The organism is Pseudomonas sp. 9.2(2024) (assembly GCF_039695385.1).
In the GTDB taxonomy this organism is placed as follows: Bacteria; Pseudomonadota; Gammaproteobacteria; order Pseudomonadales; family Pseudomonadaceae; genus Aquipseudomonas; species Aquipseudomonas paraglycinae.
In genome coordinates this window covers 2,343,556-2,401,226 of record NZ_CP155585.1, presented here as the reverse complement: position 1 = coordinate 2,401,226, position 57,671 = coordinate 2,343,556, and the positions used below count along the sequence as shown (strand labels likewise).

Genomic DNA, 57,671 nt, shown 5'->3' with positions numbered 1-57,671 from the left:
TTGTTTTCTTTCTTCGACACGCCGCCCAGCAGGTCAATCGCCTGGCGCAGACGGAAACGGGTCAGGTCCGGCCCGAGGATTTCCATCGCATCGAGCACCGACACCGAACTCGCCTGCCCGGTGATCGCGGCAAACATCAGCGGCATTGCATCACGCAGCTTCAGCTCGAGGGATTCGACCACCGCCTGAATCGTCGCGGTGATGCTGTCTTTCTCCCACTGACGCAGGCTTTCCAGCTTCCACAGGATCAACTGCATCAGTTGACGAACCTGATCGCCCGAAAGCTTTTTCGATTCGAACAGCTTGGCATCCGGATTCACGCCACCGGCGAAGAAGAACCCGGCCAGCGGTGCAACCTGGCTGAAGGTTTCGACACGGCCCTGAACGTGCGGCGCGATCTTCATCATGTATTCGGAATTGAACGCCCACTTCTGCACGCGAGCGGCGAACTCTTCCACCGGCAGATCACGCAGCCACTGGCCGTTGAGCCACGACAGTTTCTCGATGTCGAAGATCGGACCGCCCAGCGACACACGCTTGAGGTCAAAGTTGTCGACCATTTCCTGCAGCGAGAACTTCTCGCGCTCGTCCGGCATCGACCAGCCCATGCGGCCCAAGTAGTTGAGCATCGCCTCAGGCATGAAGCCCATACGCTCGTAGAACGTCACCGAAGTCGGGTTCTTGCGTTTGGACAGCTTGCTCTTGTCCGGGTTACGCAGCAGCGGCATGTAGCACAGCTCCGGTTGTTCCCAGCCGAAGTACTCGTAGAGCAGGATCAGTTTAGGCGCCGACGGCAGCCATTCTTCACCGCGCAGCACGTGGGTGATACCCATCAGGTGATCGTCAACCACGTTGGCCAGGAAGTACGTCGGCAGACCGTCGGTCTTCATCAGCACTTGCATGTCCATGCGATCCCACGGGATCTCGACGTCGCCACGCAGCATGTCCGGAACCACGCAGACGCCTTCGCTCGGCACCTTCATGCGGATCACGTGCGGCTCGCCGGCAGCCAGGCGACGGGCGACTTCTTCCTTGGACAGCAGCAGCGCACGGCCGTCGTAACGCGGGGTTTCGCCGCGTGCCATTTGCTCGGCGCGCATCTGGTCCAGCTCTTCGGCGGTGCAGAAGCACGGGAAGGCGTGGCCCATGTCGACCAGTTGCTGGCAATACTTCTGGTAGATATCGCCGCGCTCGCTCTGACGGTACGGGCCGTGCGGGCCGCCAACGTCAGGGCCTTCGCTCCAGTCGATGCCCAGCCAGCGCAGGGCGTCGAAGATCTGCTGTTCGGACTCGCGGGTCGAACGCAACTGATCGGTGTCTTCGATCCGCAGGATGAACTCACCGCCGTGCTGCTTGGCAAAGCAGTAGTTGAACAGTGCGATGTAAGCGGTACCTACGTGGGGATCCCCGGTAGGCGATGGCGCGATGCGAGTGCGGACGGTGGTCATGGCATGTCTCGAAAAGAATGAAAAGCAAAGAACGATCAAGCGGCGAATGGTAACAGGCGACACCCGCCCCGCTCCAGCGGGCAGGGCATTTAAGCCAAGGTTGCGTCTTGAACGCCCGTTGGCCGTGGTGAATGGCCGAATATCAACAGACGGCATTTACCGTTCATCGGCTGTATGCCAGATTCGCCTGCTGATAACTTTCCTTACAATTCCTCGACTACAGTTTGCCCATGCCTGCCCAACTCAAGCGTCGACTGTTCATTTTCCTGCTGCTCGTCCTGCTGATAGCCGGGGGCTTTTTTGCTCATTGGTTTTTCAAGGGACGCTTTTATGAAAGCACCGACAACGCCTATGTCCAGGGTGAAATCACCCGCGTGTCGAGCCAATTGAGCGCACGCATCGACGAAGTCCTGGTGCAGGACAACCAGCACGTGGAAAAAGGCCAGTTGCTGATCCGCCTCGAAGGCGATGACTTCCGTCTGGCCGTCGATCGCGCCAACGCCGCCCTCGCCACCCGCGAGGCCGAACGCCTGCAGGCTCAGAGCAAATTGACTCAGCAATCGAGCCTGATCGCCGCCAGCGAAGCGCAGGTCGCCACTACCCAGGCGACGCTCGGCCGCTCGCAGATGGATCTGTCGCGGGCAGAAACCCTGCGCAAACCCGGCTACGTCTCCGAGGAACGGGTAACTACCCTCTCCGCCGACGCCCACATCGCTCGCTCGCAAGTGGCCAAGGCCCAGGCCGATGCCCAAAGCCAGCGCCAGCAGGTCAACGCACTGACCGCCGAAATCAAACGCCTCGACGCGCAGATCGCCAACGCCCGCGCCGACCTCGCCCAGGCCGAACTGAACCTGACCCGCAGCGAAATCCACGCGCCGATCAGCGGCCTGATCGGCCAGCGTGCCGCGCGCAATGGTCAGGTGGTACAGGCCGGCGCGTATCTTTTGTCGATCGTTCCGGACGAGGACATCTGGGTGCAGGCCAACTTCAAGGAAACCCAGATCGGCCACATGCAGCCGGGTCAGAAGGCCGAACTGCTCTTCGACGCCTATGGTGATACGCCGATAGAAGCCCGGGTCGACAGCCTGTTCGCCGCCTCTGGCGCGCAGTTCAGCCTGTTGCCGCCGGACAACGCCACCGGCAACTTCACCAAGGTCGTGCAGCGGATTCCGGTCAAGCTGACCTTCAAGGCCGATAACCCGCTGCACGGCAAGATCCGTCCGGGCATGTCCGTCACCGCCACCGTGAACATCAAAGACGCCCCTGACAATGGCCGGTGATTCACTGATCCGCCCGGTCGGCGAACCGACCCGGCGGGACTGGATCGCGGTGATGAGCGTGATGCTCGGCGCCTTCATGGCGGTGCTCGACATCCAGATCACCAACTCCTCGCTCAAGGACATTCAGGGCGCCCTGTCGGCGACGCTGGAAGAAGGCTCGTGGATCTCGACGTCTTATCTGGTGGCGGAAATCATCATGATTCCGCTGACCGCCTGGCTGGTGCAGTTGTTGTCGGCCCGTCGGCTGGCGGTGTGGGTGTCGCTGGGATTTCTGATTTCGTCGCTGTTGTGCTCGATGGCCTGGAGCCTGGAGAGCATGATCGTGTTTCGCGCCATGCAGGGTTTCACCGGCGGCGCGCTGATCCCGCTGGCGTTCACCCTGACCCTGATCAAACTCCCCGAACATCACCGCGCCAAAGGCATGGCGATGTTTGCCATGACCGCCACCTTCGCCCCGTCCATCGGCCCGACCCTCGGCGGCTGGCTCACGGAAAACTGGGGCTGGGAGTACATCTTCTATATCAACATCCCGCCGGGGCTGATCATGATCGCCGGGCTGATGTACGGGCTGGAGAAGAAAGAAGCGCATTGGGAGCTGCTGAAAAGCACCGATTACACCGGCATTCTCACGCTGGGCGTCGGCCTCGGTTGCTTGCAGGTTTTTCTCGAGGAAGGCCATCGCAAGGACTGGCTGGAATCGAGCCTGATCGTGACGCTGGGCAGCATCGCCCTGCTGAGTTTGATCACCTTTGTGATCGTGCAGATTTCCAAGCCCAATCCGCTGATCAACCTCGGCATTCTGCGCAATCGCAATTTTGGGCTTTCGAGTATTTCCAGCCTCGGCATGGGCGTCGGGCTGTACGGTTCGATCTATCTGCTGCCGCTGTATCTGGCGCAGATCCAGAATTACAACGCCTTGCAGATCGGCGAAGTGATCATGTGGATGGGCGTGCCGCAGCTGTTTCTGATTCCACTGGTGCCGAAGCTGATGAAGTTCGTCTCGCCGAAATGGCTGTGCACGATCGGTTTCGGCCTGTTCGGGCTGGCGAGTTTTTCCTCCGGCGTGCTCAACCCGGATTTCGCCGGGCCGCAGTTCAACCAGATCCAGATTATCCGCGCCTTGGGCCAGCCGCTGATCATGGTGACTATTTCACTGATCGCCACGGCGTACATCCTGCCGCAGGACGCGGGCTCGGCGTCGAGCCTGTTCAACATTTTGCGCAACCTCGGCGGCGCCATCGGCATCGCCCTGCTCGCAACGCTGCTGGACGCGCGCACCAAGACCTACTTCGATTACCTGCGCGAAGCGGTGGTGCCGACCAATCCGCAGGTGGCCGAACGCCTGGCGTCGATGACCGATCGGTTCGGCAGTGACACGGCGGCGTTGGGCAAGCTGAGCGAGATCGTGCATCAGCAGGCGCTGATCATGGCCTACAACGATGCGTTTCATTTTGTCGGGATTGCGCTGGGGATCAGCATGCTGGCGATTTTGCTGACCAAGAAACTGCCCGCCGGACTGAAGGCCGGCGAGGCGCATTAACCTTGAGCGGACGCAGAGCGTCCAGGGCTGCATTCCCACGCAGAGCGTGGGAACGATCAGTCAGACAGCCAACAGCCGCTCACGCAGCTTGGCAATTTCGTCGCGCATCTGCGCTGCCGCTTCGAATTCCAGGTCGCGGGCCAGTTGGTACATCTTCTCTTCCAGTTGGCGAATGCGTTTGGTGATCTCGCTCGGCGAGCGCAATTCGGCTTCGTACTTGGCGTTCTCTTCGGCGGCCTTGGCCATGCCCTTGCGCTTCTTGCTGCGCGAACCGGGCACGGTGGCGCCTTCCATGATGTCGGCGACGTCCTTGAACACGCCCTTCGGCGTGATGCCGTTGGCCAGGTTGAAGGCGATCTGCTTGTCGCGACGACGCTCGGTTTCACCAATAGCCCTCTCCATCGAACCAGTAATGCGGTCCGCGTAGAGAATCGCCCGGCCATTGAGGTTCCGCGCCGCGCGGCCGATGGTCTGGATCAGCGAACGCTCGGAACGCAGGAAACCCTCCTTGTCCGCGTCGAGAATCGCCACCAGCGATACTTCGGGCATGTCCAGACCTTCACGCAGCAGGTTGATCCCCACCAGCACATCAAAAGTACCCAGACGCAGGTCGCGGATGATTTCGACCCGCTCGACGGTGTCGATGTCCGAGTGCAGATAACGCACGCGCACGCCGTGATCGGCCAGGTAATCGGTCAAGTCTTCAGCCATGCGTTTGGTCAGCGTGGTGACCAGCACTCGCTCCTCCACCGCAACACGTTTGGTGATTTCCGACAATAGATCGTCGACCTGAGTCAGCGCCGGGCGTACTTCAACCTGCGGGTCGACCAGACCGGTGGGGCGCACCACTTGCTCGATCACCCGACCTGCGTGTTCGGCTTCGTAGTTGCCGGGCGTGGCCGAGACGAAAATCGTCTGTGGGCTCACCGCTTCCCACTCGTCGAAGCGCATCGGCCGGTTGTCCAGCGCCGACGGCAGGCGGAAGCCATACTCCACGAGAGTTTCCTTACGCGAACGGTCGCCCTTATACATCGCGCCGACTTGCGGCACGCTGACGTGGGATTCGTCGATCACCAGCAAGGCGTCGGCCGGCAGGTAATCGTAGAGCGTTGGCGGCGCAGCGCCGGCCGGACGACCCGACAGATAGCGCGAGTAGTTTTCGATGCCGTTGCAGTAGCCGAGCTCGAGGATCATCTCCAGGTCGAACCGGGTGCGCTGCTCAAGACGCTGGGCTTCCACCAATTTGTTGTTGTTGCGCAGATACTCGAGGCGCTCCTGCAACTCGACCTTGATCCCTTCGATGGCGTCGAGCAGGGTTTCCCGCGGCGTCACGTAGTGGCTCTTCGGATAGAAGGTGAAGCGCGGCAGCTTGCGGATGACTTCACCGGTCAGCGGGTCGAACGCGGAAATGCTTTCCACCTCGTCATCGAACAACTCGATGCGGATCGCTTCCAGGTCGGATTCCGCCGGGTAGATGTCGATCACATCGCCGCGCACCCGGAAGGTCGCACGGGCGAAATCCATGTCATTGCGGGTGTATTGCAGGTCGGCCAGGCGCCGCACCAGCGCACGCTGGTCGAGCTTGTCGCCGCGATCGACATGCAAGACCATTTTCAAATAGGTTTCCGGGCTGCCCAGACCGTAGATGCACGACACCGTGGTGACGATGATCGCGTCCTTGCGCTCGAGCAATGCCTTGGTCGCTGACAGACGCATCTGCTCGATGTGGTCGTTGATCGACGCATCCTTCTCGATGAAGGTGTCGGACGACGGCACATAGGCTTCGGGCTGGTAGTAGTCGTAGTAGGAAACGAAGTACTCGACAGCGTTGTTCGGGAAGAACGACTTGAACTCGCCGTACAACTGCGCGGCCAGGGTCTTGTTCGGCGCCAGAACCAGGGTCGGACGCTGCACCTGGGCGATCACGTTGGCGATGCTGAAGGTCTTGCCCGACCCGGTCACCCCGAGCAGCGTCTGGTGCGACAGCCCGGCTTCGATGCCTTCGACCATCAGGCGAATGGCTTCAGGCTGATCGCCGGCAGGGTCGAAACGGGTGACGAGCTGGAATTCAGACATAAACACCTCTGGAATCGCGATGCGGCGGGCAACCGCAGTACCACGAGAAAGACCGCAAACGACCGATGTCGCGCAAGGAAAAACGAAGATTGTGCTGAATGTGGAGCCGATTGCCTCGCCTTTCAAGGCAAACGTCCTACATCCGGTAAAGTCTCTGACAGGTTCATTCGACTAACGGTCGAGAAATAATCGGAAAAACTTACCTTAAAAGCCGATTCGCCTGTCGCCATTGATCGATGATGGCCTCTATACTAGCTCCCCGTTTGTGCACCGCTCTAGTGCATTCGGCTGGAGCGCCACACGTCCCTCCACTCTCCAATAGAGCTGCCGTAAAAATGAGCCTGTTCTCCGCTGTCGAAATGGCACCCCGCGATCCAATCCTGGGCCTCAACGAAGCATTCAACGCCGATACCCGGACCAATAAGGTCAACCTTGGGGTGGGTGTGTACTGCAACGAAGAGGGGCGAATTCCACTCCTGCGCGCCGTCATCGAAGCCGAAACCATTCGCGCCGCTCAGCACGCCTCGCGCGGCTACCTGCCAATCGACGGCATCGCGGCCTACGACCAGGCCGTGCAAAAGCTGCTGTTCGGCAATGATTCGCCACTGCTTGCAGCTGGCCGCGTTGTCACCACTCAGGCCGTCGGCGGGACCGGCGCACTGAAAATCGGTGCCGACTTCCTCAAGCAATTGCTGCCGAATGCCGTTGTAGCGATCAGCGACCCGAGCTGGGAAAACCACCGCGCCCTGTTCGAAACCGCCGGTTTCCCGGTGCAGAACTACCGCTACTACGACGCCGCCACCCACGACGTGAACCGTGCCGGCCTGCTGGAAGACCTCAACGCCCTGCCGAACGGCTCGATCATCGTGCTGCACGCCTGCTGCCACAACCCGACCGGCGTCGACCTGAGCCCGGCGGACTGGAACAACGTGCTGGAAGCGGTCAAGACCAAAGGTCACGTGCCGTTCCTCGATATGGCTTACCAGGGTTTCGGTGACGGCATCGCCGAAGACGCCGCTGCCGTGCGTCTGTTTGCTGAATCCGGCCTGACCTTCTTCGTCTCGAGCTCGTTCTCCAAGTCGTTCTCGCTGTATGGCGAGCGTGTCGGTGCACTGTCGATCATCAGCGAATCGAAAGAAGAAAGCGCCCGCGTCCTGTCGCAAGTCAAACGCGTGATCCGCACCAACTACTCCAACCCGCCGACCCACGGCGCAAGCATCGTTGCCGCTGTGCTGAACAGCCCGGAACTGCGCGCTCAGTGGGAAGCCGAACTGGCTGAAATGCGCCTGCGCATTCGCGGCATGCGCGAGCAGATGGTTGCTCTGCTGGCGAAGAAAGCCCCGCAGCGTGACTTCAGCTTCGTCGGTCGTCAGCGCGGCATGTTCTCCTACTCCGGCCTGACCACCGAACAGGTTCACCGCCTGCGCAATGAGTTCGGCATCTACGCCCTGGACACCGGCCGCATCTGCGTCGCCGCGCTGAACCAGAGCAACATCGAAGCCGTGACGGACGCCATCGTTCAGGTCATCTGACCCGACGCGGCACTAAAAACGGGAAGCTTTCGGGCTTCCCGTTTTTTATTTGTCTAAAGAAAAACCGATACACCCTCTAGACTGCACCCAAACGATATTTCAGAGAACCGATATGAAAAACGACGACCTGCGCGCCGACCGCGACGATCTGGATGACTTCATCCCCCGCGCCCCGGCCAAACGCGGCAACAACCTGGTGCTGCAAGTCGCGGCCGGGGTGTTTCTCGGCGGGCTGGCGCTGTGGCTGGTGCAACTGGGCGCAACGATGCTGTACGCCAAACTGATGCTCGGCACCTTCACGTTCGGCGGTTAAGCCAGTTCCGCTGCACGCTGAGTCGCCGCATCGTCATAAACGACGTAGAGCGATTCGGCGATCTGGCTCTTGATGGCCTTGGTGCTTTCCAGACCGAGGACAAAACCTTCGGCCTTGCCGCCTGCACGGTTCAGCTCTTCAGCCGTGGCGGCCTGAGTGATCGCGTCGAAAAGCTTTTCGGCGTGTGTACCGACGCCTTTGGGCAGGCTGATTTGTGCGGTGCTCATGCGAACACCTCGACAGGACGATGAGTGAGGATGGGGCTATTCATGGCGCGTACCTTTTCGGCGAATGGCCGGCAGCGCGTGTGACCACTTCCGGGCGGCCATGGTAGACCTCTGCTACGGTTCTGGTAACCGCCAATCGCCGATAAACCGCCGCCCGTCCTGACCTTTCCAGAAAATTTACATCTCGCGCTTGACTAGTCTTTTTAAATCAGTAACATACGCACCAATTCCGCAATAGCTCAGTTGGTAGAGCAAGTGACTGTTAATCACTGGGTCCCTGGTTCGAGTCCAGGTTGTGGAGCCAAATACAGAGCCCCTGAATCGAGAGATTCAGGGGCTTTTTTGTGGGCATTGAAAAAGTCAGCGCCATAAAAAGGGCCGATCAGTTTCGCAACTGATCGGCCCTTTTCATTCAACTACAACGCTCAGACGTGCTCGCTGCTCTTGGCATGTACCTTCGGCACGCCGTGACCGTGATCCGCATCCGGATCGATCACCGGCACTTCATTGCCGTCGCAGTCATGCAGTTTGCCGTCGCTGAAGTAGTCGCCTTCACGCAACGCTGCCAGATCGCGATAACGCAGGGTCCGCTCTTCTGCCGCCGCAAACACCGACTGCTGATCCGAGTTACCCGCCGTGAAGTGGTTGAATGCCAGGTTCAGCAGGATCGCCATGATTGCCGACGAGCTGATGCCCGAATGGAAAATGGTCGCGAACCAGCTCGGGAAGTGATCATAGAAGTTCGGTGCGGCAATCGGGATCATGCCGAAGCCGATCGAGGTGGCGACGATGATCAGGTTGACGTTGTTGCGATAATCGACCTTGGACAGCGTGCGGATACCGCTCGCCGCCACGGTGCCGAACAGCACGATACCGGCACCACCGAGTACCGAGGTCGGCACCGCTGCGATGACCCGGCCCATGAACGGCAGCAGGCCGAGGATCACCAGGAAGATACCGCCGGTCGCCACCACATAGCGGCTCTTGATCCCGGTCACCGCCACCAGCCCGACGTTCTGGGCGAAGGCGCTTTGGGTGAACGAGCCGAAGATCGGTGCAAACATGCTCGACAGCATGTCCGCCCGCAGGCCGTTGCCCAGGCGTTTGGAGTCGACCTTGGTGCCGATGATTTCACCGACCGCCAGAATGTCCGCCGAGGTTTCCACCAGGGTCACCATGACCACGATGCACATCGACAGGATCGCGGCGAAGTGGAAGGTCGGCATGCCGAAATGGAACGGCGTCGGGAAGCCGAACATCGGGCCCTGGGTGACGTTGGAGAAATCCGCCATGCCGAGGAACACCGCCAGCACCGTGCCGATCACCATGGCCAACAGGATCGACAGACGCGAGATGGTGGAACTGCCGACCTTGCTCAGCAGCAACACCAGCACCAGCGTGACCGCCGCCAGACCGATGTTCTGCATGCTGCCGAAGTCAGGCGCGTGGCTGTTACCGCCCATGGCCCAGCGTGCGGCCACCGGCATCAGCGTCAGGCCGATGGTAGTGATCACGATGCCGGTAACAAGCGGAGGAAAGAACTTGGTGATTCGCGAAAAAACCGGCGTGATCAGCAAGCCGATCAGCGACGCCGCAATCACCGCGCCAAGCACCGACTGGAAGCCGCCCTCCCCGCCACTGCTGACAATCGCCACCATGGTGGCAACGCCGGAGAACGACACGCCCTGCACCAGCGGCAACTGACAGCCGAAAAACGGTAAACCCAGGGTTTGCAGCAACGTGGCCAGCCCCCCCGCAAACAATGAAGCAGCAATCAACAGACCGATGTCCGCCGGCGAAAGCCCGGCGGCCTGACCGATGATCAGTGGCACCGCGACGATACCGCCATACATGGTCAGAACGTGTTGCAGGCCGTAAGCCATATTCGCGCCGACCCCGAGATTCTCGTCCTCGGGCCGTTGGTGTGAAACATGGGGCGTTTTCATGGTGGGGGAGTTCCCTGGTTTTTGTTATGCGCACACTGTATGCAAGAGTCAGGACAAATGTCCATAGACTTGTATACAACTTATCAGTCACATAATGGTTAGCTAGCCACCCAACCTTCTAACCCGCTGCTTTCATCCCACAAATTCGGCAACACATCCCCAATCGAGTCCACGCTTTATCCGTCCAAGCTGAAGTGTTCATGGCGACCGACGGCGCGGTCGCGTTCTTTTTATACATATAAATTATGCATAATGAAGTCATTCAAGATTCAGTTCGATAAAAGCAAGAATACTGCCAACGCATTCGAGCCCAGCGAGCGATGGCAACTTTGTGCAGAGGTGATCAATGAAAGATGAATACAATTTCAGCGACGGTAAACGCGGCGCCATTGCTCCCACCAAGGGTAAAACGCGCATCACCATCATGCTCGATGACGCGGTGATCGAAGCCGCGCGCGAGGTCGCTGAAAGCGAGGGGTTTGGCTATCAGACGGTCATTAACAACACCCTGCGCCACGCATTGCTTAACAGCCGTGGGGCGGCTGTTGAACTCGAAGATTCAAGCGGGCCATTCAAGCAAGGCATCACCGCCACCGACCTCAAGAGCCTTGAGAAAAAACTGTCGGCGGCCGTGAACGAGATCCGGCGGGTACTGGAACCGGACGTCAAACCGTAGCGTTCAAACTGGCTGAATCAAGCGCGCCAGAGCCTCTCGTGCACCGGGCTGGTGCGGCAAGTGCAGGCCGAACTCCCGTTCCAGCAATTCGATCAGTTCATCGACATCCGTCACTTCACGCCGCTCGCTCTCGGCGCCCATGCGATGGATCGCGAAACTGCCGTTGTTCAGTGTGCGCCGCCAGCCGTCGCCGGTACGCGCAACCATCAGGCGCTGGGCAAATGGCGAGTCCGGGTGGGTCGAGACGTACCAGTTGCCGAGGGTGTAATCGATGTCTTCCTGGCGTTGCAGGTCGAACAGATACATCGGCCGCCATTCGCCAGCAACCTTGGCCCGCAGCATGTAGCCATCCGCCTGCACTTCGATGCGATACGGTTCGTGCGGCGTGGATTGCTCGGCGTCGGTATCGAGCACCAGCGGCGCGGTCGGCACCATGCCGCCGAAGCCGACGTCGGTGATGTAGCGCACGTCGTCAATGGTCACCAGGCTCAGGCGGTGGGTGCGCGCCGTCCAGCTGCCCTCGGGCTGATTCATGACCACTCGCCCGCTGATCCCCCGCGCATCGAACCCCAGCTCCAACAGCAACGCCAGAAACAGATTGTTCAGCTCGTAGCAGTAACCGCCCCGGGCGTCATTCAAAACTTTTCGCTCGATGGACGGCAGATCGATCAGGACGGGCTCGCCACTCAGCGTCGACAGGTTTTCGAATGGAAAGGCGCCGGTATGGCGCAGTTGCAACAGGCGCAGGGTTTCGAGGGTCGGTGCCGGGGGCGCATCGAATCCCAGGCGTTGCAGGTACTGTTTCAGATTCGTCAGGCGTGGCTCGCTCATGGCTGGGTCCTTCTGCATGGGGGCGCGGATCGTTCCGCCGATGGTCGCCATGTATACGGGATCCGGGCATCGAATCGACAATTGAATTAACCAATCACCTGCTAGCGCCTTTTACGCGAATCGATGCGAATCCACGTCGGCGCGTGGTCGCTGGCATGCGGTTCGTTGCGCACCCAGGCATCCACACCGGCCTCGTGCAGATAAGGGCTCAGCTTTGGATTGAGCAGCAGATGGTCGATCCGCAGCCCGGAGTTCTTCTGCCAGTGCTGACGGAAATAATCCCAGAAGGTATACAGCCGATCTTCGGGATACAGATGCCGCAAAGAGTCCGTCCAACCCTGATCCAGCAGGCGCTGATAGCACTCGCGGCTCTCCGGTTGCAACAACGCATCCTTGAGCCACGAACGGGTGTTGTAGATATCCAGATCGGTAGGCACCACGTTGTAATCGCCGGCCAGTACCACCGGATGATCGCTGCTTTGCAAATCCCGGGCGTATTTGATCAGGCGTTCGAACCAGGCCAGTTTGTAGTCGAACTTCGGCCCCGGTTGCGGGTTGCCATTGGGCAGGTACAGGCACCCCACCAGCACTCCATGCACCGCCGCTTCGAGGTAGCGGCTGTGTTTATCGTCGGGATCGCCGGGCAGGCCGCGCCGGCTCTCCAGCGGTTGCGTATCGCGGGCAAGAATCGCCACGCCGTTCCATGACGCCTGGCCGTGCCAGATAGCGCCGTAACCGGCGGCCTCCAGATCAGCGGCAGGAAACGCGCTGTCCACCAGTTTCAGCTCCTGCAAGCAGACGATGTCCGGCTGCTCGCGCCTGAGCCATTCCAGCAGATTCGGCAGTCGAGCCCGCAAGCCGTTGACGTTGAACGTGGCAATGCGCATTTTTTTCATCGTCCGGATTCCTGCCATTGACCGATAAAAACTGTGACATCCACCCACCGCGACGGTTGCGTCTGATCCATCCAGTACGGCGTAATAAGCCCTCGCCCGATCCGCCGAGAATCCCCATATGCAAACCACGCTGCAAGGTCAGGGCATCATCCTGCGCCCGCTTCAATACACCGACGCCGATGCCCTGCTCCACGCGGCTGCCGACGGGGAACTGTGGAACCTCACGGTCACCGTGGTGCCGTCGGCCACCACCGTCGACGCTTACCTGAAAAAGGCCCTCGACGGCCGTGAGGCTGGGACGGTCATGCCGTTTGTCATCGTGCTGAAGGAAACCGGCGAAGTGATCGGCTCGACCCGCTTCTGGAAGATCGACCCGCTCAACCGCAAGCTGGAGATCGGCAGCAGCTGGATCTCGGCACGCTTTCAGAAGACCTTCGTCAACACCGAAGCCAAGTACCTGATGCTGCGCCACGTCTTCGAGGTGCTCGATTGCGTGCGAGTACAATTCACCACCGACGAAAACAACCAGAAGTCGCGCAATGCGATCCTGCGGCTCGGCGCGCAGCAGGAAGGCATCGTCCGCCACGAACGCATCATGCCAGACGGCCGCAAGCGCAACTCGGTGCGCTTCAGCATCATCGATGACGAATGGCCGCAAGTGCGCCTGAACCTGGAACGCAAACTGGCGGACTACGGACTGCGCTGACGGTCAGACGCGATTGCGCAGCCATTGCAGGAAGCCTTTCTTCGGCGCCGCTACCGGCGTTTCTTCGGTCAGGGATTGCGCCTTGTGCAGACGGAAATCGAGCAACGCCTGCATCGCGTCGTTGATGTCGTGACGGGCGTCCAGGCACGGCTTGAGATAAGACTTCTCGATGCGGTACAGCGCGCAGAAGGTCTTGGCGGAGAAGTCGGCCGGCAATGATGTATCGGACAGAATCCCCGCCTCGCCGATCACTTCGCCCGGGCCCATCCGCCCAGACTCGAACGGTGTGCCGTGGCGTTTGAGCGTCACCGAGACCACGCCGGATTCGATGATGAACAGGTGATCGCTGACCTCGCCGCCCGCAAGAATCACCTCGCCGGCACGGAAAGTCTGCAGGGTCATGTTCTGGCTGAAGGTTTCTTTCTCCTCCTGACGCAGGGTGGAGAAAATCGGCGAGCTGTCGAGCAACGCCCGTGGCCTTGAGAGATTGCTCGGCACGCCGGGCTCATCGCTCGACAGCAGATTGACCCCGGACGCTTGCAGGTGTCGGTACGCCAGGTCGAACAGCTGATTGCGCACCACACGTTTTTCGCTCATCGAGGCGACAAACCCGCTGATTTCATATTCGGTGCCGGCACTGCTGGAGTTCTTCAGCGCAACGCTCGGCGCGGGGCTCTCCAGCAATTGGCGGCAACCCTGCATCGCCCGCTCCAGGGCATCAATCACCGAGCTGGGCCGAGCATGGGGACTGACCTGCACGCTGACGGCAACCCCGAACATATTGCTCGGCCGGCTGAAGTTGATGATCTTGGCCTTGGCCGCCAGCGAGTTGGGAATCACCGCCATGCTGCCCTGACTGGTTTGCAGCCGCGTGGCGCGCCAGTCGATGTCGGTGACCCGGCCTTCGGTGCCGTCGATGGAGATCCAGTCATCCAGTTGATAAGGCTTGGTGGTGTTGAGCACGATCCCGGAAAACACGTCGCTCAAAGTGCTCTGCAACGCCAGACCGACGATGATCGCCAACGCCCCGGACGTCGCCAGCACGCCTTTGACCGGCAGGTCCAGCACGTAGGCAAGCGCCGCGATGATTGCGATCAGGAAAATCACCGCACCGAGCAGATCCTGCAACAACCGCCCGGTGTGCCCGACCCGCTGCATCATCACCGCGCCGATCAACACCGTCAGGGTGCGCGCGCCGAACAGCCACCAGCCGATCTGCAGCCCGGTCGCCGCCAGGTGCAACGGCACGTTGTCGGCCCACGGCGCAGGCTCCATCGGATTGAGCCCTTCGTTGAACAGCAAAATGCTGAACAGGGCAAAAATCAGTACCCGCACCAACAGTTTCCACGAACTGCCGTGGGAGCTGATCAGACGCCACAGACCGAGATCGATCAGGATCAGGATCAAGGCGCAAAACAACGGATGATCGGTGAGCAGAGACAGCATCAAACAACTCCGGCAGGGGCCAGTCGCGAGAAGATCGCACAGATTGGGCTCAGTGTAGGAGTAATTGATTTGGCGGGATGAGCGCCACCGAACGCGCTCGAAAAAAACCGGCAGGCGCACGTGGCACCTGCCGGGATTTTCAGCCGTGCATCTGGCCGAAACGGCCGGACTGGAAGTCGGCGAAAGCCTGATGGATTTCCTGCTCGGTGTTCATCACGAACGGGCCGTGGCCGACGATCGGCTCGTCGATCGGCTCGCCGCTGAGCAGCAGCACTACCGCGTCCTGGCTGGCTTCGACGGTGATGCGATCGCCATCACGCTCGAACAGCGCCAACTGCCCTTCGCGCATCGTCTCCACACCGTTGATCTGTACCGAACCCTTTAACACCACCAGTGCGGTGTTGCGGCCTTCGTGCAGATCGAGCGAGAGCAACTTGCCGGTGCTCAGCCGCAGATCCCACACATCGATAGGCGTGAACGTGCGGGATGGCCCCTTGTGACCGTCGAACTCACCGGCGATCAGACGCAGGCTGCCGGCGCCGTCCTTGAGCGCGATATTCGGAATCTCACTGTCCAGAATGGTCTGGTAACCGGGCGCGGCCATTTTGTCCTTGGCCGGCAGATTCACCCACAGCTGCACCATTTCCAGGTTGCCGCCGGTTCGAGCGAAGTTTTCCGAATGGAATTCCTCATGCAGGATTCCGGAAGCCGCCGTCATCCATTGCACATCGCCCGGGCCGATGGTGCCGCCGCTGCCGGTGGAATCGCGGTGCTGCACTTCGCCTTCGTAAACGATGGTCACGGTTTCGAAGCCGCGGTGCGGATGCTGGCCCACGCCACGGCGTTCGGTGGTCGGGGTAAATTGCGCCGGGCCGGCGTGGTCCAGCAGCAGGAACGGGCTGATGTGCTTGCCCAGGTTGTCGTAGGAAAACAGGGTGCGCACCGGAAACCCATCGCCGACCCAGTGGCCGCGAGGGCTGGTGTAGATACCGATCAGGTTTTTCATGGTGGACTCCGTCATCAGGTTGATCATGGAGCGATCATAAATTCGCCACGTATTTAGTACTAGTCAGCCAAAACCGTCCTCATCGTTCTATTGGTGGAACGATACCGATTGCGGTGATTCGTGACTTTCAGTCAACAGTACTTTGCCCCGACAGCGGTTTTTCCCAGGGAATCAGACGCGGATACTCCTGCCCATTCCCACTGCAACCCTGGAGTCCTGCATGTCTGTTCCCGCTTTCGGTCTTGGTACGTTTCGCCTGCAAGGTCAGGTGGTCATCGATTCGGTGAGCACTGCCCTTGAGCTCGGTTACCGGGTCATCGACACCGCTCAGATCTACGAAAACGAAGCCGACGTTGGCGAGGCCATCGCTGCCAGCGGCATCGCCCGCCAAGAGCTGTTCATCACCAGCAAGATCTGGATCGCCAACTTCGCCAAGGATCGCTTGATCGAAAGCCTCAAGGAGAGCCTGCAAAAGCTGCAGACCGATTACCTCGACCTGACGCTGATCCACTGGCCGTCGCCGGAAGATCAGGTGCCGGTCGAAGAATTCATGGGCGCGCTGCTGGAAGCCAAACGCCTGGGCCTGACCCGGCAGATCGGCGTGTCCAACTTCACCATCGACCTGATGAAACAGGCGATTGCTGCGGTCGGCGCGGAAAATATCGCTACCAATCAGATCGAATTGCACCCGTACCTGCAAAACCGCAAGGTCGTGGAATTCGCCCAGAGTCAGGGCATCCAGATCACGTCGTACATGACCCTGGCCTATGGCGAAGTGTTGAAGGATCCGCTGATCGTGCAGATCGCCGAGCGTCTGCAAGCCACCCCGGCGCAGGTCACCCTGGCGTGGGCGATGCAATCGGGTTACGCGGTGATTCCGTCGTCGACCAAGCGCGCCAACCTGCAAGGCAACCTCGGCGCCACGGCGCTGATCCTGAGCGACGCCGACATGGCGCGGATCGCCACACTGGATCGCGGCCATCGCCTGACCAGCCCCAATGGCATCGCGCCGCAGTGGGATTGACCGATCAGGCCTGAAGCTGCTGCGCGAGGTCGTGCATGGCCACGCGCAGCAATTCGATGGCGGTCGTCAATGCCGCTTCGGGCTCATCGTCACGGCAAGCCTGTTCGAGCACCCGACACGCCGAAACCACGCGTTCGGCACCGATCATGTGCGCCCCGCCCGTGACGTGATGCGCCAGATCACGCAAGACTTCGCGATCCCGACCTGATGCGTCCAGGCGCTTCAGGTCGATGCGCAGGCTGCTCAGCACCTCCTCACGCAACTGCCCGATCAGCGGGTTATCCGCACCCGCCAGTTGCAACAGCGCGCTCAGATCGAACCCGGCCACTGCGGGATCGTCCATGCTCTCGACCTGTGCTCCCCCGGATGCGGCGGCCATCAGGGCCTGGCTCAGTTCGCGCAGCAGAACCGGCTTGAACAGGCAATCGTCCATCCCGGCCGCCCGGCAGCGCTGTTTTTCTTCCATTTGCGCATTGGCGGTAAATCCCAGGATCAGACAGGGTGCCCTGCCCGTCGCGGCCTCCTCCTCACGCACCGCTCGGGCCAGCTCGTAACCGTTGAGCCCCTGCATGTTGATATCGGTGATCAGTGCATCGAAGGATTGCCCGCGCCAAAGCGCCAGCCCGTCCTCACCGCCACCGGAGTCAACGGCGCGATGTCCGAGTTCATTCAACTGTCTACACAACAGCAGGCGATTCACCGGATGATCATCCACCACCAGCACGTTCAGCGACTTTATCGTTACCGCCGCTGGCGCCGGTGCAGCCTCTTGCACAAGTGGCGCCAGCACCGGCAGCTCGAGTCGCAGCATGACCTGAGTGCCGCGGTTCAACTCGCTGTTCATCCATAAATCGCCGCCCATCAACCGGCACAGGTTGCGGCTGATCACCAGCCCCAGGCCGGAGCCACTCTGCGCCGTTGATGAGTGGTTGCCGACCTGCACAAACGCTCTGAATAATCGCTGCTGATCCTCAGCGCTGATCCCCCGGCCACTGTCTTCAATGGCTACGCCCACTTCAATCAACCCGTTCTGTTCGCCGAATACCCGCAAGCTCAGGCTCACCTCGCCGTCCTCGGTGAACTTGATTGCATTGCTCAGCAGGTTCGACAGCACTTGTTTGAACCGCAGGGGATCGAGCATCACCACGACGTTGCTGCGCTCATCCATTTCTACATGCCACAACAATTGTTTCTGCCGGGCCAGGCCTTCGAAAATCCGACACACCGACGCCACCACTTCATGCAGATTGACGCGCTCGGGGGCCAGTGACAGATGCCCGGACTCGATGCGTGCGATGTCGAGAATATCGCCGATCAATGCCAGCAGTTGCTGCCCGGCGCTGGACGCCACCTCGATCGCCTGGCGATCGGTCACGCCTTCATCGGCACGCTTGAGGGCCAGTTCGAGCATGCCGATCAGGGCGTTCATCGGTGTGCGGATTTCATGGCTCATGGTCGCCAGAAACGTGCTCTTGGCGCGATTGGCTTCATCGGCTGCGTCCTTGGCCTCCTGCAATTGCCGTAGCCATTGCTGGCGCTGGCGGATCTGCCGACGCTGAAAGCCGATCCAGCCCAACGCCAACAGCAACAGCCCTGCCGCCACTGCAAACCCGCGCAGTATTTGCGTTTGATGACGCTGCCAATAGCTGTCTTGCAGCACCACGTTACGACTCCAACGCGCGACCAGTCCGTCGATTTCCTGGGGTGCGATGCTCAGCAGTGCCTTGTTCAGAATCGATTGCAGCTGCGGGGCCTCAAGCGACGTCGCCATGGCAACCCGCGCCGGCAAATCACCCAGCGTGGAGACAATCCGCAAACGATCGCGGTACTGGTGATCGATCTGGTAGCGCGCCACCAGCAACGAACTCAATGTCGCGTCAGCCTTGCCGTCGAGCAGCGCCTGCGTGCCGTCGGCCGGACTTGGCAACTCGATCAGGCGGATCTGCGGCACGTTCTCCAGCAGATAATCGTGCAACGGACTACGGCGATAAAGCGCCAGACGTTTACCCGCCATGTCGTCCAGACTGCGCGGAGCCTGCGCCTTCGAGTCGGTAATGAGCACAAAGGGGCTGTTCACGTACGACCGAGTGAACAGCATTGCAGTTTCGCGCTCGCGGCTCGGTGTCATCACCGGCAACAGGTCCAGCTCACCGCTTTTGAGCTGCTCGACCTGATGATCCAGAGTTTGACCGCGCACCACCTCGAAGGTCAGGCCGCTGCGCTGACTGATCAGGTTGAGCAATTGAGCGGCCAGACCACTGAAACGGCCATCGGCGTCAAAGTATGTCAGCGGGGCAAAATCATCGACAGCGCCGACCCGTATCACCGGATGCTGATCCAGCCATTGTTGCTCGCTGTCGCTCAGGCTCACCCGCGACTGCGCCGCCATGTCGGCGCGACCGGCGCTCCAGCGCAGCTCCATGGCCAGGCGCTGCTCCATGGGAATGGCCAGCAGGGCCTTGTCGACCAGACGTTTCAAACGCGGGTTGCTGCGGGCCAGGGCAAAGCCGAAAGGGTTGGCATCAAGGCCCGAAGGCCCGGCCAGTTGCAAGTCGTTGTGAAAATGGGTGTTGATCAGGTAACTGGCGCTGATGAAGTCGCCCAGGTACAGATCATCCCGACCGAACGCGACAGCGCCGAGGGCATCGAGAATCGATCGATAACGCTGCAGGGAAGCTTGCGGGTAAGCCTCTTCGATGGTCGAGGCTGGCAGGTAGTCGTCCACCATGGCAATGCGCTTGCCAGCCAGATCGCCAGGCAACGGATTGTCGATCCGAGTGACCCACATCGGCTGATCTTCAGCGTAGGCACGGGACAGCATCAGGCGAGGATTAGCGTCTTCAAACTTGTTCGACGTGCCCAGAAGGTGCACTTTACCAGCCACGAGCGCAGCCATGGCGCTTGCGCGGTCGGGATAGCACCAGACTTCGACGCCGATGTTCAAAATCTGTGCAATCGCGTCGGCGTAATCGGCCGTAAGACCTTCCAGTTCATGGCGTTTGCGGGTCAACTCAAACGGCGGGTAATCCGGCCAGGAGGCGCCGATGCGCAATACCGGGTTGGCGCTCAGCCACTGTTTATCCTGCTCATCAAGGCGGACCTGCACGCCTTCCAGACGGGTGCGGGAGACTATTTCCAGCCTTTGCGCGCTAGTCGCCGCCTGCGCTGTGCCCGCAAGCAGCATCAGCAGCAGGACGCATCGCAAAAGGCTCATCATGGGGATCCTCTCAGAGCAAATGGTTGCGAATGGCAAACTCTCGCAGTACCACCGACGACTTGATCCCGAGCTTGAGCATCAAGCGGGTCTTGTAGGTGCTGATGGTTTTGTGACTTCGGTTCATATCCTCGGCAATCTGCTTGTTCGATATGCCTCGCGCCAGCTCTATCAGGATTTGCAACTCGCGATCGGACAGCGACGCGATCAGCTTGCCTTCATCACTGTGCAACTCAGTCTGCCCTGCGGTGACGTTCGGCAAGTCCAGGAAATAGCTATAGCCCGCGCGGACAGCCTTGATCGCACTCTGCAACTGCTGCAATTCGGCGGATTTGGTGACGAAGGCCATCGCACCGGCTCGCCGGCAACGCATCAGAAATTGATCGGGATTGGCAGTGGAAAAAACCACGACTTTACAGGACAGTCCGACTTTCTTTAGGTGCTCCAGCGTTTCCAGGCCACCCGGGCCTGGTAAGTTCAGATCGAGCACCATGAGATCCGGCTCGTATAAACGGACCAACGACACCACCTCACTACTGTCCGAGGTGACATAAACTGGCTTGTAGCCGAGCGACTCCAGAACCAGGCGAACGGCACTGACCACAACGGGATGATCATCGACGATCAATGCTGAACCCATGAACACTCCCGGGGCGAATACATGACATGACGCCACCGATCTTGCATGAACGGGACTATTGGTAGCTGCGCCACAACTGTTACACGCTGTGCACGTTGCTTCACCTGTCAGATCTGACAGTTGTGCGCCAGACCGATCTGTGATCGAACACGCGAAGAGCGCCCAAGCGATGCCTCGACTGAGGTCATCAACTGCTCGATGGCTCGGATGGATGGCAACGGCGCAGGACTGGTGATGATCTTTGCCCCGAATTGCCGGGGAACACCTGAAGAATCCGCCGGCTCACCATAGACCAGCGCCCGCCGGATTTGCGGATGGTCAAACAGGAAACCGCGAAGATCCGCGATCCCGACCGCCAGTTCGGCGTTGATCACCAGGACATCGAACGGCTGACAGCCGTAGTCGACCAGCGTCAGCAGTTCGGCAAGGTTTTGCACCGGTGCAATACGGTAGTAATCGAGGCCGTTGAACATTCGTTCGATCTTCATCCGCTGAAAATGCTGCAAGTCGGCGATCAGGATACGCAGGGTTTTGTCGGTCAACGTGGAGGTCCGGGTAGTCGCTTCAAGTGGCGGCAAGACTACCCAAGCGCCGAGGCGCACTCTGTAGGACTTTTCCGAAAAACACCGTCATTCATCCGCATTGAACGCTTTATTCCGTAGTGCTCGGACTCCAGAAAGCCTGCACCACCAGGCTTGAAGTGGAAATCCGCTTCACCAGTGCATCCAGCTCATCGCCGTCCACCGAAGTGGTCGCCAGCGTCGCTTCGATCTCGATTTCATCGGCCCCGAAGGCGTGCACATCGACGTCACTGGCCGGGTAGTTGCTGCGTTCGAGCTCGGCTTCAAGCAAGGCGAACACGGCCGTTTGCTGCGAACGCCGGGCGATGACGTAGACGATGTTGGTGACCTCCGCCGAGACCACATCGAGCGGCTGACGGTTGATGTTGTTGACGATCGGCCGCAGCAAGGTATTCGCGGCGAGCACGAACAAGGTGCCCAGCACCGCTTCGGCCAGCAGGTCGGCACCGGCGCAGGCGCCGACGGCCGCCGAGGTCCAGAGCGTGGCGGCGGTGTTGAGGCCGCGCACGTTGCCCTCTTCGCGCATGATCACCCCGGCACCGAGAAAGCCGATGCCGGAGACCACATACGCGACCACCCGGACCGCGCCTTCGGCACCGGCGAGACGGTTGGCCATGTCGACGAAAATCGCCGCGCCGACCGCCACCAGCACATTGGTGCGCAAGCCCGCCGTGCGTTGCCGGTACTGGCGCTCGAAGCCGATCAGGCCGCCGAGGATGAACGCCGCACTGAGGCTGACCAAAGTGTCGAGCAATGAGGTGAGGTTGAGATTGTTGATCGCTTGCATGTCGAACTCCTTGAAACCGCCCCCCTTGCTCCCACAAGGGGGGAATCTTGCCTGTTACTGCCAGCCGAAGCGGCGGATGTAGAAGCCTTTGACGGCCTGGGTCAGTGCCATGTACGCCAGCAGGATCACCGGCAGGAACACGAAGTACATCGACGGCAGCGCCTGCAATTTGAAGTAGTGCGCCAGCGGCCCCATCGGCAGGAAGATGCCCACGGCCATGATGATTCCGGTCATCACCAGCAACGGCATGGCCGCGCGGCTTTGCAGGAACGGAATCTTCGGCGTGCGGATCATGTGCACGATCAGCGTCTGGGTCAGCAGCCCCACCACGAACCAGCCGGACTGGAACAGGGTCTGGTGATCCGGGGTGTTGGCATCGAACACGTACCACATCAAGGCGAACGTTGTGATGTCGAAGATCGAACTGATCGGACCGAAGAACAGCATGAAGCGCCCGACATCGCCCGGCTGCCAGCGTTGTGGCTGTTTCAGCATCTCGTCGTCGACGTTGTCGAACGGGATCGCAATCTGCGAAATGTCATACAGCAGGTTCTGCACCAGCAGGTGCATCGGCAGCATAGGCAGGAACGGAATGAACGCGCTGGCCACCAGCACCGAGAACACGTTGCCGAAGTTCGAGCTGGCGGTCATCTTGATGTACTTGAGCATGTTGGCGAAGGTCCGGCGCCCTTCCAGCACGCCCTCCTCCAGCACCATCAGGCTCTTCTCCAGCAGGATGATGTCGGCCGCTTCCTTGGCGATGTCCACTGCGCTGTCCACGGAAATCCCGATATCTGCGGTGCGCAGCGCCGGGGCGTCGTTGATGCCGTCGCCCATGAACCCGACCACGTGACCATTACCCTTGAGGATGCGCACGATGCGCTCCTTGTGCGAAGGCGTCAGCTTGGCGAACACGTTAGTGGTTTCCACCGCCACGGCCAGTTCAGCGTCGCTCATGCGCTCGATGTCGTTGCCCATCAGCAGGCCTTGCTGGGCCAGGCCGACTTCGCGGCAGATCTTGGCGGTCACCAGCTCGTTGTCGCCGGTCAGCACTTTCACCGCCACGCCGTGTTCGGCTAGGGCCTTGAGTGCCGGGGCGGTGCTTTCCTTCGGTGGATCGAGAAACGCCACGTAACCGATCAGCGTCAGTTCCTGCTCGTCGCCCAGGCTGTAAGTGTCACGCCCCTCCGGCATCGACCGTGCTGCCACTGCTACCACGCGCAAGCCTTCAGCGTTGAATGCTGCGGTGACCTGACGGATTTTCGCCAGCAATTCATCGCTCAAGGCTTCGTCGACTTCACCGTGACGCACCCGGCTGCACACCGACAGAACCTCCTCCACCGCGCCCTTGCAGATCAGTTGATGCGGCTGGCCGCGCCCTTCCACCACCACCGACATGCGCCGGCGGTTGAAGTCGAACGGGATCTCGTCGACCTTGCGAAACGCCGTGCCAACCTTCAGCTCACGGTGGATTTCCACATGTTCCAGCACCGCCACGTCGAGCAGGTTTTTCAGGCCGGTCTGGTAATAGCTGTTGAGGTAGGCCATTTCCAGCACGTCATCGGAGTCTTCGCCCCAGACGTCGACATTGCGCGCCAGGAAGATCTTGTCCTGGGTCAGGGTGCCGGTCTTGTCGGTGCACAGCACGTCCATGGCGCCGAAGTTCTGGATTGCATCCAGTCGTTTGACGATGACTTTCTTGCGCGACAGGAACACCGCGCCTTTGGCCAGCGTCGAGGTGACGATCATCGGCAGCATTTCCGGGGTCAGGCCCACGGCAATCGACAGCGCGAACAGCAGCGCTTCGGTCCAGTCGCCCTTGGTGAAACCGTTGATGAACAACACCAGCGGCGCCATGACAAACATGAAACGGATCAATAGCCAGCTGACTTTGTTCACGCCTTGCTGGAACGAAGTCACCGCACGATCCGTCGCCCCGACCCGCTGTGCCAATGCACCGAAATAGGTGCTGTTGCCGGTGGTGAGAATCACCGCCACCGCCGTCCCTGACACCACGTTGGTGCCCATGAACAGGATGTTGTCGAGTTCCAGCGGATTGCGCGTGTCGCGATCGGCCTGACGCGGGAATTTTTCCACCGGCATCGATTCACCCGTCATCGCCGCCTGGCTGACGAACAGGTCCTTGGCGCTGAGCACCCGGCAATCGGCAGGAATCATGTCGCCGGCCGACAGCACAATGAGATCGCCGGGCACCAATTGCTTGATCGGCAATTCAGCGCGCGGCGCATCCCGGCGCAGCACCGTGGCGGTGTTGCTGACCATCGCTTTGAGCGCGTCGGCGGCCTGGTTGGATTTGCTTTCCTGCCAGAAGCGCAGCAGCGTCGACAGCACCACCATCGAGAAAATCACGATCGCGGCCTTGAGGTCTTCGGTCAGCCACGAGATCACCGCCAGCAGTGTCAGCAGCAGGTTGAACGGGTTTTTGTAGCAGTGCCACAGGTGGGTCCACCACGGCAGCGGTTGCTCGTGTTCGACTTCGTTGAGGCCATGCTGCGCGCGCAGCACATCGACTTCGAAATCGGTGAGGCCGTCGGTGTGGGTGCCGAGGTTCGACAGCAGCACGCCGCTGTCGCAATGGGCAGCGTCCACCAGCGTATTGGCGAGAGTCGGCGGCACTTCACGGCTGACCGTGGTGTCGTTGAGTGTTTCCAGCAAGGCCAGGCGACGGAAGTGCCGGGCGATGTGACGGGTCCGCAGAAAGCCTGCGAAAAATTCCTTGAGCGTAAGTTTCATGGCTGTTGCCCCTATGGTCAGCCGGGAAACCGTCGAGCAGGTACGTCCTCGTCTCGGGCACCGGAAAACCGGCACGGCAAGGCGTGGCGCGCCGGTCAGAAAAGACAGGCGTGTCGATAGGGCTGCAATGACGACGATGAAGTCGACTTCACAGGCTTTTCAGTGTCGATGAGAAGGACGTCGGGACATGACCGGGACCGGTCATGATCGGGATGCCGCTGCTCGCTGTTCGGCGAGACAACGGCACAAAGGAATGCGCGTTATCTTGCCGAGAATCCGCCGGTTACAAGGACCGGCCGACAACTGTCACTCGAACAAGTACCCACTGTGGGTCTCCGCTATTGATGAAAACGCGCGAAGCTTACGCCCCGATGTCTGGAGAGTAAACCCGCAAAAGGAAGTGTGTCGGGGAATGTGGCGGGTGTTCAGGAAGGGTTCAGGATTGCTCCCGAGATCGCCGAGATCGTTCCCACGCTCTGCGTGGGAATGCAGCCGGGGACGCTCTGCGCCCCATTGGAACGCGGAGCGTCCCTTGAGGCATTCCCACGCAGAGCGTGGGAACGATCAGTGTGGAGGCTGAAAGGATACTTAGCTGGCAGTCGCCAGCAACAAGTCCATCACCGAACGGCTGTGCCCACGGTTCTTGCCATGCTCATACAGCGAGCCGGCAATCTCGTCCGCGCGGATCGGCAGGATCGACAGCAGCGTATCGCTCAGACCGTGGCTGGCCTGACAGAAGCCCTGCATGTACAGACCGGCCTTGCAGCGCTCGTCGGTGATCAGCCGGTAATTGCGGTCGACCTCGAAATCGCCCAGGTATTCCTCCAGCGGCGCCAGCAGTTTGCGATGCATCTGACGCTCGTAACCGGTGGCCAGCACGACCGCGTCGTAGGCACGCACGGTGACTTCGCCGGTGGCGTTGTTGCGCACGGTCAGTTCGATACCGCGTTCGGTGGCGGTGGCTTTCTCGACCGTGGTCAGGGTGCGGAACGCATGGCGCGCAACACCGGAAACCTTCTGGCGATAGAAGATGCCGTAGATGCGCTCGATCAGGTCGATGTCGACCACCGAATAGTTGGTGTTGTGGTACTCGTTGACCAGACGCTCACGCTCGCTGCTCTTCTGCTGGAAGATCAGGTCGGTGAATTCCGGCGAGAACACTTCGTTGACGAACGGGCTGTCGTCCGCCGGTTTCAGGGCCGAGCCGCGCAGGATCATGTCGACCTGTACCGACGGGAACGAATCGTTCAAGTCGATGAAGGCTTCCGCCGCGCTCTGGCCGCCACCGATGATCGCGATGCTCATCGGCTGGTTGTTGTTGCACGGCTGCTTGGCCATCTCGGCCAGGTATTGCGAGTGATGGAACACCCGACCGTCGCCCTTCAGTGCCTTGAACGCCTCGGGAATGCGCGGCGTACCACCGGCGCTGACCACCACCGAACGCGCGGTGCGCACGAATTGCTGGCCTTCGGTATCACGGGAAATCACCCGCAGCGCTTCGACCTGATGGTTGTGCAGCACCGGCTCGATGGTCAGCACTTCTTCGCCGTAGCGGCTCTGCTCGGTGAACTGCGCGGCGACCCAGCGCAGGTAGTCGTTGTACTCCATGCGGCACGGGTAGAAGGTGCCGAGGTTGATGAAGTCAACCAGGCGACCGTGGTGCTTGAGGTAGTTGACGAACGAGTACGGGCTGGTCGGATTGCGCAGGGTCACCAGATCCTTGAGGAAGGAAATCTGCAACTCGCTCTGGGTCGACAGGGTGTTGCCGTGCCAGCTGTAGTGGGGTTGTTTGTCGAGAAACAGAACATCCAGTTCCCCCTGGGTCGGGCCGCGCTCCTGCAGAGCGATGGCCAGCGCCAGGTTCGAAGGGCCGAAACCGACGCCGATCAGGTCGTGAACGATGGGCGATGCAATTGCCTGTGTCATTTCCAGTGTCCTCTGGACGAAAAGCCTGAGTGACCTGACCGGCCTTGAGCAGGACAGCAGATCGTCTGTTGAGTAGGAACGAGGACAGTGAAATAAAATTTAACGACGACGGCTCAATGGGCGTCCCATTGTTTGATGCGCAGGCGGCAATGCTTCATGGCGTTGACGATGTGCTTTTCCACCAGAGCCTTGGAAATCCCTAGGTGTTCGGCAATCTCGGGGTGCGACAGACCTTCGATCTTGCGCAGCAGAAAACTTTCGCGGCACAGCGGCGAAAGTTCTGCCAGGGCACGCTGAAGCATCTCCAGGCGCTGACTGTGGTCGAAGGTACTGTGAGGGGACGGAGTGAAATAGCGTTCTTCGCTGTCGAGCACATCCAGTGATTCAACCTGACGCAGGGCATTGCGCCGATGGTCGTCGATTACCAGATTGAGCGCGGTGCGGTAGAGGAAAGCCCGGGGTTGCTCGATCGGCGTGTCGCTGGAGCGCTCCAGCACCCGCACATAAGCGTCATGCACCACATCTTCGGCGACCTGGCGGTTGCCGAGCTTGGCGTTCAGGAAACACACCAATTCGCGATAGTAGTTTTCCAACATGACTCCCGGCCGCGTGGGGTGCGGTTTCTGTCCTTGAGCCCGATCCTGACCGCCCAGTGGGCAGTAGCAAGATAGTGGCAACTTGAGGGGCGTAATTTATAGTAATTCTCATATAGATTTAAAGTAGTGATTCTCTTCACCAGACAAATAGTCCTGCCGGGCAACCTGTAACTTCGTGTGTGAGCACTTAAATTCCCTTGCGCATTCATCGTTTACAGGACAGCTCCCCGTGTCTGTCGTGCCTTGCGACAGCGTTCAGCGACCGACCGAACCTGTTCACCTGCTGAACGACGGGCCGAATTCCACTGGCCGGAACCCTGCATGAAACGTCCCCGCCCCGCCCGACGCGCCCTGTTCATCGCCCTTTGCCTGATCCCTGTCATCGCTGTTGCCGCATGGCAGGTGTTGCCGCCGGGCCGCGAGACCCTCGCCACCGTTCAAGTGACACGCGGCGATATCGAAAACAGCGTGACCGCACTCGGCACCCTGCAACCGAGGCGCTATGTGGATGTCGGTGCCCAGGCGTCCGGGCAGATCCAGAAAATTCATGTCGAGGCCGGCGATGTGGTCAAGGAAGGCCAGTTGCTGGTGGAAATCGACCCGTCCACGCAAAAGGCCAAGCTCGACGCAGGCCGGTTCTCCATCGAGAACCTCAAGGCGCAGTTGCAGGAGCAACGCGCCCAGCATGAGCTGGCGCAGCAAAAGTACCAGCGCCAGCAAAAACTCGCCGCCGGCGGCGCCACCCGCGAGGAAGACGTCCAGACCGCCCGGGCCGAAGTGCGCGCCACGCAGGCGCGCATTGACATGTTCCAGGCGCAGATCCGCCAGGCGCAAGCCAGTCTGCGCAGCGACGAAGCCGAGCTCGGCTACACGCGCATCTATGCGCCGATGTCCGGCACGGTGGTGGCGGTAGGCGCCCGGGAAGGCCAGACACTCAACGCGCAACAGCAGACCCCGCTGATTCTGCGGATCGCGCGGCTCTCTCCGATGACCGTGTGGGCCGAGGTCTCCGAAGCCGACATCGGTCACGTCAAACCGGGCATGACCGCTTACTTCACCACCCTCAGCGGCGGCAGCCGTCGCTGGAGCAGTACCGTACGGCAGATTCTGCCGGTGCCGCCGCGTCCGCTCGAACAAAGCCAGGGCGCCAGCCCCACCAGCGGTCGCAGTGGCAGCGAACGAGTGGTGCTTTACACGGTATTGCTGGATGTCGATAACGCCGATAACACCCTGATGACCGACATGACCGCCCAGGTGTTCTTCGTTTCGCAGCAGGCACAAAACACCCTGACCGTGCCCACCGCCGCCCTGCAACACAGCGCTCGCGCGGACTGGCAACTGGCGCAGGTGGTCGCCGCCAATGGCGAGGTTCAATCCCGGGAAGTCCGTACCGGCATCCGCGACCGCTTGCGCACGCAGGTTCTTGAAGGACTTGTCGAAGGCGATCATGTCCTGAGCAGCCCGGCCACTGGCAACGGAGGCTGAATGCAAACGCCCTTGATTGACCTGCGGCAGATCCGCAAAGCCTACGGCGGCGGCGACAGTCCGCGGGTGGAAGTGCTGCGCGGCATAGATCTGTCGATTCATGCCGGCGAATTCGTGGCGATCGTCGGCGCGTCTGGTTCCGGCAAATCGACACTGATGAACATCCTCGGCTGCCTCGACCGACCGACCAGCGGCGAATACCTGTTTGCCGGTGAAGAGGTCGCGCGGCTGGACACCGACGCTCTGGCCTGGCTGCGACGCGAGGCGTTCGGCTTCGTGTTTCAGGGCTATCACCTGATTCCGTCAGGTTCGGCCCAGGAAAACGTCGAAATGCCGGCCATCTACGCAGGCACACCGGCCGCCGAACGCCACGCCCGAGCCCACGCGTTGCTGACTCGCCTGGGTCTTGCCGGGCGCACCGCCAACCGCCCGCACCAACTCTCCGGCGGACAGCAGCAGCGGGTATCGATTGCCCGTGCGCTGATGAATGGCGGTCATATCATTCTCGCCGACGAACCCACCGGTGCACTCGACAGCCAAAGCGGCGCCGAAGTCATGACCCTGCTCGATGAACTGGCGGATCAGGGCCATGTGGTGATTCTCATCACCCACGACCGCGAAGTTGCGCAACGCGCCAAGCGCATCATTGAGATCCGCGACGGCCTGATCATCAGCGACACCGCCGATCCGTCATCGCCCCCCTCGCCCGCCGTCGGTTCCGGCGCATTGCAGGCCGTGGATCTGCGCGAGCGTCTGAACACCGGCAGCACCCAGACCGGCGCCTGGAAAGGCGAATTGGTGGACGCCGTGCAAGCGGCGTGGCGAGTGATGTGGGTCAACCGCTTCCGCACCGCGCTGACCCTGCTGGGCATCGTCATCGGCGTCGCGTCCGTGGTGGTGATGCTGGCGGTGGGCGAAGGCAGCAAGCGCCAGGTAATGGCGCAAATGGGCGCCTTCGGCTCCAACATCATTTACCTCAGCGGCGCTGCCCCCAACCCGCGCACGCCACCGGGCATCATCACCCTCGATGACGTCGCCGAACTGGCTGCCCTGCCCCAGGTGGAGCGCATCATGCCGGTCAACGGCTCGACCGCCGGCGTGCGCTTCGGCAATGCCGACCACACCAGTTACGTGGGCGGCAATGACACCAATTTCCCGACCATTTTCAATTGGCCGGTGGTCCAGGGCAGCTACTTCACGCAAGCCGACGAAGACAGCGCCGCTGCCGTGGCGGTAATCGGCACCAAGGTTCGCGACAAGCTGCTCAAGGATGTCGCCGATCCCGTCGGTCAATACATCCTGATCGAAAACGTACCGTTCCAGGTGCTCGGAGTCCTCGCGGAAAAAGGCTCCAGCTCTGGCGACTCGGACAGTGACAACCGGATCGCCGTGCCCTACTCCGCCGCCAGCATGCGCCTGTTCGGCAGCCGCAATCCCGAGTATGTGGTCATCGCCGCGCGGGACGCCCGCAAGGTCAAAGAGGCTGAGCAAGCCATCGAGCAATCGATGCTGCGCCGGCACAACGGCAAAAAGGATTTCGAGCTGACCAACAACGCCGCCATGATTCAGGCCGAGGCGCGAACCCAGGGCACGCTGTCGCTGATGCTCGGCGCGATCGCCGCCATTTCCTTGCTGGTGGGCGGTATCGGCGTGATGAACATCATGCTCATGACCGTGCGCGAGCGTACCCGGGAAATCGGCATCCGCATGGCCACCGGCGCCCGTCAGCGCGACATCCTGCGCCAGTTCCTGACCGAGGCAGTGATGCTCTCGGTGGTCGGCGGCGTTGCCGGGATCAGCCTGGCGATGCTGGTCGGCGGTGTGCTGCAACTCAGCGGCGTCGCCATGGCGTTCCAGTGGATTGCAGTGTTCGGCGCCTTCGGTTGCGCGCTGGCCACCGGTGTCATCTTCGGCTTTATGCCTGCCCGCAAGGCCGCCCGGCTCGATCCGGTCAAGGCCCTCACCAGTGAATGATCGACCTATGAAAGCCCCCCTGACACTTCTCGCCGCCAGTGTTTTGCTGGCGGCCTGCGGCAGCCCCGCGCCACGACCCGACAGCGGCCTGCAACCACCGCCCGCCTGGCAATCGCCCGAACATCCCGGCGCCAGCCAAAGCGATCGACAATGGTGGACGCATTTCGGCAGCACGGAACTCGATCATCTGATCGAACAGGCCCGACTGGGCAGCCATGACCTGGCCGCCGCCGTCGCCCGAGTGAGGCAGGCGCAGGCCAGCGCGACAATCGCCGGTGCGCCGCTGCTGCCCGAGGTCAAGGCCGGGCTGAATGCCAATCGCCAGAAACTCCTGCACGGCAAAGGCTACAGCCAGCTCGACGTGAACCCCGACAACCGCTCGCTGGATTACTACGACGCCGAGTTGAGCGCCAGTTACGAAATCGATTTCTGGGGCGGCAAACGCGCCGCCCGGGACAGCGCGGTGTTCGGCGTGCAGGCCAGCGAGTTCGATCGCTCGACGGTGGAACTGACCCTGCAAAGTGCCGTCGCCAACAGCTACACCCAGGCCCTGGCGCTGCGCGAACAGGCGCGGATCGCCGAACTCAATCTGGCCAATGCGCAAAGCGTTCTGCATCTGGTGCAGACCCGCTACGACGCTGGCAGCGCCACCGCGCTGGAACTGGCCCAGCAGAAAAGCCTGGTCGCCGAACAACAGCGCAAACTGCCGTTGGTGCAACAACAGGCCCGCGAGGCGCTGATTACCCTGGCCGCGCTGCTCGGCCAACCGGTGCAGGAGCTGCCGACACCCCGACAGGCGTTCGCCCAACTGCAATGGCCGGACATCGCCAGCGGCGTGCCCAGCGATCTGCTGCAACGGCGCCCGGACATCGCCAGCGCCGAAGCCAGACTGGCCGCCGCCCAGGCCAATGTGACCGTCGCCCGCGCCGCCATGCTGCCCAAGGTCACGCTGACCGCCAGCCTCGGCACCGGCGCCGACCTCGCATCGGATCTGCTGCGAACGACCTTCTATAACCTGTCGTCAGGTCTGGTGGCACCGATCTTCAACAATGGCCGCCTGCGTGCCGAACGCGACAAGGCCACGGCGCGCCAGGAAGAATTGCTGGAGACCTATCGCGGCGCAATCATCAATGGCTTTGCGGACGTGGAAAAAGCCCTGACGAGCATTCGCGGCCTCGATGAACAGCGTCAATGGCAAGGCGAGGAACTGCGCCAGGCACAGACCGCGTTCGATATCGCCCAGAGCCGCTATCAGGCCGGCGCCGAGGATCTGCTGACGGTGTTGCAGACTCAACGCACGCTGTATGCCGCCCAGGACATGAACGTGCAGCTGCGGCTGTCACGCCTGCAGGCCAGCATTGCGCTGTACAAGGCGCTGGGCGGGGGCTGGCAAGTCATCTGAACAGCGCTTTGTTCAAGGCAAAAAAATCGCAGCCCGACGCTGCGATTTTTTTTGCCTTCAGAGTTGTCGCCCCTTGACCTTCAGATGCCTGGCGTACCACGGCCGCTGCGGCACTTTGCGGAACAGGTCGGCCATGTTGTCTTCATCGCCGAACGTGATGCGCAATGCCAGCTTCATGGTCTCCGGGTCCATCTCCACCGAACGTCCCGCCTGAAGGCCGGGAACGGTGCTGCAACCATGGGTGTCCGGGCCGAGCCACGGATCATCGACCTCGACCCAGCGCCCCGGTGCAAACCATTGGACGCCATTGACTTGCAGGCGGCTCACTTCACCTGGATGAAAGCGTTCGTGAGCGCGATACCAGTCTTCGATGCGGTCGTCGATCCAGCCATGGAAACGCCAGAACACCGGGTTCACATGGGAGGAAAACGGATCGCCGAGAAAATCGTTTTCCGGGGCATACCAGCGCGCCGCGAAGTCAGCCTGATCCCGGGCCATCGGCACCGGAATATCGTTGGACGGATCACGGGCCACCGATGCCCAGCGCATGTGCAGCCAGTCGTGCAGGCCCAGCTCGACTTCCGAGCCGAACTGGCCGAGCGTCAGCTTCGAGAGATAGCGCGGATCGGTGTACTGCGATTCCCAGACCTGGAAGTTGCTGTGGTAGGTCTCGGCCGTCTTGATGTCGCTGACCCACTGTGTGTATTCGTCATCGCCTTCCGTCAGCCAGGTCGGCGGCAAGGCATCGCCGTCGTGGTTGTCGAAGTAGCGGGCGAACCCCAGACGATCACGCTCGAGCTCCGGTTGCGGCGCGGGGAATTTCAACCAGGACGGCAAGTCCTGCATTGAGCGGGCGGTGCCCAGCATATGCCGGTGCATGAAGAAAAAGTCGATGCCCGAGCCGTTGCGATCCTTGCGCGGACCGCGCGCATCACGCTCCTTGTAACGCGGGCCGGGTTGCCAGCCGATGCCGCGCAACGCATCGCGTTTTTTCTCGGACAGTTTGTGCCACTTGTCCCGCGAGGCATGCCAGAGCTGGTGAAACAGGCGATGCTCAGGCGATACCAGCCACGCCAGCAAGGTCGGGTTCAGACCGGTTCGCTCACGCGCCTCGGGGAAACGGCGTTTGATGGCGATGAAACGGTTATCGAGCTCCGGCAGACCCAGCGGCCGATCCAGGCGCAGCACCTGCCCGGTGAACGTGCCGCTGCCGGCATTGCCGAAGGCCGCCCAGACTTCGTCCAGTTTGACATCGAGCTCGTAGACCGCCGGCGCCTGTGGCTGGTCCGTGCGCATCAGACGCCAGTACAACTGCGCGCCATTACCCGAGACCAGATCGCCAATGACGTCATAGCGGGGCAAACCGTCGCCCCGCAACCGCGCGCCGGTGTCGAGACAGCCACGCAAGCCGCGCCCGCGCTGGGCAATATCGAGAAACAACTCCAGGCCTTCACGGGGCAGGCCGTCGAGTCCGGCATCGGCGCCCGTGAAACGGATGTCCCAGACACCGCGCAGGTTGTCGGCCAACTGCTGGCCGGCAGTGTCCGCCAGATCCACCGTGGCCTCGCCGGGCGTGATCGGCTCCTCCTCGCGGGTCAGCTCACGATGTGCATAAAAAGCGGCAGGCAGCGCAGCGCCCGTGAGTGCCATGCCCGCCATGAACCAGCGTCGAGAGATCGTCATTGCCCTACCTGTGTCAGCCATGAAGCAGGCTTTATCCAAGCTAGAACGTTTGCTGGTGCGGTAAATTTATCGCCTGCCCGAAAAGATCTCCAAAGGCCCCGACCGCGTCCACGCGTTCTTTTGCCGCCTCGCTAAATTGTTTGCCTCCCCAGTCGTTCCTCCCAGATAGCAAAGGCCCCTGCGCCTGTACCTCGACGGCGAACCTGAATGAGATGGCAATGACAAAACCGCGTTCGAAAAAGGCTCTATACATCGGCCTGCCGCTGGCCTTGGCGATCAGCGCCGGCGCAGGCTTTCTGGCCTGGGATTACTGGTTCAGGGACAATCCCGGCTACCCGGTCAAGGTGATGAAACAGGCCACCGAACTGCAGGAGCGAATCCTGTCGTTCGACAGCCACATCACCGTGCCCTTGAGTTTCGGCGCCCATGGCAATGAAGCCGACAAGGACGGCTCCGGGCAGTTCGACCTGATCAAGGCCAACCGTGGACGGCTGTCCGGCGCGGCGCTGACGGTGTTCGGCTGGCCGGAGATGTGGAACGGCCCGAACGCGCCGCACCGGCCTACCGACGGTTTCGTCGAAGAGGCCCGCAATCAACAGGAAGTGCGCTACAAGATCATCTCGGGCCTGGTGCGCGACTTCCCCAATCAGGTCGGCATCGCCTATACCCCTGACGATTTCCGCCGCCTGCACGGCGAAGGCAAGTTTGCGATTTTCATCAGCATGCTCAACGCCTACCCGCTGGGTAACGACCTGAGCAAACTGGACCTGTGGGCCGGTCGTGGCATGCGCATGTTCGGCTTCAGCTATATCGGCAACAACAGCTGGGCAGACTCCTCGCGCCCGTTGCCGTTTTTCAATGATTCCCCGGATGCGCTGGACGGCCTCTCGGACATCGGCAAACAGGCCGTGCACCGCCTCAATGACCTGGGCGTGATCATCGACGTCTCGCAGATGTCGACCAAGGGCCTGGAGCAGGTTGCGCAACTGAGCCGTACACCGCTGGTGGCTTCGCACTCCGCGCCGAGAGCGGCGGTGGACATTCCGCGTAACCTAAGCGACAAGGAACTGCAGCTGATCAAGAACAGCGGCGGCGTGGTGCAGGTGGTCGGTTTCTCGCAGTACCTCAAACCGCTGACCCAGGGCACCCAGGACAAACTCAACGCCCTGCGCGCCCGCTTCGATCTGCCGCCTCTGCCGAACCTGGCCATGGCGCTGATGCCGGGCGACCCGATCATCACCGCCTGGTCGGAACAGAAACTCGGTCAGTACGCCAGCGGCCTGTACGGAATTCTCGAAGAGGAACCGAAAGCCACCCTGAAGGACTTCGGCGACGCCATCGACTACACCGTGCGCAAGATCGGCATCGACCACGTCGGCATCTCTTCGGACTTCAATGACGGCGGCGGAATCAAGGGCTGGGAAAACGTCGGCGAGATCCGCAACGTCACCGCCGAACTGATCCAGCGCGGTTACTCCGAAGCCGACATCGCCAAGCTGTGGGGCGGCAACTTCCTGCGGGTCTGGGATCAGGTGCAGAAAGCCGCCAAACCTGCCCTGATCTCCCGTCAGGACACGACCCGACCATGACTGACCGCCGCACTTTTCTGAAGCAGGCCGGCGTACTGGCCGCCGCCCTGCCTCTGGGCGTGAGCCTGGCTGAACCGGCCCGCGCCGCCGCTTCGCCGCAGGACAAATGGTTGGTCTTGCGCGGGATGTTCGAACAGGATCCGGACGCGATCCACTTCGCCAACTTCCTGGTGACATCGCACCCAAGGCCCGTGCGCGAGGCTATCGCTCGCCATCGTGCGGACATCGACCGCAATCCGGGCCTGGCGATGGACTGGGATCTGGGCGTCACCGAACAGCGCGAAGAAAACGTGCGGGTCTGGGCCGGCCAGTACTTGCAGGCCAGGCCAAGCCAGATCGCCCTCACCGGCAGCACCACCGAAGGTCTGGCGATGATCTACGGCAGTGCGCACGTACGCCCGGACCAGGAAATCCTGACCACGGTTCACGAGCATTACTCCACCCGCAACATCCTCGACTTCCGCACCGCCCGCGACGGCACCCGGGTGCGCAAGCTCACGCTGTTCGAGAACCCGCAAAGCGTTTCGACGGATCAGGTGCTCGACACCATCAATCGCAACATCCGCCCTGAAACCCGCGTTCTCGGCATGACCTGGGTGCACTCGGGCAGCGGTGTGAAACTGCCGATTGGCGATATCGCCCGCCTCGTCGACGAACACAACCGAAACCGCGACGACAAGGACCGGATCATTTACGTGGTCGACGGCGTGCACGGTTTCGGTGTCGAAGACCTGAGCTTCCCGCAGATGAACTGCGATTTCTTCATCGCCGGCACGCACAAATGGATGTTCGGCCCGCGCGGCACCGGCATCGTCTGCAGTCGCAGTGACGAAGTGAAATACGTCAGCCCCAGCGTGCCGACCTTCTCCGAAGCCACGACCTTCGCCAACACCATGACGCCCGGCGGCTATCACGCCTTCGAACATCGCTGGGCGGTGGACGAAGCGTTCAAGCTGCACCTGCAACTGGGCAAGGCCGACGTGCAGGCGCGCATCCATCAGCTCAACAGCTATTTGAAGCAGCGCTTGCTGGAACAGCCGAATGTCGAACTGGTGACCCCGGTCGATCCGGAGTTCTCTGCCGGTTTCAGCTTCTTCCGGGTCAAGGGCCGTGACAGCGATGACATCGCCGCCCGCCTGATGAAACACCGCGTGGTCTGTGATGCCGTCAGCCGCGACGTCGGCCCGGTGATCCGGACCGCGCCCGGTCTGCTCAACACTGAAGCCGAAGTGGACCGTTTCCTCGATTTGCTGGGCAAGACGCTGCGCGCCTGACCCCTGCGCCCCCGGTTTTACTTTAAACAGAGACGACTCATGAAAAAGCCTCACGCCTCAATCACCTTCAAGGCATTGCCCGCCCTGGCCCTGACCGCCCTGTGCGCGGGCCTTCTGCCGGGCGCCGCCCTGGCAGCCACCCCGCCGGCCCCCGGCAAAGTGTTCAAGGACTGCAAGGATTGTCCGGAAATGGTGGTGTTGCCGACCGGCACTTACACCATGGGCACACCGGACGACGAAGTCGGCCGCGAACCCGACGAAGGCCCGCGCCACGAAGTGACCTTCACCCGACCGTTCGCCATCAGCCGCTTTCAGGTGCTGGTCGGCGAGTGGGATGCATATGTCCGCGAGACCGGCGCCAAGCCCTATGACTTCGATGATCGCCCGGGTCGCCGCTGCACCGCTGGCAAGCCCGAGTTCAAACAGACCAAACGCGACCCGGCCGTCTGCATGAACGTGGCCGAAGCCCAGGGCTACATCGACTGGCTGTCGAAAAAGACCGGCCACAGCTACCGCCTGCCGAGCGAATCGATCCGTGAATACGCGGCCCGTGGCGGCAGCACCGGATCGTTCCCCTTCCCGTTCGACGAAGGCAGCGACTACCAGATTTCCAAACACGCCAACACCTACGGCGCCGCCGACGGTTACAACTTCACGTCCCCGGCCGGCACCTTCCCGGCCAACGCCTTTGGCGTGTACGACGCCCACGGCAACGTCTACGAATGGACGGCTGACTGTTATCACAAGGATTACTCCGGCGTACCCAACGACGGTCGTCCGTGGGTGCAGGAAAACTGCGAACGCCAGGTCATGCGCGGCAACGACTGGGGCGAAGCACCGGTGTTTTCCCGTTCCGGCAACCGCAACAGCAGCTGGCCGACCAGCAAGGGCGACTGGCTGGGCTTTCGCGTAGTGCGCGACCTCTGATCCCGCCTGTCAGCGACCGCAGCCCGTCTGCGGTCGTTTAAAGAAACCCCGTGACCATTCGTTTTCCTTACATACCGGCACTCCCTCCGCACCGAAGCAGGAATCCTCCATGACCAAGCCAACGCGTGGGGCGATCAACGAATTGTTCGCCCTGCTCAAGCCCTTCCGCCTGATTGTCTGCGTATCCATCGTGCTCGGCATGATCGGCGGCCTGAGCGTCACCGTGCTGCTGGCGACCATCAACAACGCCTTGCACTCGGCCGACGGACTGACCCGCACCGTGGTCATGATTTTCGCCGGGCTGTGCGCCCTGGCCTTGCTGACCACGATCCTGTCCGACATCGGCACCAACTACGTCGGCCAGCACATCATTGCCCGCCTGCGCAAAGAGCTGGGGGAGAAAGTGCTGTCGGCACCGATCGACCAGATCGAACGCTATCGCAGCCACCGCCTGATTCCGGTGCTGACCCACGACGTGGACACCATCAGCGACTTCGCCTTCGCGTTTGCACCGCTGGCCATTTCCATGACCGTGACCCTGGGTTGCCTCGGTTATCTGGCGATGCTGTCCTGGCCGATGTTCCTGATGATGCTGGTGGCAATCGCCATCGGCACCACCATCCAGGCGATTGCCCGCGCCAAGGGCATGCGCGGTTTTTATGCGGCGCGCGACTCCGAAGACGAGCTGCAAAAGCACTACAACGCGATCGCCGAAGGTGCCAAGGAACTGCGCATCCATCGCCCGCGCCGCCAGCGCATGTTTGTGTCGGGTATCCAGAAGACTGCCGAAAAGATCTGCGACACCCAGATCAAATCCATCAACACGTTCGTGATCGCCAAGTCCTTCGGATCGATGCTGTTCTTCGTGGTGATCGGTATGGCACTGGCCCTGCAATCGTTCTGGCCGAGCGGTGACAAGGCCGTGATGAGCGGCTTTGTGCTGGTGCTGCTGTACATGAAGGGCCCGCTGGAACATCTGGTCAGCACACTGCCGATCATCAGCCGCGCGCAGATTGCCTTCCGCCGGATTGCCGAACTGAGCGAGCAGTTCTCCTCGCCCGAGCCGCACCTGCTGCTGGAAGACCAGGGCAAGAAGCCCGGTGCCGTCAACCGTCTGGAATTGAACAATGTGCGTTATGCCTTCCCGCCGGTTGCAGGCAGCGAACCGTTCCGCCTCGGACCGGTCAACCTGCGCATCGAGCAAGGCGACATCGTGTTCATCGTCGGTGAAAACGGCTGCGGCAAAACCACCCTGATCAAACTGCTGCTGGGCCTGTATGCGCCGACCGAAGGCGAGATCCGGGTCAACGGCCAGCCGATCACCGCTTTGAACCGTGACGACTACCGCCAGAACTTCACCACGATCTTTGCCGACTACTACCTGTTCGACGACCTGATCCAGGGAGACCGCGAAGTACCGCAGGACGCTACCCGCTACCTCGAACGCCTGGAGATCGCGCACAAGGTCAGCGTGCGCGACGGAGCGTTCACCACCACCGATCTGTCCACCGGCCAGCGCAAGCGTCTGGCACTGGTCAACGCCTGGCTCGAAGAGCGCCCGGTGCTGGTGTTCGACGAATGGGCCGCCGATCAGGACCCGACATTCCGGCGGATTTTCTACACCGAACTCCTGCCCGACCTGAAACGGCTGGGCAAGACCATCATCGTGATCTCCCACGATGACCGTTACTTCGACGTTGCCGATCAACTGGTGCGCATGGAGGCCGGAAAGGTCAAAAGCGAACTGCAAACCGCTTGATCGACGAAGCCGCGGCCAGACCGGAAAAATATTTTCCGGTTTACCGCGGCTTTCTCGTCTTAATGAGATGAATAAGAACCATTAACAACTATACCTGCCAAGGTCTTAACCTCATGTCCGCATCCCGCTTCATGCTTCGCCCACTGACCCGAGCCCTGCTCATGCACGGTGCTACCCGCTCCCGTCTGGCCACCACCGGCCTGGGACTGGCAATGACGCTGGCCGTCGCCCCGTATGTCCAGGCCCAGGAATGGACCCTGAACATCCCGGCGCAACCTTTGGCCCAGGCCCTGCAATCGCTCGGTCAGCAGACCAGCCTGCAAATCATCTACAGCCCGGAAAGCCTGCAAGGCCTGCGCTCCACCGCCCTCAACGGCCGGTATGCGGACGACAGCGCCATCGCGGCCATCCTCAAGGGCACCGGCATCCGTCATCAGCGTGACGGCAATACCGTGACCCTGCTGGCCCCCGCCACCGGCAGCGCGATGGAACTGGCACCGACCAACATCGATGGGCAACGACTGACGGCCACTACCGAAGGCAGCAACTCCTACACCACCGGTGGCGTGACCATCGGCAAGGGCGTGCACTCGCTGAAGGAAACCCCGCAGTCGGTCACGGTCATGACCCGCAAGATGCTGGACGACCAGAACCTCAACACCATCGAACAAGTGATGGAAAAGACTCCGGGCATCACCGTTTACGACTCGCCCATGGGCGGCAAGTATTTCTACTCGCGCGGTTTTCGCATGACCGGCCAGTACCAGTACGACGGCGTGCCGCTGGACATCGGCAGCAGCTACGTACAGGCCGACAGCTTCAACAGCGACATGGCCATTTATGACCGCGTCGAAGTGCTGCGCGGTGCTGCCGGCATGATGAAAGGCGCAGGCGGTACGGCCGGTGGCGTCAACTTCGTGCGCAAGCGCGGCCAGGACACCCCGCACACCCAACTGTCGCTTTCGGCAGGCTCGTGGGACAACTATCGCGGTCAGGTCGACACCGGCGGCCCGCTGAACGACGCCGGCACCATCCGTGGCCGCGCCGTGGTCACCCAGCAGACCCGTCAGTACTTCTATGACGTGGCCAGCCGCAAGGACCAGATCTACTACGGTGCCCTGGACTTCGACCTCAGCCCCGACACCACCCTGGGCCTGGGCATGGCCTATGAAGACGTCGACGCCACGCCTTGCTGGGGCGGTCTGCCGCGCTACGCCGATGGCTCCGACCTGCACCTCAAGCGCTCCACCTGCCTGAACACCTCGTGGAACAACCAGCGCAGCAAACGCGCCACCTACTTCGGCGACGTGAAACACCAGTTCAACGACGACTGGTCCCTGAAAGTGGCCGGGGTCTTCTCGCGCAACACCCAGGACATGGAATACGCGTTCCCGAGCGGCGCGGTGCCGGTAGGCGCCACCAGCTCCAACACGCTGATGCTGGGGAGCATCTACGACTACGAGCAGACCGACTACGGCTTCGATGCCTACGTGGACGGCAAATTCGACGCGTTCGGCCAGCAGCACGAACTCACCGTCGGCGCCAACGCCAGCCGTTCCCACAAGGATGACTTCTACGCCGTGGCGGCGTTGCCACAGCGCCAGAACGTACTGAACCCGAACCATCACCTGCCCCAGCCTGACGAAAGCTACTACCTGGCCAATGCCTCCCGGGGCGGTCCGGTAGATATGCACATCAAGCAATACGGTGTTTACTCCACCGCCCGCCTGAAGCTGGCAGATCCACTGACCTTCGTGCTGGGCAGCCGTGTCAGCTGGTACAAGTCCGACACCGACTCCGTGCAGTACTTCCGCGGCGAAGGCACCCCGGTCAACACCAAGTCCACCGAAACCGGACAGGTCACCCCGTTTGCCGGGCTGTTGTTCGATCTCAACGACAACCTGACCGCGTACGCCAGCTACACCGATATCTTCACCCCGCAAGGCGGCTACAAGACCATCGACGGCGGCACCCTCAAACCCCTGATCGGCCAGAGCTACGAGCTGGGGATCAAGGGCGAGTGGTTCGACGGTCGCCTGAACAGCTCCTTCAACCTGTTCCGCACCATTCAGAAAGATGCGGCCCAGGATGACCCGCGCTGTGAAGACAGTTCCTGCTCGCTGAACTCCGGCAAGGTCCGCGCCCAGGGCTTCGAAGCGGAAGTCAGCGGTGAAGTGATCGATCGCCTGCAACTGCTGGCCGGCTACACCTACACCCAGACCAAAGTGCTGGAAGACGCCGACGCCACCCAGGACGGCGTGATCTACAACTCCTACGTACCACGTCACCTGCTGCGCGTCTGGGGTGATTACAGCCTGAGCGGCCCTCTGGATCGCGTCACCATCGGTGCCGGCGTCAACGCCCAGAGCGGCAACTACCGCACCTCGCCACTGGGCGGTGACAACATCACCCAGTCGGGTTACGCGGTCTGGAACGGTCGCATCGGCTACCGCATCGATGACACCTGGTCCGTCGCCCTCAACGGCAACAACCTGTTCGACAAACGCTACTACGCCACTGTGGGCACCGAAGGTTTCGGTAACTTCTATGGCGACCCGCGCAATTTCGTGATGTCGGTCAAAGCTGACTTCTGATTACAGCGACCATGAAAAAACCCCGCATTGCGGGGTTTTTTCTGGCCTGCGAATTTGTCTGAGGTTCAGCTCAATGCGCGATGCAGCGCACGGCTCAGGGTTTCGTGTACCTGCAGGACATCGGGCATCACCGACGCCAGCCTCAGCAAGTCGTGGGTCAGCCCCGGGCAGTGCTCGAGCTCGACGCTCACACCGTGCTCACGCAACTTGTCGACATACGCCTGGCCCTCATCGAGCAGCGGATCGAACCCGGCCAGCACGACAATGGCCGGGGCGACGCCACGCAGATCTTCGGCCAGCAACGGCGAGAAACGCCAGTCCAGATAATCTTCCGGGGTGCGCGCGTAATGCCCATAAAACCAGTCCAGTGTCTCGTCTTCCAGCAGATAGCCTTCGCTGAACAGGGCCCGCGAATCATGGGCACGGGAGGCGTCGGTGACTGGATAGCACAACAACTGAACCTTGGGTGCGATGGCCACGGTGTGCGGCTGAACCACCGCTTGCACCGCCAGTACGGTGGCCAGCGTGGCCCCGGCGCTGTCACCGCCGAAGGCGACCCGGCCCGAGTCCAGGCCCAACGAAGCCGCGTGTTCGGCCAGCCACGACAAGGCGTCCTCACCGTCTTCCAGTGCCGTCGGGAAACGGTGCTCCGGCGCCAGTCGATAGCCCACGGAGAGCACCGCGCATGGCGTGCGCCGGCAGAACTCGCGACACACGCCGTCATGGGAATCGAGGCTTCCGACCACAAACCCGCCACCGTGGAAATACACCAGCACCGGCATTGGCGCTGACACACCTTGCGGGCGATAAAGTCGCAGTGCCAGCGGCGCACCGTCCCGGGCGGTCGCGCTGATGGCCTGCACGTCCAGGTCTTCGGGCGCCATCCAGCGCAACTGCGCAGTGGTCTGTTCGAAGGTGTCCCGGGCCTGGGCCGGAGTCATTTGGTGCAGCGCCGGCAGACCGGCATCCTGGCTGTCTTGAGCCAGGTCGAGAAAGGCTTCCAGATCAGGGTGTAACGACATCGCGAAGATCCTTGTATCAGCAAAAAAGGGGCGCGCCTCGGCAACGCCCCTCAAAAATGATCCAGCGTGCAGCGATCAGCCCACACGCGCCATGCAATGCTCGATCAGCGCTTCAAGTTCACGCTGGTAATCCTGCATCAGTGCGTCCATGGTGCCGGCGCGATAACGCTGGCTGCTGTAGATGCAACGCAACGCCAACTGGCCGTCATACACCTGGCCGACAATTTCCAGCCAGTTGCCCAGGTTCGCCTTCAGGCTGTAGTTGTCGCCGGTTTCTTCCAGCGCCGGCACCAGCAGAGCCTGCTCGTCGAAACTCTGGTCGAACTGCCCCAGGTAGTTGAACGTCACCCGCGCCTGCGGCAGATCCGCCAGTTGCCGGGACACCTCGGCGCCCGCCAGATGACGAAGCACGCCATACCCGATGCCCTTCTGCGGCACCGCCGCCAGCTGCGCCTGTACGTCGATGATCGAACGTCCGATATCGTCGCTGTCCGGACGCAACCGGACCGGGAACATGCTGGTGAACCAGCCAAGGCTGCGGCTCAGGTCGATGGATTCGAACAGATCCTCGCGGCCGTGCCCTTCCAGCAGAATCAGCGCCGATGGCTGACCGCTCCAGCGGCACAGTGCCCGACCGAGTGCCGACAGCAGCAGGTCGTTGATTTGCGTGCGATAGACCGCCGGCGCCTGCTTGAGCAATTGTTCGGTGTGCTCGCGGGACAACTTGAGCCGCGCCTGCGCCTGCTGGCGCACCTGATTCTTGCCACGGTAGTTGTCGCACGGCAGATCGACGCCCGGTTGATCGAGCTGCTCCAGCCAGTACGCCAGCTCCTGTTCGGCAATCGCCGGGGCCTGTGCCTGCAAGGCCTCGGCAAACGAACGATAGCTGCTGGTACGAATCGGCAGTTGCGGCGTCAGCCCTTGCACACACGCTTCATAAGCGGTTTTCAGGTCATCGAGCAGGATCCGCCAGGACACGGTGTCGACCACCAGGTGATGAATCACCACCAGCAGTCGCGCCTGACCGTCCGGCAGGGCGACATGCATCACCCGCCAGACCGGCCCGTCGTCCAGCTTGAGGCTGCGCTGGGCAAGGTTGGCCAGCGCTTCGACCTGTTCGCTGTTCTCGGCTTCACGGCGCCAGAGCACCGCCTCGCCCTGTTCGGTGGCGGTGCAGTAGCGTTGCAGCCAGCGCCCGCTCTCCCGAGTGAAGCGCAGGCGCAGCGAGTCATGGTGTTGCTCGATCCAGCCCAGGGCCTGCTCGAGCGCATCCAGATCCAGTGGCTGGCGCGCACTCAACAGCAGTGACTGGTTGTAGTGATGGGCTTCGGACATGCCCTCGGCGAAGAACCACTCCTGAATCGGCAACAGATTGAACAACCCCTCGCCCGCCACCTGCGTGACGTCCACCAGTGGCTGTCCGGCGCCTTCCTTCGTCACGTTCTGTTCGACGATGCCAGCGATGGTCTGATAGCGCATCAGATCGCGCAGCTTCAGATCCATCTGCAACGTCGGGTGGTTCCTGACCCGGGAAATGACCTGCAGGCTGAGAATCGAGTCGCCGCCCAGTTCGAAGAAGTTATCCGTGATGCCCACCTGCTCGACTTGCAGCACCTGGGCCCAGATCTCGGCCAGCAGTGTTTCCTGCTCGTTGCGCGGGGCGACATATTCCTCGCTCTTGAAGTCCGGCTCCGGCAGCGCCTTGCGATCGAGTTTGCCGTTGGGCGTGACCGGGAAAGCACTCAGGCAGACAATCTGCGCCGGCACCATGTACTCCGGCAGCGAGGCGCGCAGCCCGGCCTTGAGTTCATCGCCCACGTCTTCGCCCGTCGGCGTCACCACATAACCGATCAGTTGCTTGCCGGACGCATTGTCCCGGGCGATCACCAGCGCATCGGTCACACCCTCCAGTTGGCGCAGGCTGGCCTCGACTTCACCCAGCTCGATGCGGAAACCGCGCACCTTGACCTGATGGTCGATGCGCCCGACGTAATCGACCACGCCGTCCTGACGCAAACGCACCAGGTCGCCGCTGCGATACAGGCGCTCGCCGACCGCGAACGGATTGGGTACGAAGCGCTCGCAGGTCAGATCCGCACGGCCGTGGTAACCACGGGCAACCCCGTAACCGCCGATGTACAGCTCACCGGCAAAACCTGGCGGCAGCGGGTTCAGATCCTCGTCCAGCACGTACAGCGAACGTGCGCCGACGGCACGACCGATCGGTGCATAGGCCGCTTCACAATGCTGGCTCACCGGGACCTTCCAGAGCATCGGCGTGACCACGGTTTCCGTCGGGCCATAACCGTTAGTGAAGTATTCGGGACGCAGGGCCGCCTTCACCTGTTCGAAGGTCTGGTCCGGCACGGCATCACCGCCGAAGCAGTAGATGCGCACCGGTGGCGGCGCGATGCCGCTGGCCGCCGCGTACTCGGCCAACTGTTTGAGATAGGCCGGCGGGAAGCAGGCGATGGTGACGCCATACTCGTGCAAGGCGGCGTAGGTCTGCTCCGGCGTCCACAGGCAACCGTCGCGAATCACCAGGCGGCCACCGCTGTAGAGCGTGCTCAACCAGCGTTCATGGGCGCCGTCAAAAGCGAATGACATGAAGTGCAGCTCGCAGCTGCTGGCGTCCATTTCATACAGCTCGGCGATGGCCTGACAGTGCATGCTCAACGGCCCTTGCGTGACCGCAACGCCCTTCGGCCGACCGGTGGAACCGGAGGTATAGACCAGATACGCCAGCCCTTGCTCCTGCACACGGGAAACCGGCGCGTGATCGGGGTAGCGGGACTCGTCGAGATGATCGATTTCCAGACGCAGCAGTCCTTCGGGCGCCGGCAAGGTGGCGCGCAGGCTGCTCTGGGTCAGCAACAGTGCCATGCCCGAATCCTCGATCATGTACGCCAGTCGCTCAGGCGGATAATCGATATCCAGCGGCACGTACGCCGCACCGCTCTTGAGCACGGCGAGGAAGCTGACGACCATTTCCAGCGAGCGCGGCAGCGCCACGCCGATCACCACTTCCGGGCCCGCACCGTGTTCGGTCAGGCAGTGGGCCAGACGATTGGCCCGCTGTTCGAGTTCGGCATAGCTCAGGCTCAATCCGGCGCACTGCAGGGCGATAGCCTCTGGCTGCTGCTGCGCATGCCGGCTGATCAGTTGCGGCAGCAGCACCGGTTCGTGGCTGGAGACCGGTTCGGCACTCCAGGCCTGGATCGCCTGCCACTGCTCGTTCGACAGGCGCTGCAGATTGCCCAGTCGCTCGTAAGGCGCACGCATCATCGCTTCGAGGGTGTTTTCCAGCGTCAGGCGAATGCCTTCCACGGCCTCGGCGCTGAAGTGGCTGCGCAGGTACAGGTACTCGATCGACAGCTCGTCACCCAGCATTACCGCGAGGTCCATCGGTACGTTGGTCACGCCGTGGCCGATGGATTTGCCGAAGGTCAGGTCGGTGTCGTTTTCTTCTTGCAGGCGATCATCGATCGGGAAGTTCTCGAACACGATGATGCTGTCGAACAGTGCCTGGCCACCGAGGTTGGACCAGCGCTGCACATCAGCCAGCGGCGCCTGGGAATAGTCACGAATGTCCAGGTTGTAGGCCTGCACTTCGCCCAGCCAGTCCGCCAGGCGCTGATCGGCCTGCGGCGTCTGGATGATCGGCAAGGTGTTGATGAACAGACCCAGCATGTTGCCGACATTCGCCAGCCCTTCGGGACGCCCCGAAACCGTGGCACCGAACGTGACCGTGCGCTGCCCGGTGTAGCGCTGCAACAGCAGCAGCCAGGCACCCTGAATCAACGTGTTGGGGGTGATGCGCAGGTCGCGGCAGAACTGCAGCAGGCGTGCGGTTTGCGCCTGATCCCAGTTCGAGTAGATCGCATCGTGGCCGCAGACATCGGCCGAATGGCGCGGATGGATCGCCTGGCTCAACGCCGTCGGCTCGTTGACCGCCGCCAGACGCGCTTTCCAGAACAGCTCCTGCGCGTCCTGGTCCTGTGCCTGCAACCATGCGATGAAGTCGCGGTAACGACCGTTCTCACCGCTGACCTTGCCCCTGGAGTAGTACTGCAAGACTTCGCCGAACAGGCGCGAACTGCTCCAGCCGTCCATCAAGATGTGGTGGCTGGTCCAGATCATCTGATAGCGGTCATCGCTCAGGCGCAACAGCGTCACCCGCTGCAGACGTGCCTGGGACAGATCGAAGCCGAGGGCACGATCATCGCTGGCGAATTCGGCGATCAACTCATCGCTGACCTCACGCTCGCGCCAGTCGAGCACCTGCATCTGCAGCGGGGCCTGACGATGGACCACTTGCAACGGCTTGGCCAGCCCGTCCTGCCAGTGAAAACTGGTCCGCAGGATCGCCTGGCGATCGATGACAAATTCCCAGGCGCCCCGGAAACGCTCCACATCCAGGCCCTGGATCGGCAAGCTGACCTGGTTGACGTACAGGCTGCTGCCATTGTCCGAGAGCGTGTGGAACAGCATGCCCTCCTGCATCGGCGACAGCGGATAAACGTCCTCGATCCGATCCGCCGGCACCGGCAACGCATCGAGCTGCGCCTGCTCCAGACGCGCCAGCGGGTAGTTTTCCGGCGTGCCGTCGGCCTGCTGCGCGGACTCCACCGACGCCACCGTCGCCAGTTTCTGCACGGTCTGTTGCTGGAACAGATCCTTGGGGGTAAAGCGGATGCCCTGCTGGCGCGCACGGCTGACCAGCTGGATGGAGATGATCGAATCACCGCCCAGGCTGAAGAAGTTATCGGTCACACCGACCCGGTCAATCTTCAGGATGTCCTGCCAGACCACCACCAGCTGTTGCTCAAGCTCCGTTGACGGGGCGACATAGTCCCGGGCCGACTGATTGACGTCCGGTGCCGGCAAGGCTTTGCGGTCCAGCTTGCCGTTGGGGGTCAGCGGCAGCGCCTCGAGGTACAGCCACTGCGCAGGCACCATGTAATCCGGCAAGTGTGCCTTGAGGGCGGACTGCAGCGATTCGCTCAGCTCATCCTGTTCCTGAAGGCTGAGGCCGGATTGGGTCGGCACCACATACGCCACCAGTTGTTGACCGCTGAGGCCGTCCACCGCCAGCACCACGCCTTCGTGCACGCGGTCATGGGCCAGCAGACGCGCTTCGATTTCACCCAGTTCAATACGGAACCCGCGCACCTTGACCTGATGGTCGATGCGGCCCACGTATTCGATCCGCCCATCGTCCCACAGGCGCGTCAGGTCGCCGGTGCGGTACATCCGCTCGCCGCTGGTCGAGGCCGGGTTCGGCACAAAACGCTCGGCGGTCAGGCCCGGACGGAACAGGTAACCGCGGGTGATGCCGTCACCGGCCAGATACAGCTCGGCCGCCACCCCGATCGGCGACGCTTGCAGTTGCCCGTCCAGCAGGTACGCGGTGGTGTTGACCAGCGGCCGGCCGATATTCGCCTGGCCGCCGGCTTCGCGGCGGGTCCAGGTCGAATAGGTGGTGTCTTCCGACGGCCCGTACAGGTCATAGACGTGCTCGACCGAGGTCTCGCTGTACAGGCTGTCGACCACACTTTGCTTGAGCGGCTCGCCGGCCAGATTGATGATCCGCACGCCATTCGGAATATGCCCGGCACGGTGCAAGGCAGCGATCGCCGACGGCACGGTGTTGATCAGACGCACCTGATCGCGCTCCGGCAGGTCCGGCAGTTCCAGAGCATTGCGCGCCATGACGATCGAACCGCCCCGCGCGAGGGTGACGAAAATCTCCCACACCGACAGGTCGAAGCAGACCGAGGTCGATGCCAGCACACCTTGCAGATCGGCTTCGCTGTAAACGTCGGCGGACCAGTGGATCAGTGCCTGGACGTTACGGTGGGCAATCGCTACGCCTTTAGGTTTGCCGGTGGAACCGGAGGTGTAGATGACGTAGGCCAGGTTCGCCGAATCGCCACGCACGTCGAGGTTATCGGCAGCCTCATCGGCAAAGGCCTCACCGCCCGCCTCCACCAGCAGCACCTGCGCGTCGGTCTGCGGCAGTTGCGCCAGCAACGATTGTTGCGTCAGCAGGACCTTCGCCTGGCTGTCTTCCAGCATGTACGCCACGCGGTCGGCCGGGTAGTCCGGATCCAGTGGCACGTAGGTGCCACCGGCCTTGAGCACCGCCATCAAGGCAATCACCAGTTCCGCCGAGCGCGGCATCGCCACGCCCACCCGAACCTCGGCGCCGACACCCAGCGACACCAGATAACGCGCCAGCTGGTTGGCCCGGCGATTGAGTTCGGCATAACTCAGGGCCACACCGCCATGGCTCAGGGCCACAGCGTGCGGACGGGCCTGGACCTGCGCTTCGAAGCCTTGATGAATCAGACGCTCAGCCGGATACGCGGCGTGATTGTCGTTCCACTGCGCCAACGTGTTGTGCTCGGCACCCGACAGCAGCCCGACTTCACCCAACAGGCGTTGCGGCGACTCAAGGAACTGTTGCAACACTACTTCCAGGTGCGTGGCCAACCCGACTACGCCGCGCTCGGAAAACTGCTCGGTCAGGTAGTTGAAGTCCAGGCTCAGGACCTCGCCGGCACCGGCGATCAGGGTCAGGCCGTAGTTGGTCTGCTCGCGGTGTTCCAGACCACCGAAGCGCAGGCCGCCCGGATTGGCCTCCAGCGTCTCCGACACCGGGTAGTTTTCAAACACCAGCAAGGTGTCGAACAGCGCTTCGCCGTTGAGCTCGGCAAGTCGCTGGATGTCTTGCAGCGGCGTCTGTTCGAAGTCGCGCAGCAGCAGGTTCTTGTCCTGCACGCTGCGCACCCAGTCGCGCACGCTGACGCCCGGTTGCGGGCTGGCGATCACCGGCAAGGTGTTAATGAACAGCCCCAGTTGCTGCTCGATGCCCGGCAAATCCACCGGACGCCCGGACACCGTGGCGCCGAACGCGACCGTGGGCTGGCCGGTGTAGCGTTGCAGAATCAACAGCCATGCTGCCTGCACCAGACTGTTCAGAGTGACCTGCTGCTGGCGCGAGAAACTGTTCAGGCGGCGCGTGAACGCTGCATCGAACGTCAGGCGATGCACGCCCTTGCCCGCCCCCGGCTGCACGTTGCCCGGGCACGCCGAGGCCAGACGGGTCGGCTCGTCGAGCTCGGCCAGTTGTCCGCGCCAGAAAGCCTGCGCGGCCTGTTTGTCCTGGCCTTGCAGCCAGGCCAGGAAGTCCCGGTAACGGCCCTGCGCACCCGGCACCGGATGACCGGCGTAATCCTGCAGCACCTCACCGAACATCCGCGAGTTGCTCCAGCCATCCATCAGGATGTGGTGGCAGGTAAAGATCAGGCGATGGCGATCATCGGCCGTGCGCAACAGGCACAGACGCAGCAGCGGCGGGTTCTGCAAATCGAAACCGCGCTCCAGATCAGCCCGTGCCCGCGCTTCCATGGCCACGGCCAGGTCCGGCTCGTGGCGCATGTCCACTTCCGGCATTTCCAGGGTCAGCTGGCGATGAATGACTTGCAGTGGCGTGTCGAGACCGTCGCGACCCCAGATGAAACCGGCGCGCAGCACTTCATGGCGATCCACCACTCGCTGCCAGGCCTGCTGGAAGCGCGCGACGTCCAGACCTTCGATGTCCAGCAGCATCTGATAGACATAAGCGCTGGCATCGGCGTCATAGAGACTGTGGAACAGAATGCCCTGCTGCATCGGCGCCAGCGGATAGATGTCTTCGATCCGCTGGGCAACGATCGGCAGGTTGTCCAGATGGGTCTGGGACAACCCGGCCAGCGGCACGTCGGACGGTGTCAGACCACCGCTCGCGTGATTAAGGCAATGGTCGATCAACTCGGCCAGCGCGCCTTCATAGGCACGTGCCAGCGCATGGATGGTCGCGTCTTCGAACACATCGCCGCTGTAGGTCCAGGTCAGGCTCAACTGCCCCTGATAGACCCGGCCATCGATGGTCAGCGTGTTGGCCATCGGCGCACGCTCGTCCTGCCCGGCGCCCTTGTCTTCGGTGGCCGGCACCCACAACGCGCCTTCATCGAAGTTGTTGTCGAACTGGCCGAGGTAGTTGAACGTCACCTTCGGCTGCGCCGCGCCGCTCAGGGCAGCCTGTGCCTCGGCGCTGCCCAGATATCGCAACAGGCCGTAGCCAATGCCTTTGTTGGGGATCGCCCGCAGCTGTTCCTTGATGCCCTTGATCGAGGTTTCGAAACCGGCGCCGGGGGTCAGACGCACCGGGAACATGCTGGTGAACCAGCCCACCGTGCGGCTCAGATCGACATCGTCGAACAGGTCTTCACGACCATGACCCTCGAGCTGCACCAGCGCGCTCTCGGCACCGGTCCATTCACACAGCACCTTGGCCAGCGCAGTCAGCAACAGGTCGTTGACCTGGGTGCGGTAGACCGCCGGGGCCTGTTGCAGCAGCTGCCGGGTGCGCTCGGCATCCAGACGCGTATCGACGCTGCGCTCGAAACGGTTGCTCAACTGACCTTGCGGGTTGTCCAGCGGCAGCTCGATGCCCGCGCCGCTCAACTGCCCGCGCCAGTAATCCAGCTCGGCTTCCAGCACGGCACTGCGCGCATGCCCTTGCAGGCGCGCGCCCCAGTCCTTGAACGCGGTGGTCTTGGCCGGCAGGCGCATAACCTGCCCCGCCGTCAGCTGTTGGTAAACGGTTTGCAGATCTTCCAGCACGATCCGCCAGGACACCCCGTCGACCACCAGGTGATGGATCACCAGCAACAGGCGCTGGCTGGCGTCCGGCAAGTCCACCAGCACCGCGCGGATCAGCGGGCCGTTGTCCAGATCGAGGCTGCGTTGCAGTTCCTGGCACAGCGCCGGCAAGGCCGCGCTGTCCTGCAAGGTCACGGTGCGCAGCAGCTCCAGATTGTGTTCGACCGGCGCGTGGGTCTGTTGCCAGCCACCCTCCAGGTCGCGGTAACGCAGACGCAAGGCGTCATGGTGCCGTTGCAGGTGCTGCAACGCCTGCTCCAGTGCAGTCGCCGCCAGCGGTGCGGTCGGGGTCAGCAGGATCGACTGGTTCCAGTGATGACGCGCCGGGATATCGCTGTCGAAAAAATACTGCTGGATCGGCGTCAGCACCGCCTCGCCGAGCACATCGCCCTGGGTCGCGAGTACCACGTCGCTCTGCTGCGCGACCGTGGCCAGGCGTTGCACCGTCTGATGCTGGAAGATGTCCTTGGGCGTGAAACGGATGCCCGCCTGACGGGCGCGGCTGACCACCTGAATCGAAATGATCGAGTCGCCGCCCAGCTCGAAGAAATTGTCGTTGAGGCCGACACGCTCGACCTTCAACACGTCCTGCCAGATGGCGGCCAGTTGCTGTTCCAGCTCACTGCGCGGCGCGGCATACGCTTCCTGCACCTGAGCGACCTGCGGCTGCGGCAGTTGCTTGCGATCGAGTTTGCCGTTGGCGGTCAGCGGCAGGCGCTCGAGGAATGCCCAGCTGACCGGCACCATGTAGTCCGGCAAGGCTTCGCGCAGTTGCGCCTTGATCGAATCGCGCAGCGTCGCCTCGGCATCGCCTTGCAGTGCCTCGTTCGGCACGATCCAGGTCGCCAGTTGCTGACCGCTCGGACCTTCGACTGCCAGCACCACCGCCTCGCGCACCGCCGGGAGCTTGAGCAGCCGGGTTTCGATTTCCCCCAACTCGATACGGAAACCGCGGATCTTCACTTGATGGTCGATACGACCGATGTACTCGATCACCCCGTCGCCGCGCAGGCGCGCCAGGTCGCCGGTGCGGTACATACGTTCGCCGGCCTGCGGGTTGAACGGGTCGGGCACAAAACGCGTAGCGCTCATGCCCGGTTGATTCAGGTAACCCCGGGCCAGACCGGCACCGGCGATGTACAGCTCGCCGATGCAACCTTGCGGCACCAGGTTCAGCGCGCTGTCGAGCAGGTACCACGACAGGTCGACAATCGGCTCGCCGATCGGGCTGCTGTGGCTTTGCTCAAGGTCGGCCATCGACAATGGGCGGTACGTCACGTGCACGGTGGTTTCAGTGATGCCGTACATGTTCACCAGCGTCGGTGCACGGTCGCCGAAACGCTCGAACCATGGCCGCAGGTTCTGCACTTCCAGCGCTTCGCCACCGAACACCACGTAACGCAGCGAATGGTCGCGCGAGGATTCACTGGCCAGTTGCATCAGCGGCTTGAACGCCGATGGCGTCTGGTTCAGGACCGTGACGTGTTCATCGCACAGCAGGGTGTAGAAATCTTCCGGGGAACGGGTGACGTCGTGGGGTACGACCACCAGTTTTCCGCCGTACAGCAGCGCGCCGAAAATTTCCCAGACCGAGAAGTCGAACGCGTAGGAATGGAACAGGGTCCAGCTGTCGTCCGGGCCGAAACCGAACCAGTGGTCGGTGGCGCTGAACAGGCGGATGACGTTGCTGTGCGGCAGCAATGCACCTTTGGGCTTGCCGGTCGAACCGGAGGTGTAGATGACGTACGCCAGGTTATCCGGGGTGGTCAGGCAGACCGGGTTTTCGCTGTTGCCCGGCTCCAGTGTCTGGCTCAGGTCCAGACAGGTGAGGCCCGGCGGAATCGGCAGCTGTGCCTGCAAGTGACCCTGGGTCAGCAGAAGACCGATGCCACTGTCCTCGATCATGTAGCTCAGGCGATCTTGCGGGTAGCCCGGATCCAGCGGCACGTAGGCACCGCCGGCTTTCAGCACGGCGACGATGGCGACGATCATGTCCAGCGAACGCTCGACCGCCACACCGACCCGCACATCCGGGCCGACGCCGTTCGCGATCAACCGGTGCGCCCACTGATTGGCCCGGCGATTGAGCTCGGCGTAGGTCAGCCGTTGCCCGGCAAAGGTCACGGCGACCGCCTCGGGATGACGTTCCGCCTGGGCTTCGATGGCCTGATGAATGCACTGCTCGACCGGGTGCTCGACCCGTGTCGGATTCCATTGGCTCAGCAGTTGTTGCTGACGTGCGTCATCGAGCATCGGCAACTGCCCGATGCTGCGCGACGGGTCGGCGACGATCGCCTGCAGCAGCGCGGTCCAGTGCTGTGCCAGACGCTCGATGGTCGCCGCATCGAACAGATCGGTGGCGTACTTGAGCACCGCTTCGATGCCGTGGGCCTGTTCGGTGGTGTTCAGCGTCAGGTCGAACTGGGCGGTCTGGCTCTGCCATTCCAGCGGCTCGATGCTCAGGCCGTTGAGGCGCGTCTCAACACTGCTGCGGCGTTCCGCCTGATGGTTGAACATGACCTGAAACAGCGGACTGTGGCTCAGGCTGCGACCCGGTTCCAGGGCTTCCACCAGTTGCTCGAAAGGCAAGTCCTGATGGGCCTGGGCTTCCTGTGCGGTCTGTTTGACCTGACGCAGCAAATCGATAAACGGGGTCTGGCTGTCAACGTCGGCCTTGAGCACCTGCGTGTTGACGAAGAAACCGATCAGACGCTCGATTTCCACCCGGCCACGGTTGGCCACCGGCACGCCGACACGGATGTCCGACTGCCCGCTGTAGCGGTGCAACAGTGCCTGGAAAGACGCCAGCAGCAAGACGAACAGCGTGACGTTTTCCCGCCGCGCAAAGGCTTTCAGGCCCTGGCTCAGCTGCGGATCGAGAATCAGGTTGTGGCTGGCCCCGGCAAAGCTCTGATCGACACTGCGCGCGCGGTCGAGCGGCAGTTCCAGCACCGGTTGTTCGCCGCCAAGTTTTTCCTGCCAGTAGGCCAGTTGCCGCGCCTGCTCGCCGGCTTCCATCCACTGGCGCTGCCACAGGGCGTAGTCGGCGTATTGAATCGGCAGGGCCGGCAGACCGGCATCGTGACCGAGGCTGAAACCGGCGTAGAGCTGCACCAGCTCTTCGATCATCACTTGCAGCGACCAGCCGTCGGAGACGATGTGGTGCAGGGTCAGCACCAGCACATGGTCGTTCGGGTTGACCTGCAACAGGGCCGCGCGCAGCAGCGGGCCTTGCTGCAGATCGAAAGTCTTCTGGCTCTGAGTCTGGACGAACGCCTGGATCGAAGCATCCGGGTCGCTCGCCAGCTCAGGGCTCAACGGGTAGGTTTCCAGCGCAAACGATCCTGGCGGCAGGATCGTTTGCAGCGGTTGTTCGGTTTCCTGGGAGAACACCGTGCGCAAGGTTTCGTGTCGTTCGATCAGCGCCTGAAGGCTGCGCTCCAGCGCCGACTCATCCAGCGGACCCTGCAAGCGCAGGGCCGTCGGAATGTTGTAGGCCGCGCTGTGCGGCGCCCACTGCCAGAGAAACCACTGGCGCTGCTGGGCGTAGGACAGCAGCAGCGGCTCTTCGGCCGTGCGCTTGAAAACCGGGGCAATGTCAAAGAGGTTGACGCCTTTCTGCTTGAGCAGAACCGCCAGAGCCTTTCTTTGCTTAGCCGAAAGTTGTCCTACCGACTCGATTAACTCTTGCACGCGTTTTTCCCTCTCAAGAAATCAGTTTTTCCAGATCATCGAGGGATAGACGTTTGAGGGCCTCCAGGGATTTAGCCAATTCATCCTGAACGGGCGACATTTCGACGCGCAGCGCCTCGATCCGGTTGCAGAACGCTTTCAGCGTATCGGCTTCGAACAGCTCCTTGAGCGGCACCTTGTCGCCCAGCCGCTCCTTGATCCGGGTCACCACCAGCGTCGCCAGCAACGAATGGCCGCCGAGCTGGAAGAAGTTGTCCGCCAGGCCCACGCGCTCGACTTCCAGCACTTCCTGCCAAACCGTCGCCACCTCCCATTGCAAGTCGGTCTGCGGCGCTTCGTACTGCTGCTGCGTCGGGCTCTCGCCCAATGCCATCAACGCCTTGCGGTCGAGCTTGCCGTTCGGGGTCAGCGGCACCGCCTCGATCACATGCAGATGCCCCGGCACCATGTGCGCCGGCAAACGACTGGCCAATGCGGCGCGCAGGCGCTCGGTCAGCGCCGCCGGGTCGGTCGCCGGTTGCGCCGCCACGACGTAGCCGTGCAGGTGCTTGCCCGCCGCGCCGTCCTGCGCCAGCACCACCGCCTCGCGCACCTCGTCCTGCTCCAGCAGGCGCGCTTCGACCTCGCTCAGCTCGATACGGAAACCACGGATCTTCACCTGATGGTCGGCGCGCCCCAGGTACTCGATGTTGTCGTCCGCGCCCTGGCGCACCAGGTCGCCGGTTCGGTAAAGCCGCTCGCCGTTGCCGGCATACGGGTTGGGCACGAAGCGTTCGGCGGTCAGCCCCGGGCGCATCAGATAGCCCCGGGTCACGCCGGCGCCGCCCAGGTACAACTCGGCCGCCACACCGGCCGGCAAGCCATTGAGTTGCGTGTCGAGCAGGTACGCCACGGTGTTGTCCAGCGGCCGGCCGATGTTGGCCTGACCGTGCGCGGTGCGCAGGGTGAATGTCGAATACGTGGTGTCTTCCGACGGACCGTACAGGTCGTAGACCTGCCTGACCGATGGGGTCGCGTACAGCGTGTCTACCAGGCTCTGTTTCAGTGGCTCGCCGGCCAGATTGATGGTCGCGACCGACGATGGAATCTGCCCGGCCCGTTGCAGCGCGGCAATCGCCGACGGCACCGTGTTGATCAGCGTGACCCGCTCGCGGGCCGGCAACTCCGCCAGGGCCAGCGCGTTGTCCGCCAGCACCATGCAGCCACCGCTGGCCAGGGTGACAAAGATCTCCCAGACCGACAGGTCGAAGCAGATCGAAGTCGACGCCAGCACACCGCGCAGTTGCTCCTCGCGGTACACCCCTTGCGACCACTGGATCAGCGCAGTGAGGTTGGCGTGACTGATGGCCACACCCTTGGGCTTGCCGGTGGAACCCGAGGTGTAAATGACATAAGCCAGGTTTTGCCCGCTGATCCCGGCCACCGGCGCGGTGGTTGGATACCCGGCCAGCGATTGCTCGCCCTCCTCCACCAGCACCACCTGAGCGCTCAACGCGTCAGGCAGCATCGCCTGCGCTGCCGGCTCGGTCAGCAATACCGCGGCGCGGCTGTCGTCGAGCATGTGCAGCAGACGTTCCTGCGGGTAATCCGGGTCCAGCGGCACATAGGCGCCACCGGCCTTGAGAATTGCCAACAGCGCGACCAGCATGTCCGGGGTGCGGCGCATGCACACGCCGACCCGCACCTCCGGCCCCACGCCCAGCGCTTGCAGTTTGTGCGCCAGACGATTGGCCCGCAGGTCGAGGTGGCGATAGTCGATCTGCTGTTCGGCGTAGATCACCGCCGCTGCATCCGGTCGCAGTGCAACGCGGGACTCGATGAACTCGAGCACCGTGCGCGAATCGTTCGCCGTGACGCCAGCCTTGCCCCAGTCGATCGCTTGCTTGCGCTGCGGCTCGTCGAGCAATTGCAAGGTGCCCAACGGTTGCTTGGCGTTGCCGAGGAACTGGCTCAACAGACTTTCGAGCTGACGACTCAGGCCGACGATCGTCGCAGCACCGAACAGGGCCTGATCGTAACTGACGCCCAGGCTCAGCTCGCGACCGGTGACCGCCACCAGCGTCAGCGGGTAGTTGGTCTGCTCCTGACGGCGGATCGCCGAGAACACCAGACCGG

Annotated in this window: 34 protein-coding genes and 1 tRNA gene (2 of these 35 only partly in view); 16 read left to right on the top strand and 19 right to left on the bottom strand. The window is 62.0% G+C overall.

The features are described 5' to 3' along the window. Positions 1-1,448, bottom strand: partial view of a glutamate--tRNA ligase gene (gene gltX / locus ABFB52_RS10740; RefSeq protein WP_007956429.1) — the 5' portion only. 34 nt of this gene lie to the left of the window's left edge; the window shows 1,448 of its 1,482 coding nt (coding positions 1-1,448); its start codon is at positions 1,446-1,448; its stop codon lies beyond the left edge, outside the window. A 230-nt stretch (positions 1,449-1,678) separates the two neighbouring features. Here gltX and ABFB52_RS10735 point away from each other — a divergent pair, with 230 nt between their 5' ends. Then, positions 1,679-2,728, top strand: a complete 1,050-nt coding sequence (locus ABFB52_RS10735; protein ID WP_129973131.1) for an HlyD family secretion protein — start codon at positions 1,679-1,681, stop codon at positions 2,726-2,728. Positions 2,729-2,777: 49 nt separating this feature from the next. Beyond that, complete coding sequence (locus ABFB52_RS10730; RefSeq protein WP_178082624.1) at positions 2,778-4,268, top strand: MDR family MFS transporter; 1,491 nt, start codon at positions 2,778-2,780, stop codon at positions 4,266-4,268. A gap of 60 nt (positions 4,269-4,328) precedes the next feature. Here the strand turns inward: ABFB52_RS10730 and uvrB are convergent, their stop codons facing one another. Next, the gene (gene uvrB / locus ABFB52_RS10725; protein WP_129973129.1) at positions 4,329-6,344 is read right to left on the bottom strand and encodes an excinuclease ABC subunit UvrB; all 2,016 of its coding nucleotides are present in this window, start codon (positions 6,342-6,344) and stop codon (positions 4,329-4,331) included. A gap of 335 nt (positions 6,345-6,679) precedes the next feature. Here uvrB and ABFB52_RS10720 point away from each other — a divergent pair, with 335 nt between their 5' ends. Both ABFB52_RS10720 and ABFB52_RS10715 read left to right on the top strand, forming a co-directional pair. Then, complete coding sequence (locus ABFB52_RS10720) at positions 6,680-7,876, top strand: amino acid aminotransferase (RefSeq protein ID WP_129973128.1); 1,197 nt, start codon at positions 6,680-6,682, stop codon at positions 7,874-7,876. Positions 7,877-7,988: 112 nt separating this feature from the next. After that, complete coding sequence (locus ABFB52_RS10715) at positions 7,989-8,189, top strand: hypothetical protein (RefSeq protein WP_007956421.1); 201 nt, start codon at positions 7,989-7,991, stop codon at positions 8,187-8,189. Here ABFB52_RS10715 and ABFB52_RS10710 read toward each other — a convergent pair. Further along, entirely contained in the window at positions 8,186-8,416 is a 231-nt protein-coding gene (locus ABFB52_RS10710; protein WP_102686996.1) for a hypothetical protein, read from the bottom strand. The two genes, ABFB52_RS10715 and ABFB52_RS10710, sit on opposite strands and share 4 nt — an antisense overlap. 228 nt (positions 8,417-8,644) lie before the next feature. Between ABFB52_RS10710 and ABFB52_RS10705 the strand changes: the two genes are divergently transcribed. Continuing rightward, positions 8,645-8,720, top strand: a tRNA-Asn gene (locus ABFB52_RS10705). A 121-nt stretch (positions 8,721-8,841) separates the two neighbouring features. On the opposite strand, the gene ABFB52_RS10700 is transcribed toward ABFB52_RS10705, so the two are convergent. Continuing rightward, positions 8,842-10,362: a nucleobase:cation symporter-2 family protein gene (locus ABFB52_RS10700; protein WP_085747843.1), complete on the bottom strand. Its 1,521-nt coding sequence runs from the start codon at positions 10,360-10,362 to the stop codon at positions 8,842-8,844. 346 nt (positions 10,363-10,708) lie between these two features. On the opposite strand from ABFB52_RS10700, the gene ABFB52_RS10695 reads away from it, so the two are divergent. After that, positions 10,709-11,038, top strand: coding sequence for a BrnA antitoxin family protein (locus tag ABFB52_RS10695; protein ID WP_129973127.1), 330 nt, complete (start codon positions 10,709-10,711; stop codon positions 11,036-11,038). 3 nt (positions 11,039-11,041) lie between these two features. On the opposite strand, the gene ABFB52_RS10690 is transcribed toward ABFB52_RS10695, so the two are convergent. Further along, positions 11,042-11,869 carry an arylamine N-acetyltransferase gene (locus ABFB52_RS10690; protein WP_085747845.1) on the bottom strand — a complete coding sequence of 276 codons (828 nt, stop codon included), beginning with the start codon at positions 11,867-11,869 and terminating at the stop codon, positions 11,042-11,044. A gap of 101 nt (positions 11,870-11,970) precedes the next feature. Further along, positions 11,971-12,765 (bottom strand): exodeoxyribonuclease III, encoded by a 795-nt coding sequence (locus tag ABFB52_RS10685; protein WP_102686992.1) that lies wholly within the window; start codon positions 12,763-12,765, stop codon positions 11,971-11,973. 118 nt (positions 12,766-12,883) lie between these two features. On the opposite strand from ABFB52_RS10685, the gene ABFB52_RS10680 reads away from it, so the two are divergent. Beyond that, positions 12,884-13,471 (top strand): GNAT family protein, encoded by a 588-nt coding sequence (locus tag ABFB52_RS10680; protein ID WP_129973126.1) that lies wholly within the window; start codon positions 12,884-12,886, stop codon positions 13,469-13,471. 3 nt (positions 13,472-13,474) lie between these two features. Here ABFB52_RS10680 and ABFB52_RS10675 read toward each other — a convergent pair whose 3' ends face one another. After that, a complete protein-coding gene (locus ABFB52_RS10675) occupies positions 13,475-14,917 on the bottom strand; it encodes a mechanosensitive ion channel family protein (protein WP_129973125.1) in 1,443 nt (480 codons plus the stop codon). A 139-nt stretch (positions 14,918-15,056) separates the two neighbouring features. Then, positions 15,057-15,923 carry a pirin family protein gene (locus ABFB52_RS10670; RefSeq protein WP_129973124.1) on the bottom strand — a complete coding sequence of 289 codons (867 nt, stop codon included), beginning with the start codon at positions 15,921-15,923 and terminating at the stop codon, positions 15,057-15,059. Positions 15,924-16,143: 220 nt separating this feature from the next. On the opposite strand from ABFB52_RS10670, the gene dkgB reads away from it, so the two are divergent. Continuing rightward, on the top strand, positions 16,144-16,947 hold the full coding sequence (gene dkgB, locus ABFB52_RS10665) for a 2,5-didehydrogluconate reductase DkgB (RefSeq protein WP_129973123.1): 804 nt from the start codon (positions 16,144-16,146) through the stop codon (positions 16,945-16,947). Positions 16,948-16,951: 4 nt separating this feature from the next. Here dkgB and ABFB52_RS10660 read toward each other — a convergent pair whose 3' ends face one another. The 7 genes from ABFB52_RS10660 to ABFB52_RS10630 all read right to left on the bottom strand — a co-directional run bounded on the left by ABFB52_RS10660 (position 16,952) and on the right by ABFB52_RS10630 (position 27,445). Further along, the gene (locus ABFB52_RS10660; protein ID WP_129973122.1) at positions 16,952-20,164 is read right to left on the bottom strand and encodes a transporter substrate-binding domain-containing protein; all 3,213 of its coding nucleotides are present in this window, start codon (positions 20,162-20,164) and stop codon (positions 16,952-16,954) included. A 10-nt stretch (positions 20,165-20,174) separates the two neighbouring features. Next, positions 20,175-20,801: a response regulator transcription factor gene (locus ABFB52_RS10655; RefSeq protein WP_085747851.1), complete on the bottom strand. Its 627-nt coding sequence runs from the start codon at positions 20,799-20,801 to the stop codon at positions 20,175-20,177. A 107-nt stretch (positions 20,802-20,908) separates the two neighbouring features. Continuing rightward, complete coding sequence (locus ABFB52_RS10650) at positions 20,909-21,343, bottom strand: chemotaxis protein CheY (RefSeq protein WP_085747852.1); 435 nt, start codon at positions 21,341-21,343, stop codon at positions 20,909-20,911. Between the two features lie 109 nt (positions 21,344-21,452). Then, the gene (locus ABFB52_RS10645) at positions 21,453-22,169 is read right to left on the bottom strand and encodes an MgtC/SapB family protein (RefSeq protein WP_085607898.1); all 717 of its coding nucleotides are present in this window, start codon (positions 22,167-22,169) and stop codon (positions 21,453-21,455) included. Between the two features lie 54 nt (positions 22,170-22,223). Beyond that, a complete protein-coding gene (gene mgtA, locus ABFB52_RS10640; RefSeq protein WP_129973121.1) occupies positions 22,224-24,923 on the bottom strand; it encodes a magnesium-translocating P-type ATPase in 2,700 nt (899 codons plus the stop codon). Between the two features lie 588 nt (positions 24,924-25,511). Next, entirely contained in the window at positions 25,512-26,849 is a 1,338-nt protein-coding gene (locus ABFB52_RS10635) for a SidA/IucD/PvdA family monooxygenase (RefSeq protein WP_129973120.1), read from the bottom strand. Between the two features lie 113 nt (positions 26,850-26,962). Then, positions 26,963-27,445, bottom strand: a complete 483-nt coding sequence (locus ABFB52_RS10630) for a sigma-70 family RNA polymerase sigma factor (RefSeq protein WP_085747855.1) — start codon at positions 27,443-27,445, stop codon at positions 26,963-26,965. A gap of 321 nt (positions 27,446-27,766) precedes the next feature. Here ABFB52_RS10630 and ABFB52_RS10625 point away from each other — a divergent pair, with 321 nt between their 5' ends. The 3 genes from ABFB52_RS10625 to ABFB52_RS10615 are packed head-to-tail and all read left to right on the top strand — an operon-like array spanning position 27,767 to position 32,306. Then, positions 27,767-28,930: an efflux RND transporter periplasmic adaptor subunit gene (locus ABFB52_RS10625; RefSeq protein ID WP_129973119.1), complete on the top strand. Its 1,164-nt coding sequence runs from the start codon at positions 27,767-27,769 to the stop codon at positions 28,928-28,930. Further along, entirely contained in the window at positions 28,931-30,904 is a 1,974-nt protein-coding gene (locus tag ABFB52_RS10620) for a MacB family efflux pump subunit (protein WP_129973118.1), read from the top strand. Positions 30,905-30,911: 7 nt separating this feature from the next. Further along, on the top strand, positions 30,912-32,306 hold the full coding sequence (locus ABFB52_RS10615; RefSeq protein ID WP_129973117.1) for an efflux transporter outer membrane subunit: 1,395 nt from the start codon (positions 30,912-30,914) through the stop codon (positions 32,304-32,306). A gap of 57 nt (positions 32,307-32,363) precedes the next feature. On the opposite strand, the gene ABFB52_RS10610 is transcribed toward ABFB52_RS10615, so the two are convergent. Next, positions 32,364-33,989: a PvdJ/PvdD/PvdP-like protein gene (locus ABFB52_RS10610; RefSeq protein WP_085747859.1), complete on the bottom strand. Its 1,626-nt coding sequence runs from the start codon at positions 33,987-33,989 to the stop codon at positions 32,364-32,366. Between the two features lie 218 nt (positions 33,990-34,207). Here ABFB52_RS10610 and pvdM point away from each other — a divergent pair, with 218 nt between their 5' ends. From pvdM to ABFB52_RS10585, 5 genes are all read left to right on the top strand, one after another. After that, the gene (pvdM, locus tag ABFB52_RS10605; RefSeq protein ID WP_102717686.1) at positions 34,208-35,578 is read left to right on the top strand and encodes a pyoverdine-tailoring dipeptidase-like protein PvdM; all 1,371 of its coding nucleotides are present in this window, start codon (positions 34,208-34,210) and stop codon (positions 35,576-35,578) included. After that, positions 35,575-36,852 (top strand): aminotransferase class V-fold PLP-dependent enzyme, encoded by a 1,278-nt coding sequence (locus tag ABFB52_RS10600; protein ID WP_129973116.1) that lies wholly within the window; start codon positions 35,575-35,577, stop codon positions 36,850-36,852. The genes pvdM and ABFB52_RS10600 overlap by 4 nt, the downstream gene beginning before the upstream one ends. Before the next feature lie 39 nt (positions 36,853-36,891). Continuing rightward, complete coding sequence (locus ABFB52_RS10595) at positions 36,892-37,779, top strand: formylglycine-generating enzyme family protein (protein ID WP_102686980.1); 888 nt, start codon at positions 36,892-36,894, stop codon at positions 37,777-37,779. Between the two features lie 109 nt (positions 37,780-37,888). Next, the gene (locus ABFB52_RS10590) at positions 37,889-39,538 is read left to right on the top strand and encodes a cyclic peptide export ABC transporter (RefSeq protein ID WP_085747863.1); all 1,650 of its coding nucleotides are present in this window, start codon (positions 37,889-37,891) and stop codon (positions 39,536-39,538) included. Positions 39,539-39,651: 113 nt separating this feature from the next. Further along, positions 39,652-42,132, top strand: coding sequence for a TonB-dependent receptor (locus ABFB52_RS10585; protein WP_102686979.1), 2,481 nt, complete (start codon positions 39,652-39,654; stop codon positions 42,130-42,132). 65 nt (positions 42,133-42,197) lie between these two features. On the opposite strand, the gene ABFB52_RS10580 is transcribed toward ABFB52_RS10585, so the two are convergent. From ABFB52_RS10580 to ABFB52_RS10570, 3 genes are all read right to left on the bottom strand, one after another. Next, positions 42,198-43,154 (bottom strand): alpha/beta hydrolase, encoded by a 957-nt coding sequence (locus tag ABFB52_RS10580; protein ID WP_102717689.1) that lies wholly within the window; start codon positions 43,152-43,154, stop codon positions 42,198-42,200. 75 nt (positions 43,155-43,229) lie between these two features. Next, a complete protein-coding gene (locus ABFB52_RS10575; protein ID WP_129973115.1) occupies positions 43,230-55,556 on the bottom strand; it encodes a non-ribosomal peptide synthase/polyketide synthase in 12,327 nt (4,108 codons plus the stop codon). Between the two features lie 13 nt (positions 55,557-55,569). Further along, on the bottom strand, positions 55,570-57,671 hold the 3' end of the coding sequence (locus tag ABFB52_RS10570) for a non-ribosomal peptide synthetase (protein WP_129973114.1). The gene runs 5,734 nt beyond the window's last position; 2,102 of the gene's 7,836 nt are visible here — the last part of the coding sequence; its start codon lies beyond the right edge, outside the window; its stop codon occupies positions 55,570-55,572.

Excerpts from the sequence above, each read along its gene's own strand:
- ABFB52_RS10590 (WP_085747863.1), top strand. The coding sequence starts at position 37,889 with ATGACCAAGCCAACGCGTGGGGCGATCAACGAATTGTTCGCCCTGCTC.
- ABFB52_RS10595 (WP_102686980.1), top strand. The coding sequence starts at position 36,892 with ATGAAAAAGCCTCACGCCTCAATCACCTTCAAGGCATTGCCCGCCCTG.
- ABFB52_RS10675 (WP_129973125.1), bottom strand. The coding sequence starts at position 14,917 with ATGCTGTCTCTGCTCACCGATCATCCGTTGTTTTGCGCCTTGATCCTG.
- dkgB (WP_129973123.1), top strand. The coding sequence starts at position 16,144 with ATGTCTGTTCCCGCTTTCGGTCTTGGTACGTTTCGCCTGCAAGGTCAG.
- ABFB52_RS10635 (WP_129973120.1), bottom strand. The coding sequence starts at position 26,849 with ATGACACAGGCAATTGCATCGCCCATCGTTCACGACCTGATCGGCGTC.
- mgtA (WP_129973121.1), bottom strand. The coding sequence starts at position 24,923 with ATGAAACTTACGCTCAAGGAATTTTTCGCAGGCTTTCTGCGGACCCGT.
- ABFB52_RS10685 (WP_102686992.1), bottom strand. The coding sequence starts at position 12,765 with ATGAAAAAAATGCGCATTGCCACGTTCAACGTCAACGGCTTGCGGGCT.
- ABFB52_RS10700 (WP_085747843.1), bottom strand. The coding sequence starts at position 10,362 with ATGAAAACGCCCCATGTTTCACACCAACGGCCCGAGGACGAGAATCTC.
- ABFB52_RS10655 (WP_085747851.1), bottom strand. The coding sequence starts at position 20,801 with ATGGGTTCAGCATTGATCGTCGATGATCATCCCGTTGTGGTCAGTGCC.
- ABFB52_RS10615 (WP_129973117.1), top strand. The coding sequence starts at position 30,912 with ATGAAAGCCCCCCTGACACTTCTCGCCGCCAGTGTTTTGCTGGCGGCC.
- ABFB52_RS10630 (WP_085747855.1), bottom strand. The coding sequence starts at position 27,445 with ATGTTGGAAAACTACTATCGCGAATTGGTGTGTTTCCTGAACGCCAAG.
- ABFB52_RS10695 (WP_129973127.1), top strand. The coding sequence starts at position 10,709 with ATGAAAGATGAATACAATTTCAGCGACGGTAAACGCGGCGCCATTGCT.
- ABFB52_RS10670 (WP_129973124.1), bottom strand. The coding sequence starts at position 15,923 with ATGAAAAACCTGATCGGTATCTACACCAGCCCTCGCGGCCACTGGGTC.
- ABFB52_RS10610 (WP_085747859.1), bottom strand. The coding sequence starts at position 33,989 with ATGACGATCTCTCGACGCTGGTTCATGGCGGGCATGGCACTCACGGGC.
- ABFB52_RS10710 (WP_102686996.1), bottom strand. The coding sequence starts at position 8,416 with ATGAGCACCGCACAAATCAGCCTGCCCAAAGGCGTCGGTACACACGCC.
- ABFB52_RS10690 (WP_085747845.1), bottom strand. The coding sequence starts at position 11,869 with ATGAGCGAGCCACGCCTGACGAATCTGAAACAGTACCTGCAACGCCTG.
- ABFB52_RS10625 (WP_129973119.1), top strand. The coding sequence starts at position 27,767 with ATGAAACGTCCCCGCCCCGCCCGACGCGCCCTGTTCATCGCCCTTTGC.
- ABFB52_RS10600 (WP_129973116.1), top strand. The coding sequence starts at position 35,575 with ATGACTGACCGCCGCACTTTTCTGAAGCAGGCCGGCGTACTGGCCGCC.
- ABFB52_RS10585 (WP_102686979.1), top strand. The coding sequence starts at position 39,652 with ATGTCCGCATCCCGCTTCATGCTTCGCCCACTGACCCGAGCCCTGCTC.
- ABFB52_RS10660 (WP_129973122.1), bottom strand. The coding sequence starts at position 20,164 with ATGATGAGCCTTTTGCGATGCGTCCTGCTGCTGATGCTGCTTGCGGGC.
- uvrB (WP_129973129.1), bottom strand. The coding sequence starts at position 6,344 with ATGTCTGAATTCCAGCTCGTCACCCGTTTCGACCCTGCCGGCGATCAG.
- ABFB52_RS10735 (WP_129973131.1), top strand. The coding sequence starts at position 1,679 with ATGCCTGCCCAACTCAAGCGTCGACTGTTCATTTTCCTGCTGCTCGTC.
- ABFB52_RS10720 (WP_129973128.1), top strand. The coding sequence starts at position 6,680 with ATGAGCCTGTTCTCCGCTGTCGAAATGGCACCCCGCGATCCAATCCTG.
- ABFB52_RS10580 (WP_102717689.1), bottom strand. The coding sequence starts at position 43,154 with ATGTCGTTACACCCTGATCTGGAAGCCTTTCTCGACCTGGCTCAAGAC.
- ABFB52_RS10620 (WP_129973118.1), top strand. The coding sequence starts at position 28,931 with ATGCAAACGCCCTTGATTGACCTGCGGCAGATCCGCAAAGCCTACGGC.
- pvdM (WP_102717686.1), top strand. The coding sequence starts at position 34,208 with ATGACAAAACCGCGTTCGAAAAAGGCTCTATACATCGGCCTGCCGCTG.
- ABFB52_RS10645 (WP_085607898.1), bottom strand. The coding sequence starts at position 22,169 with ATGCAAGCGATCAACAATCTCAACCTCACCTCATTGCTCGACACTTTG.
- ABFB52_RS10715 (WP_007956421.1), top strand. The coding sequence starts at position 7,989 with ATGAAAAACGACGACCTGCGCGCCGACCGCGACGATCTGGATGACTTC.
- ABFB52_RS10680 (WP_129973126.1), top strand. The coding sequence starts at position 12,884 with ATGCAAACCACGCTGCAAGGTCAGGGCATCATCCTGCGCCCGCTTCAA.